The organism is Oceanihabitans sediminis, assembly GCF_003337215.1.
Lineage (GTDB): Bacteria > Bacteroidota > Bacteroidia > Flavobacteriales > Flavobacteriaceae > Oceanihabitans > Oceanihabitans sediminis.
On the sequence record NZ_QPIG01000003.1, the window covers coordinates 230,685 to 288,355 of the forward strand.

The following is a 57,671-nucleotide window of genomic DNA, read 5'->3' on the forward strand; positions in this document are numbered from 1 at the left end:
TTGCTGGTGGCTTACTGCTAATATCGTACACTACTCTATTAACGCCTTTTACTTTATTTATTATTTCGTTAGAGGTTTTTTGTAAAAATTCATAAGGAAGGTTTACCCAATCTGCTGTCATACCATCGGTACTTTCTACAGCTCTTAAAGCGACACATTTCTCATAGGTACGCTCGTCTCCCATTACTCCTACGCTATTTACTGGTAACAGAATTGCTCCTGCTTGCCAAACGCTATCGTATAGATTCCATTTCTTTAAGTTATCTATAAACACTGCGTCTACTTCTTGTAAAATGCGTACTTTTTCTGGGGTAATATCTCCTAAAATACGAATTGCAAGTCCCGGACCTGGAAATGGATGACGACCTAATAAGGCTTTATCCATATTCATAGATGCACCTACACGACGAACTTCGTCTTTAAATAATGCTTTAAGCGGCTCCACAATCTTTAATTTCATAAAGTCTGGTAAACCTCCTACATTATGGTGACTTTTGATAGTTGCACTTGGACCTCCTGTTGCAGAAACACTTTCTATAACATCTGGATAAATAGTTCCTTGTGCTAACCATTTTACATCTTCAATCTGATTTGCTTCATCGTCAAAAACCTCAATGAACACACGACCTATAGCTTTACGTTTTTTCTCTGGGTCGCTTTCACCTGCAAGTGCATCCAAAAAGCGTGCCGAAGCATCAACTCCTTTTACATTTAAGCCCATGCCCTGGTATTGGTCTAATACACTTTGGTACTCGTTTTTACGAAGCAATCCGTTATTTACAAAAATGCAATAAAGATTTTCTCCAATTGCTTTATGAAGTAACATTGCTGCTACACTAGAGTCTACACCACCGGATAAACCTAATACTACTTTATCATCTTTTAATTGGTGTTTTAGCGCAGATACAGTTTCATCTACAAAAGAATCTGGTGTCCAATCTTGCTCTAAACCAGCTATGTTTATTAAGAAATTTTCTAATAATTGCTTTCCGTCTGTAGAGTGATATACTTCTGGGTGAAATTGAATAGCATAAGTTTGTTCTTCTTCAATTTTGTAAGCTGCATTTTCAACATCTTGCGTACTTGCTAAAAGCACAGCATTTGTTGGTAATGTTTTGATGGTATCACTATGACTCATCCAAACTTGGCTTCCTTTAGAAATTAATCCGAAGAAAGGATCGTTTTCTTTTACATAGCTAAGGTTTGCTCTTCCGTACTCTCTAGTATTAGAAGGAGCTACTTCACCACCTGAGAAATGCGCTAGGTATTGTGCACCATAGCAAACAGCTAGTAAAGGCTTGTGTCCTCTAATTTTAGATAAATCTGGATGTAAAACGTCTTCTCCTCTTACAGAGTTTGGACTACCAGAAAGAATTACAGCTTTGTAATCTTCTATGTTTAACGGAATTTTGTTGTAAGGGTGTATTTCAGATAAGATGTTAAGTTCTCTAACTCTACGCGCAATAAGTTGTGTGTATTGCGATCCGAAATCTAATATAAGTACTTTGTTGTGTTGCATGCGCAAAAATAGTAAGGATTTTATAATTACGTTTTACGTTTTACATTTTTTTTTAAATAGATTTCACTATATAGTTATTATAGTAAAATCTCCACGTAATGGTTTTAATTCTTTGATTAATTCTGGTATTAATTCTTCGCCATGCTCTAAATAATACGGTGAAAAATTGGCATTGCGTTCTTGTAAGCTACAATTAGGGAACAATTGGTTTTGTAGCGTTTTCACTTTTTCTAATTGCTCTTGTAATTTACGCTTTTGCGCTTTCATTAATCGTTTCTCTAAATTTTCTAAACCTTTTATTTGCTTTCGCTCTTGCGCTGCAACCGCTCCTAAAAAGGATTTATCGGTTTGCTCTGCTAGTTTATATAAATCTGCAAACTGCTTTTCTAAATGTGCTTTTTGTTTAGAAAAATCTATTTCAATAGCAGAAAGTTCTCTTGTTTTCTTCTGAAGTAAATCTTCTTGATTTAAAAATAAATCTACAGTTGAAAGGTTCAGTTTCTCTTGTATTTCAGCTTGTTTTTGAGTTTTAATCAATGCGGAATTCCTAAGTAATAACATAGGAAATACCACCTTTACTTTTTTGAAATAGTCTTGTAACTGAAACCAATATGCAAGTTCTCCACCACCACCTATATAACAAAGATTTGGAAGAATCACCTCTTGATATAACGGTCGCATAATTACATTAGGACTGAAACGTTCTGGATGTGACTTTACTTCTTCTAAAATTTCGCTTTCGCTCCAGCTTATATCGGAGTTTATTACGCTGTAAACATTATTTTCGAAAACAATTCGTTCTCGTAGTTTTTTGGTTAAGTAGAAAAGGTTAATCTCTCTAGGGTTTACCTGAGTACCGAAACCTAATTCTTCTATTAGTTTATTGGTTTTTGAAACTTCCTGAAAAGAAGATTGCTTGCTTAGCTCTTCTTCTATAAAAGGAACAAATAACTGTTTTAATTCTTTTGTATTAGCATCTACAATCACCAATCCGTATGCTGCAAATAAAGCGTTTGCCAAATATCTTGTTGCATCTGCAAGATTAGTGTTCTTGGTATATGCCTCTTGAAACAGATTTCTTAAAGCTCTTGCATTATTACCAACACCCAGTTCTTTAGAAAAAGCCTGAAAAACAACATCTAAACCTTCCGTTGATAATTCTCCTACTGCTCCGGAAGCGTTTCTATTCCATTGCACTTTTTTTCCTTTGAAATTGAAAAAGTTTATTTCTTCAAAATCATGATCTTCGGTTGCCATCCAATAAATTGGCACAAAATTATATTCAGGATATTTCTGCTTTAACTCTGTACTAAGATTGATAGTAGAAACAATTTTATATAGAAAATATAATGGTCCAGTAAATAGATTTAACTGATGTCCGGTAGTTATGGTAAATGTATTTTGTTTTTTTAAAGCTTCAATATTCTGAAGTGTTATTTCTGAAGCTTCCGTTTTTTGATATTGCTTTAGAAGGGATTCAGATAAGATTTTCCGACTACCTTCAGATAAACCGTTCTTAGCCTTCTCTTCTATTTGAGCTTTAAAATTTTCAATTTTAGGGAATCTATTATAAAGTGGTTGAAGTGCTTCTCTTTCCTCTAAATAATCACAAATTAAGGATGAAAAATAATTAGTTTCTCTAAAAGTAATACATTCTGTTGGCATAGTTCCTTTTCTAATTAAGTGTAAATATACAGTCTTTTATTATTAAAAAAATGTTAAGCGCGAATCGATTTTATAATTTCATAAATGGAGTTAAAAAATAAAAAGATTATCTTTATAGGAATAACATTGAATATCTTATTCATCTAAATATGAAAAAACTAATCACTTTTATTTTTTTTATATTTTTCGCCACGTTTACATGTATACTTACCTGTAGAAATCATGACGAGAACACTTCTAATGTTACACAAAATTCAACAAACAATAAAAACCTTAATATTCTTCCACTTGGAGACTCTCGAGTGGAGGGTGCAACAAGCAACTCTGTAAGTTATAGACATGAACTATGGAAACATTTGGTCACCAATAATTGGAGCTTTGATTTTATTGGTACGCAACAGGACAATACAAATTATCCCTATTTATTAGACAAAGTCTTTGACCCCGACCATGAAGGCATTGGAGGTTATAAAACCGAAGATATTTTAAATAATATAACAAGTGTAATTCAAGAAGTTGGAGTTCCGGATATTGTTTTACTTGGTATTGGTGGGAATGATTTATTAGCAGAAATTCCAATTTCTGAATCTATAAACAACATTAGCGAAACCATCGATTTTCTACAAAACGAAAACCATAGTGTCTATATTTTTATTGAAAAAATTGCTCCAGGAAGATCGGATATCATGACCCCCGAAAACAATAATACATTCCTTTCTTTTAATAATAACATTACAACTTTAGCTGAAACAAAAACAAATACGACGTCTAAAGTAATTCCCGTAGACATGTCTGAAAATTGGTCTGACAACTACTTTGCAGATACTATACACTATAACCTTCTTGGAGCAAAAGAAGTTGCTAATAGATATTTCTATTCGCTTCAAGAACATATATCTGATTTAAACTAAAAGCATAAAAAAAGCCGTCTAAATGGATTTAGACGGCTTTTCTTTATTTAAGTATTATTGATTTATATTACTTCTGCATATAAATCAAAATCTTCTGCTTCAATTACTTTTACTGTTGCAAATTCCCCTGTTTTTAAATAGGTTTTAGATGCATCAATAAGTACTTCATTATCAACATCTGGACTATCAAACTCTGTTCTTCCTACAAAGTAGTTTCCTTCTTTTCTATCGATAACCACTTTAAATTCTTGTCCGATTTTCTCTTGGTTTAACTCCCAAGAAATCTGCGACTGAATTTCCATGATTTGATTTGCTCTATCTATTTTTACTTCTTCAGGAACATCGTCCTCTAAGCTGAAAGCGTGTGTATTTTCTTCGTGAGAATAGGTAAAACATCCTAAACGTTCAAAACGCATTTCTTGAACCCAGTTTTTAAGTTCTTGGAAATTCTCTTCTGTTTCACCAGGATAACCAACAATTAAAGTTGTTCTAATAGTCATATTAGGAACTGCTTCTCTAAACTGACCAATTAGTTTGGTAGTTTTTTCTTTAGTTGTACCACGACGCATACTTTTTAAAATAGAGTCGCTAATATGTTGTAAAGGAATATCTAAGTAGTTACAAATCTTAGGTTCTCTATTCATTACATCAAGCACATCTAACGGGAACCCTGTTGGGAACGCATAGTGCAAACGAATCCACTCGATTCCTTCTACTTTTACTAAAGCTTCTAGAAGTTCGGCTAAGTTTCTTTTTTTGTATAAATCTAATCCGTAATAAGTTAAATCTTGGGCAATAAGAATTAATTCTTTTACTCCGCTAGCAGCCAATTTTTCAGCTTCTGTTACTAAATCTTCAATTGGTGTACTCTTATGTTTTCCACGCATTAAAGGAATAGCACAAAAACTACAAGGTCTATCACAACCTTCTGCTATTTTTAAATATGCATAGTTTTTTGGAGTGGTTGTTAAACGCTCTCCAATTAACTCATGTTTATAATCTGCTCCTAAAGCTTTAAGTAAATGAGGTAGTTCTGTAGTTCCAAAGTATTCATCTACATTAGGAATTTCCTTTTGTAAGTCTGGTTTATATCTTTCACTCAAACAACCGGTAACAAAAACCTTATCAACTTCACCATCTTCTTTTTTCTGCATGAACTCTAAAATAGTATTCACACTTTCTTCTTTTGCATTATTGATAAAACCACAAGTATTAATCACAACGATGTTTCCTTCCTCTTCATGAACAACATCTTTGCCGCTAGCTTTTAACTGGCCCATTAAAACTTCACTATCGTATACGTTTTTACTACAACCAAGAGTTACAACGTTGATTTTATTCTTTTTAAGTGTCTTTGTTCTCATATTATTTCTGGTGAAAAAAGTGAATCTTTAAACGATTACTAATTTTATTTTCAGACCGCAAAGATACAACCTTAATTAAACCTATTATATATTTAGTAGTCTTAAATTAAAAGCAGTAAAAGAAAAATGAAATATTTCCCCGCCTATTTATTTTATTCATAAAAAAATGGGCATAAAAAAATCAGCTACTCATTATGAATAGCTGATTTTAATTAAATTTTACAGAAAAATTATTTGAAGAACGAATCTACAAATTCAAATTTATTGAAAACTTGAAGATCTTCAATTCCTTCTCCTACTCCGATATATTTTACAGGAATTTGAAATTGATCGCTAATACCAATAACAACTCCTCCTTTTGCTGTTCCATCTAATTTTGTTACAGCTAAACTTGTAACTTCTGTTGCTGCAGTAAATTGTTTTGCTTGTTCAAAAGCATTTTGTCCAGTAGAACCATCTAATACTAATAGCACATCATGTGGCGCATCTCCAACAACTTTTTGCATAACGCGCTTAACTTTAGTTAGCTCGTTCATTAAGTTTATCTTATTATGTAAACGACCTGCAGTATCAATAATAATTACATCTGCATCTTGATTTACACCAGATTGTAATGCATCAAAAGCGACAGAAGCAGGATCTGATCCCATTTCTTGACGTATCATAGGAACATCTACTCTATCTGCCCAAACTTGAAGTTGATCTATTGCTGCGGCTCTAAAGGTGTCTGCTGCACCTAACACCACTTTTAAGCCTTTCTTTTTAAACTGATAAGCTAGTTTACCAATAGTAGTAGTTTTACCTACACCATTAACACCAACTACCATAAGAACATAAGGCGTTTTTTTACCGTTTTCTTGTTTCGGTAATTCCGGTATCACGTATTCTGTTTCTTCACCAGAGTTTGTTTCGCTTAAAAGTCCAGCGATTTCCTCTCGAAGAATTCTATTTAATTCATCTGTACCTAAATATTTATCTTTAGCTACTCTTTCTTCAATACGTTCAATTACTTTTAATGTAGTATTTACACCAACATCACTTGACACAAGAACTTCTTCTAAATTATCTAAAACAGCATCATCTACTTTAGATTTTCCAGCTACAGCCTTACTTAATTTTCCTAAAAAACTAGTACTAGATTTCTCTAAACCTTTGTCTAGTGTTTCTTTTTTGTCTTTAGAAAATATCTTCTTAAAAAAACTCATTCCTTATTATTTTTTTTTCTCTCATTTTTAGGTGAGAATTATCTTTATACAAATGCATAAAGATTAAGAATTGCTTTTGAAACTGAATAATAGTTCGAGCAATAATATGCTATTTATTTAATAGCGTAACTAATATTCCTTAACAAAAGTCAGACCTTTTTTATTATACTGAAATTTTGTCAATATAATGAAATGTAAATATAAAACAAAAGCCGCTTTCTTAATTAGAAAGCAGCTTTAAAATATCTTAGTATAAGTAAACTTATTTTTTTGCTAAAAAGTCGTTTACTAATTCTGGTGCCATTACAGATTCAACAAACATGTAAGCTCCAGTTTTTGGAGACTTTACCATCTTTATTGCCTTCGTTAATCTTTTAGATCCTGTTTGTAATGATGCTACTGATTTCTTTGCCATGACGTATGTTTTTATGGAGATTTATAGTAAAACCTCTATTCTTATTTAATCTCTTTATGAACAGTCATTCTCTTTAAGATAGGATTGAATTTTTTAATTTCCATTCTATCTGGAGTGTTCTTTTTATTTTTAGTTGTAATATAACGAGAAGTTCCTGGTTGACCAGACTCCTTGTGCTCTGTACACTCTAATATTACCTGTACTCTGTTACCTTTCTTTGCCATTGTAAAATCTTTTTATTTATTCATTTCCTTGAAAAGGAAAACTCACTAAATTCGGCTATTATTTAATAAAACCTTTGGTTCTTGCTTCTTTTAATGCAGCAGAAATTCCTATTTTATTAATAGTTTTTAATGCTGATGTAGATATTTTTAATGTAATCCACTTATCCTCCTCAGGAATAAAGAAACGTTTTTTGATTAAATTGGCATCAAATGTGCGTTTCGTTTTATTCATTGCGTGCGATACGTTGTTTCCAACCATCGCCTTCTTTCCTGTAAGTTCACAAACTCTTGACATTGTTCTACTGTATTATTGTTATTTCAAAACGAGGTGCAAATATATAAAATCTTTACCTTTTAACAATCTTATTTTTATCTATTTTTTAAAAATTCTTTTTGAAGCATCTCAAAAGCTTTATTTACCGCCTTATTTATCACTTTAACTCTATGATTTCCAAGCATGTATTTTTCTGAATAAACAAAACCTTTTCTTGCGATGGCAATGTACACTGTACCAACCTCTGCATCAGAATCTCCTTTTGTTGGTCCTGCGTTGCCTGTTGTAGCAATTGCATAATCTGTTTCAAAGAGTTTTAAAGCGCTTACCGCCATAGCTTCAGCTACTTCTGCACTAACCACAGAATGTTTTTTGATTAATTCCTCTGAAACCTTTAAAACACTTGTTTTTACTTCGGTTGCGTAACTAACAATACTTCCTTTAAAATAATTGGATGCTCCTGGAACTTCTGTTATCCGCTCTGCTATTTTACCTCCTGTACAGCTTTCTGCAGCGGATAAAGTTTTGTTTTGGGCAATAAATTGTTTTGCTACAAGCGCTTCAATAGTTTCCTCTAAATCTTCAAATCCAGTGAAATATTCTTTTATTAAAGGCAAAAGCAACTGGATCTGCTCATCTACCTCCTTAATAATTTGTTCTTTATGAAACCCTTTTGCCGAAATTCGTAATCTAACTTTTCCTAAATTAGGTAAATAGGCAAGTTTAATATGTTTTGGGAGATTAGCTTCCCAGTCTTCTATTAATTCTGCTAGACTACTCTCTCCTAATCCGTATGTAAGTAATGTTCTATGAAGAATATATGGTGACTTATATTTTTTCTGTAATCTAGGAAGAACTTCTTCTTGAATTAAAGTTTCCATTTCAAAAGGAACACCTGGAAGCGAAATAAATGTTTTATTTCCTTTTTCCATCCACATACCTGGAGCACTTCCTACCTTATTCATAAGAGCAATTGCCTTACTAGGTATTAATGCTTGATCTATATTTAATTGCGAAAGTGGTTTTTGAACATAATTTTCCCAAAGGAATTTAATATTCTCTAAAACAGCTTCATCTTGCACTAATGTATCTTGAAAATATGCGGCTAGAGTATTTTTTGTAATATCATCCTTGGTTGGCCCTAAGCCACCCGTTAGAATAATGATATCTGCATTCTCTTCGGCTTCTTTTAGTGACTTTAAAATATGTTCTTCTTCATCCTGAACAGAAGTAATTTGATAAACAGAAACACCTATTTTATTAAGCTGTTTAGCAATAAAAGCGGAATTTGTATCAACTATTTGACCAATAAGAATCTCATCTCCTATGGTAATAATTTCTGCTTGCATTATATTTTAAAATCTGCGCGTATTTCTTTAGATGCCTGATCTATAGCAGCTAGAACTACTTTTAAATGAGGGAGGATATTCACATCTTTTTTCTCAAATTTCCCCCAGTCTTGCACTTCTATCAAGCAATCAAGAACACCTAGTTCAAACATATCTATTGTTGGCTTCATCTTATGAGCAACTTGGTAAGCCGCTAAATAGTTTTCGTTTTCAACAGCCTCTTTTAGAATTTTAGCATCTGCTGGAACTTCTTCTAAAAATGTTTTTGCTAAAAGACTTACAAAAGACTCATCGCCGTCTGCTAATTCCCGAACTCGGTATAGTTTATAATATTGTTCCATTTATTTTACTGTTATTGAAAACATTTGTTTGTCTTCTAAATACCCAACTAATTTATCATTAGGCGCTACGCTACTAACTCCTGCAGGAGTCCCCGTAAAGATAATGTCTCCAATCTTTAAAGTGAAATATTTAGACACATATTCGATAATTTCATCAATTTTATAGAGCATATGACTTGTATTTCCCTGCTGCACAATCGTTTCATTTTTATAAAGAGAAAAGTTTAATTCATTTATATTTTCAAACTGCTCTTTATCTATCCAATCACTCACAACTGCTGCTCCGTCAAAGGATTTTGCTTTTTCCCAAGGTAAGCCTTTATCTTTTAATTTCTTCTGCAAATCACGAGCAGTAAAGTCAATTCCTAAGCCAATTTGATCATAATATTTATGAGCAAACTTTTGCTGAATATGTTTACCAACCCTGATTATTTTTACTAAAACCTCCACCTCATGATGCACATCATTTGAAAAATCAGGAATAAAAAACGGCTGTTTTTTCAATAAAATAGCTGTGTCTGGCTTAAGAAAAACTACTGGCTCTGTAGGTTTTTCATTTTCTAATTCTTTAATATGCTCTGTATAATTACGTCCTATGCAAATTAGTTTCATGAAGAATACTTCTTTTTATTCCATATATATGGAACCCTTATTATTTTAATAGATTTGTTAATTCAGCTTATTATTAAGTGCTCGTAACTTAATTGCTGTAAGCACCTTTTTGGTATAAAGAGGAAAATCGGCATTTTGTAACCATCCAAAATACCCTGGCTCTTCTTCTAGAATATCCTCTACGCGTTTGCCTTTATGCTTACCGAAAGAAAAACATTCTTCTCCTTCTTTATTATACACAAGGAAGCCTGCAAAATCTGCAAACTTTTTACGAGAACTAAAGTCTGCTAGAAACTTCGTATTGTTTTCTAAGGTGTCATATTTTTCAACCTGAGCTTTTAAAACTTCATACGTTGCGTTGGTATCTGCTTCAGCACTATGCGCGCCAACCAGATCTTTATCGCAATAAAATTTATATGCAGCACTTAGGGTACGTTGTTCCATTTTATGATAGATTGTCTGAACATCGACAGAAACTCTGTTTTTCATATCAAAATCTACACCAGCACGTAACATTTCTTCTGCTAAAAGAGGAATATCGAATCTGTTAGAGTTAAATCCGCCTAAATCTGAATCTTTAATTAAAACATGAACATCTTTTGCTATTTCCTTAAAAGTTGGTTTATCTGCAACATCTTCATTAGAAATTCCATGAATAGCTGTAACCTCAGCAGGAATAAGCATTTCAGGATTCACCAACCAGGTATGGTTTTCTTTTTTTCCGTTAGGAAAAACTTTTAAGATAGCTATTTCAACTATTCTATCTTTAGTGATATTTATACCTGTAGTTTCTAAATCGAAGAAACAAATTGGTTTTGTCAAATTTAAATTCATCTATATATATTGGTTTCTGCAAATATACTTTTAATATATTTATACTAATTAATGAATAAGCTTTGATTTTAAAGTTTATCAACTAAATGAGCATTCAAATCTCATTACTCAAAGAAACACCTCTCTACTTTAACAAAGGAACTTTTGGTAAGTTTGTTGTATAACTTTTAAGTTGAAATAGCATCTCGGTTTTCTTTCATTTATTAATATGCATAAAAGCTAGAGAAGACTTAAACCAAAAATATAATTAGTTTATGAATCGCATGTACTTACTCCTATTATTACTTTTCTTTCCTTTTTTTAACCATGCACAAAACGAACACGAATTTGTTAGTATTAAAGAAAAAGTTACTGGAAAAAGAGTAGAGTTATTTGCTATAAACACTAATGATATTTCTTATGATGTATTTTTAAAAGTAAACGCAACCGGATTTAGACGAAGTAGCTCTAGACCAATAATTAAGAATGTTCCTGCAAATTCTAAAGTGAGAATGCTCACGCTTATCAAGTTAGACAATGTAGCATCTAGTTATAATTATACCTTGGTAGTTAACGAGATTAGCGTTGATCTTAAAATACAAAAGGACAAAACGGCTCTTGACTTAAAAATTGATAAATCATTGAATTCTAAAACCGTTACTCTTTTCACTAAGGATAACTGCTTATTATGCAACCAAACAAAAGACCTTTTAAGGAGAAATAAAATAAGCTATGAGGAATACAATATTGACAAGGATTCCACCTATTTAATAAAGTTAATTAAAGAGCTCAAGCTTGAAAATACTCATACAAAAACACAAGTACCTATTATAAAAGTGGAAGACTCACTTTATTCTGATATCAAAACACAAAACCAATTAATTAAAAAATTACGAAAACATTACCAATAGACACTAAATCTAAATAGTGGGAACAAAAAAAAGCATCATTTTAAAATGATGCTTTTTTAATCTGTATTTAGTTTGGAATTAAATATCTCTATTAGGGTCCCAAGCTTCTAAATAATCTTTTACCGCTTTCACAAACTGACCTCCTAGAGCTCCGTTTACCACTCTATGATCATAAGAGTGTGACATTATCATTTTATAACGGATACCAATAAAATCTCCTTCTGGAGTTTCAACTACCGCAGGCATTTTACGAATTGCTCCTAAAGCTAGGATACCTACTTGTGGTTGATTGATTATTGGAGTTCCCATGATACTTCCAAAAGTACCAACGTTTGTTACTGTATAAGTACCTCCTTGGATATCGTCTGGTTTTAATTTGTTCTCACGAGCACGTTTAGCTAAATCATTAACTTGCTTCGTCATACCAACTAGATTTAATTGATCTGCATTTTTAATTACAGGAACAATTAAATTTCCGTCAGGTAAAGCAGCAGCCATACCTAAATTAATGTTTTTCTTTTTGATGATTTTATCTCCTTGAACAGAAATATTCATCATTGGGAAATCGCGAAGTGCTTTAGCTACAGCTTCCATAAAGATTGGAGTAAAGGTTAGGTTTTCACCTTCTCGTTTCATGAAACCATCTTTAACTTTCTTTCTCCAATTCCAGATTTTAGTAACATCTGCCTCAATAAAACTTTGTACGTGAGCACTAGTTTGAACTGAGTCTATCATGTGATGAGCAATAAGTTTACCCATTCTTGACATTTCTATAATTTGATCTTCACCACTTGCTATTACCGGAGCAGCAGTTTCTGCTTTTGGTTTAGCAGCTGCAGCAGGCGTAGTAGCTACTGGAGCTGGCTGCGAACCTCTGTTTTCAACGTAAGCTAAAATATCGTTTTTAGTTACTCGGCCATCTTTACCAGTTCCTGGCACAGCATCTAATTCTTCTTGTGAAAGACCTTCTTTCTTAGCAATATTTTTAACTAAAGGAGAGTAAAAACGATCTCCGCTAGAAATTACAGGAGCAGCGGTTTCTTGAGCAGCAACTACTGTTTGAGCAACTTCAGCTACAGCCTCTTCTTGCTTTGGTGCTTCTTCTTTAGGAGCCGCAGGAGCTACAGAAGCATCTGCATCTGTTTCAATGATTGCAATAGTTTGTCCTACCTGAACAACATCATCTACTTGAAATAATATTTCTGCTAAAACTCCGTTAACCTCACTTGGCACTTCACTATCTACTTTATCTGTAGCAATCTCTAGTATTGCTTCATCTTCTTCAATTGTGTCTCCAACTTGTTTTAACCATGAAGTAATTGTTGCTTCCGCAACACTCTCTCCCATTTTAGGTAATTTCAGTTCAAATTTTGCCATATCTATAATGTATGCCTTAGTTTTTATTTTTGTTTTGCAAAATTAATAAAAAATGAATGATTCTATTTAATATTCATTAAAAATTAAAATTGTATTCTGTTTTTAAAAATGAATAACTTCTCCTCTATTTTGAGAGTCGTTACTTCCGAGGATAAAATTAGAGTTTTTAGGAATAATTTTAAAGCTATGTTTTTGCTTTTTTTGAAAATCTATCATATTCTGAATTATTTCCTTAAAACTCAATGAATTTGCATCAAAAACAACCTCTGTATTTGATGGTACTTTATTTAATTCTGTTAATTTTTCTGCCTTAAATGGTAAACTTTCTAATAGTTTATTGATATCATTAGTAGAATAAACCACATAGTTCTTTGGGGTTTCCTGTTTTTTATTAGGGCTTTTTTTTAACCTTTTTACCAACTGTAAACCCATCCATACTATAGCATCAAAAAACATATGTGATCTAAAATGCTTTTTATAGAATATCTGCATGGCTCCGTAAAATCGTTCTGCATACAAAGCATCTTTAAGAGTACTTTCGCCTTTGTAATGAATTATAGAGGTCTCACCAAAATAGTAGTTTGAATAACCCGCTTTTAAAATTTTATAGGATAAATCTACATCTTCACCATACATAAAGTAATCCTCATCAAAACCATTTACTTCGTTATATACTTGACGCTTTAGAAACATAAAAGCACCAACTAATATATCTGTTTTTCCGTTTTCTTTTTCTTGTAAAAGATTGTTGTAATAATTTTTATCATAGCCAATCATTTTCTGCATGGCCACTTTTACAACTGGAATGTTTCGTTTGCTTTCTGGAAGAAACGTTCCGCTTCCATCTACTAACCTACAGCCAATAGCACCAAGATCTTTTTGTTTTTCAGCGTAAGCTAAAATTTTAGTAAAAGTATCTTCTGCAACAACTGTATCTGGGTTAAGAATACAAAGATATTCGCCTTTTGCTTGTGCTACACCTATATTATTTCCTTTAGAAAAACCTGCATTTTCTTTGTTTTCTATTAATGTAACATTTGGGTGTTTAGTTTTCACCATCTCACAACTATCGTCTGGAGAGTTGTTGTCTACTACAAAGATTTCGGCATGTATATCTGCAATAGCATTTTCCACACTTTGAAGACATAAATCTAAAAAATAGCGAACATTATAATTTAATATGATGATGGATAGTTTCAATGTAAAGTATTATGATTTTAGAGAAGCTTCAAACGGAATTCTATTAATAATACTTCTTCCTAGTGTAATTTCATCTGCATATTCTAATTCGTCTCCTACCGAAATACCTCGTGCAATAGTAGACGTAACAATAGCATATTCTTGAATTTGTTTAAAAATGTAAAAGTTGGTGGTGTCTCCTTCCATAGTAGAGCTTAAAGCAAAAATTAATTCTTTTACTTTTCCTTCTTTTACTTTTTCTACTAATGAAGTTACATTTAAATCATGCGGACCAATTCCGTCCATTGGAGAAATTTTCCCTCCTAAAACATGATACAAACCTTTAAAAGAACTTGTGTTTTCAATCGCCATTACGTCCTTTACGTCTTCAACTACACAAATGAGTTCTTGATTTCTATGCGGATTAGAACAGATTTCGCATAAATCTACATCACTAATATTATGACAAGATTTACAAAACTTAATCTGCGTACGCATAGTTTGTAATGCTTGCGCCAAATTTAAAGTTTGAGATTCTGGCTGACGTAATAAATGCAATACCAAACGTAACGCCGTACGCTTACCAATTCCTGGTAATTGAGACATTTCGCTTACTGCGTTTTCTAAAAATTTTGAAGAAAATTCCATGGTTGCGAAATTACTATTTAGAGTCGAATTTCACTAATTTTCATCAAGCTTTTAAATAAACTAAAATAAGGTTTGGATATTGGAATTTTATATTTGTAATTTGACTTCTGAAAACAAGATTTTATGTCAGCTACTCAAATCATTTTACTTATAGCATCTTATTTTGGTGTATTAATTTTAATCTCCTATTTCACTGGAAAAAAAGCTGGAAACGATGCTTTTTTTAAAGGAAACAAACAATCACCTTGGTATTTAGTTGCTTTTGGAATGATTGGAGCATCCTTATCTGGAGTAACTTTTATTTCTGTTCCTGGTTGGATTGAAGCATCGCAGTTTAGCTATATGCAAGTAGTTTTAGGGTATGTAGTAGGATATTTAGTTATTGGTACCGTTTTACTTCCGCTTTATTATAAGTTAAACTTAACTTCCATTTACACGTATTTAGAACAACGCTTTGGAAACTACTCCTACAAAACTGGAGCCTCCTTCTTTTTGATATCAAGAATTGTAGGTGCGAGTTTTAGACTATACCTAGTTGCTAATGTTTTACAAATTATTTTATTTGATGAATTAGGGGTAGAATTCTGGCAAACCGTAACCATCACGGTTCTTTTAATTTGGCTATACACCTTTAAATCTGGGATAAAAACCATTGTTTGGACAGATACCTTACAAACACTTTTCATGCTAATTGCTGTAGGGGTTGCCATTTATTTTGTGAGTGACGAATTAAATATAAGCGGTGGAAATCTTTTAGGTTTTATTTTAGATAATGACCTAAGCAAGACCTTCTTTTTTGATGATTTTAAATCGGGAGATTACTTTTGGAAACAGTTTATTTCTGGTGCTTTTATAGCAATTGTAATGACTGGTTTAGATCAAGACATGATGCAGAAAAACCTAACCTGTAGAACACTAAAAGATGCTCAGAAAAACATGTTTTGGTTTACAATTGTATTAACGGTAGTAAACTTTATTTTCTTAAGCCTAGGTTTATTATTAACGGTTTACGCAGAACAAAGCGGAATTGACGCTCAGAAAGATAACTTATTTCCTTTACTAGCTAAAAACCATTTAGGTTTTGGAGTATTTGCCTTTTTCTTACTAGGATTAATTGCTGCTGCTTATTCTAGTGCAGATTCAGCATTAACTTCTTTAACTACCTCTTTTAGTATTGATATTCTAGATATTGAAAAGAACCATAACGAAGAAAAACAAGTGAAAATAAGAAAGCGAATTCATGTATTAATTTCTATTATTTTAATACTTGTAATTATTATTTTTAAATATGTGATTAAAGATGAAAGCGTAATCTCAAAGCTCTTTGTTTTTGCTGGTTACACCTACGGACCATTATTAGGTTTATATACTTTTGGTTTGTTTACAAATTGGCAAGTTAAAGATAAGTTTGTTCCAATTATTGCAATCCTTTCCCCTATACTATCTTATATAATAAGTGTGAATAGTTCGAAGTGGTTTGGCTTTGAATTTGGTTTCTTTATTTTAATCTTAAACGGATTTTTAACCTTTTTAGGTTTGCTATTAATAAAGAAGAAATAAGCTTAAAATTTTAACTAAGACAGAATATTAGTATTGGTTCGTTCCCAATAAAACTAAAGTACAAGCTGTTTCAAAAGCAATATTGTTTTCTTTTAAAATTGCATAAAACTCAGGGTTCTCGGTTCCTGGGTTAAAAATAACACGCTTAGGTTTTAAAGAAACAATGTAGTCGTAATACTCCTCTTGACGTTTAGGGTTTAAATACAAAGTAACCGTGTCTACATCCTCATAAGACTTTAACTCTGTATCTATATTTACTCCAGCAACTTCTCCGTTACGTAAGCCAATGGCAAGGGTTTCATGATTATGATTCACTAATCTGTTTATAGCCATATTAGAATATCTATCCGGATTTAAGGATGCACCAATTACTAAAGTTCGTTTGTTCATATGGAATAATTTTAAGCTCTATAAAAAGCATTTAACCACAAAAGTAACCTTCTAATAAGATAATAGCAAACTTAAAAAATCTCTAGTCTTACTACGGAAGCAAATTAAAAACTAAACAAGTTTCATTAAAAAACAGACTAATAACTATAAATTAGTAAGGCTGAATATTAGCAAAATAAGAAAACCCAAAGCAAAATTGCTTTGGGTTTTCTTGTCTGTACTACCTACTTATGTTAAAATTCGTTAAAGTTTGATTATCAAGCAAATAAACTCAAAAAAGTCACGTTAAAATACCACACCGACTTTGCTACAGAATATTTTTTTGAATTAGTCAACTCACCTTATATTCCTCAACAAACAGTTAGTGTTATAATTTGATTATAGCTTTAAAAGCTCGGATTTGCTAAGTGTTCGGGCTTTTTTACTGTGCGTCAAACTTCTTTTTTTACCACTTAATAATAGCACTTCCCCAAGTAAATCCGCTACCAAAAGCAGCAAGCACAACGGTATCACCTTCTTTTATTTTACCTTCCTCCCAAGCTTCTGTTAAAGCAATAGGAATAGAAGCAGCTGTTGTGTTTCCGTACTTTTGGATATTGTTAAAAACTTGATCATCGTTTAAACCAAATTTCTTTTGAACAAACTGAGCAATTCGAAGATTCGCTTGATGCGGAATCAACATATCTATCGCTTCCTTGGTTAATTTATTTTTCATTAATCCTTCCATTATCACTTCACTAAAACGAACTACAGCGTTTTTAAACACAAATTGTCCGTTCATATGTGGAAAATAACTTTCGTCATTAGGGTCATTATCTTTTAAAATATCATTCACCCAACGTTTACCCATTCCTGGTGCAACTAATACTAGTTCTTCTGCATGTTCTCCTTGTGAATGTAAATGCGTAGATAAAATTCCTTTATCTGTTTTTTCTTCTCTTGTTAAAACTACTGCTCCTGCTCCATCTCCAAAAATAACAGTAACTCCGCGCCCTCTTGTTGTTTTATCTAATCCGTGAGAGTGTAACTCACTTCCTATAACTAGAATGTTTTTATACATTCCTGTTTTAATAAAATTATCGGCTACAGATAGCGCATAAATAAAACCAGAACATTGGTTACGCACATCTAAAGCTCCAACGGTTTTAATACCTAAAGCATGCTGCACTTGCACTCCTGGTCCAGGAAAATACATGTCTGGACTTAAAGTAGCAAAAATAATAAAATCTATATCATCTTTATCAATCCCTGCTCTTTCAATAGCTATTTTGGCAGCTTTCACTCCCATAGTTGCTGTAGTATCGCCAGATCCAGGCTTTACCCATCTTCTTTCCTTAATCCCGGTACGTTCTGTAATCCATTCATCGTTAGTATCCATCATTTTGGATAAATCATCATTTGTAACTACGTTATCAGGTACATACTTACCAAGTCCTATTATTTTCGAATTGTACATTAAAAATCTTTATTCGCAACCCTCGTTTAATTGAAAATTACATGTTTAACAGCGTGCAATTTAACTATTTCAAAAGTAAGAGGTTCCTATATCTAAAAATATTTATTATGCATGCATAATAAACAAAGGCTTTTACTCCCATTTCCCCTAAGGGATCTTACATTGTTTTCCTTATCTTTCGCTTTTTTAAAAATTAACACTATTTAATTATGAAATCATGGATTAATTACATCCTGCTATTTATTGTAATTGCAGGGTATTCACAAGAAAACCTCAGCTATCAAAAACCTCACAAAAACGTACTAGAATTAGCCGAAGCTCCTTTAGCTCCTAGTACAATAATGGATAGTAAAGGGGAAAACATTGTATTCTTATACAGAAGTGCTTATAAAAGCATTGAAGAACTATCTGAAACCGAAATGCGTCTTGGTGGTTTACGTATAAATCCAGTAACTAATATTGGTAGTCGAACTAGATACTATAATAATATAGAAGTAAAAAATAACATAAAAGGAAATCCTAAAGCGGTTTCAGGTTTACCAGAAAATGGCCGATTTGCAAATTTCTCATGGTCGCCTAACCAAAAATATATGAGCTTTACCAATACTGTTTCAACGGGAGCAGAATTATGGATATTAGACATAAAAAATGGAAGCGCTAAAAAACTAACAGAACCACAATTAAACGCAAATATGCGTACTCCCGCAGTTTGGTTCAAAAACAGTGAAGCTTTACTAGTTAAAATGTTACCTAAAAACAGAAAAGCTTTAATCAACACGAAAGAAGCTGTTCCTACAGGACCAACAATTTCAGTAAGTGAAGCTGGTGTAAAAGCGCAAAATCGTACTTATCAAGATTTACTAAAAAACAAAAATGACGAGCATAATTTTGAGCAATTAGCGCAAGCAGAATTACATAAAGTAACTCTAGATGGTAATTCAAGCTTATGGAAAGCATCAGACATGTATCGTCGTATTTCATTTTCACCAGATGGTAATTATGTGCTAATTACAACCATACAAAAACCATTCTCGTACTTAGTTCCTTATTCTAGATTCCCTTCAGAAACTATCGTTTATACATCTAATGGAGATCTAGTAAAATCTATGCTTCAAGTTCCTTTGATTGAAGATTTACCAAAAGGTTTTATGGCAGAACGTACAGGAATGCGTGACCTTGGTTGGAGAGATGATAAACCAGCTACATTATATTGGGCAGAAGTTTTAGATGGCGGAGATCCTGCAAATGAAGTTCCTTTCCGTGACGAAGTTTTTCAACAAGACGCTCCTTTTAACGGAAAAGTGACTTCTATATTAAAAACAAAAGATCGTTTTAGCAGCATTACTTGGGGAACAGACAATATTGCAATTGCCCATGACTACTGGTGGAATACTAGAAACACAAGAACGTATGTTTTTAACCCTTCAAACGCAAATATAGAGCCAACAGTTCTGTTCGACAGAAACTACCAAGATGCATATAGCAACCCTGGAAATTTTGTTTACACTAAAAATGAATTCAACGAATATGTTTTAGAATTAAATAATAACAAAGCATATTTAATTGGTGAAGGCTATACCGAAGCTGGTAAGTTTCCGTTTGTAGATGAAATAAACCTAAATACACAAAAAACGAAACGCTTATACCAATCTACTTTAACTGAAAAAGTAGAAAGTATCCGTTCTGCTGTAAACGCAAAAGAAGGAACGTTTTTAGTTAGTATAGAATCTAAAAACGAATATCCTAATTATTACATCAGGAACATTAAAAAGAAAAACAAGCTTACAGCTTTAACTTCTTTTGAAAACCCTTTCAAGAGTATTCAAAATGTTAAAAAAGAAGTAATCACTTACAAACGTGAAGACGGATTAGATTTATCTGGAACACTTTACTTACCTACAGATTATGAAAAAGGCAAAAAATACCCAATGATTTTATGGGCTTACCCTCGTGAATATAAAGACAAGAAAAGTGCAGGTCAAAATACATCTAGCTCAAACGAATTCACTTACCCATTCTACGGTTCCCCTATTTATTGGGTTACTAGAGGTTATGTAGTTTTAGACGATGCTGCTTTCCCTATTATTGGTGAAGGAGACGAACAACCAAACGATACTTTTATCAAACAATTAGTAAGCAACGGAAAAGCTGCAATAGATGCTGTAGATGCATTAGGTTATGTAGACAGAAACCGAGTAGCTGTTGGTGGTCATAGTTATGGTGCGTTTATGACGGCAAACTTATTATCTCACTCCAATTTATTCGCTGCAGGTATAGCAAGAAGTGGTGCATATAACAGAACCTTAACTCCTTTTGGTTTCCAAAGTGAAGAAAGGAACTATTGGGAAGCTCCAGAAGTGTACTACAATATGTCTCCGTTTATGCATGCTGAAAAAATGAAAACACCATTATTATTAATTCATGGGGAGGCAGATAACAACTCAGGAACTTACCCATTACAAAGTGAGCGTTATTTCAACGCCTTAAAAGGATTAGGAGCTCCTGTTCGTTTAGTAATGCTTCCTAAAGAAAGTCATGGTTATGCTGCAAAAGAATCTATTTTACACATGCTTTGGGAACAAGACCAATGGCTAGAAGAACATGTGAAAAACAAAAAAGAGGAAGAAACAGAATCTTCTTCAAAAAACTAAAAAACTTTTAACTACCGTTTTTAAATGCCATTCCGTAAAGAATGGCATTTTTTTATACTAAAAATGTCAGTTTGTCACCTTTAACCTATTGGCATTTTTGTTGCTAATTGCTTAGCAGTAATATTTAACTAATTATTAATCATATTCCATCTTGATATTTTTCAAGACATAGGAATGACAAAATAAACAAATTATGGCAAAAGGAAATATTAATGTTTCTGTAGAAAACATCTTCCCTTTAATTAAGAAATTTTTATACAGTGATCACGAAATATTTTTACGTGAGCTTATAAGTAATGGTACAGATGCAACTTTAAAGTTAAAGCACCTTACTAGTATTGGAGAATCTAAATCGGAATACGGAAATCCTAAAATCGAAGTAAAAATCGATAAAGAAGGAAAAAAACTTCATATTATTGATCAAGGTTTAGGAATGACAGCTGATGAAGTGGAGAAATACATTAACCAAGTTGCTTTTTCTGGTGCCGAAGAATTTTTAGACAAATACAAAGACTCTGCAAAAGACTCTGGTATAATTGGTCACTTTGGTTTAGGATTCTACTCTGCTTTTATGGTTGCAGAAAAAGTAGAAATCATTACTAAATCACATACAGGAGCTCCTGCAGCACATTGGACTTGCGATGGTTCTCCAGAATTCACTCTAGAACCTCATGACAAAGAAGATAGAGGTACAGAAATCATTCTTCATATTGCAGAAGATTCAACAGAATTCTTAGAAGAAACTAGAATTCGTGAGTTATTAAACAAATACAACAAGTTTATGCCTATTCCAATTAAATTTGGAACTAAGGAAATAAACGACCCAGAGTTTACTCCAAAAACTACTACAGATAAAGATGGTAAAGAAACAACAGAGCCACACAAAAAAATTACTGTAGATGATATAATCAACAACCCAAACCCAGCTTGGACAAAACAACCAGCAGAATTAGAGGATGAAGATTACAAAAACTTCTACCGCGAGTTGTACCCAATGCAGTTTGAGGAGCCATTATTCAACATTCACTTAAATGTAGATTATCCGTTCAATCTTACAGGTATCTTGTACTTCCCTAAGATGACGAATGATTTAAACATTCAAAAAGACAAAATTCAACTTTACCAAAACCAAGTATTCGTAACAGATAACGTAGAAGGTATAGTTCCTGAATTCTTAACTATGTTACGTGGTGTTATTGATTCGCCAGACATTCCGTTAAACGTATCTCGTTCTTATTTACAAGCAGATGGTGCGGTAAAGAAAATCTCTTCGTACATCACTCGTAAGGTAGCAGACAAATTAAAGTCCTTATTCAATAATAACAGAGAGGATTTCGAAAAGAAATGGGATGATATCAAAATTGTTATTGAATACGGAATGCTTTCTGAAGAAAAATTCTTTGAAAAAGCAGATGCATTTGCATTATATCCAACTGTAGATGGTAAATACTATACCTACGAAGAGCTATTCAATAAAATTAAAGCGAAGCAAACAGATAAAGATGGTAAGTTAGTAATCCTTTATGCTTCAAATAAAGACGAGCAACACAGTTATATCGAAGCTGCAAAAGCTAAAGATTACGAAGTATTATTATTAGACTCTCCTATCGTTTCTCACTTAATCCAGAAATTAGAAAGCACTAAAGAAAATATTTCTTTTGCTCGTGTTGACGGTGATCACATCGACAACTTAATCAAGAAAGAAGATACTGCAATTTCTAAATTAAGCGAAGACGAAAAAAAATCTTTAGACGAGCTTTTAAAAGAAACTATTCCTTCGGAAAAATTCATGGTACAATTAGAAGCAATGGATAGTAATGCTACTCCGTTTATGATTACACAACCAGAATTTATGCGTCGTATGAAAGAGATGCAACAAACTGGAGGTGGCGGAATGTTTGGAATGGGTAATATGCCAGAAATGTATAACCTAATTGTAAACACAAACTCCGACTTAGTTGGCGAAATTTTAAGCACTAAAACAAAGAAAAAACAAGAGCGTTTAATCACGCAGAGCTTAGACTTAGCAAGACTTTCGCAAGGCTTACTTAAAGGAGAAGAACTTACAAACTTCATCAAACGTAGCTACGAAATGATAAAATAATCCAGTGATTATTTCAAATATAGAAGAAACCACTTTGAAACATCAAAGTGGTTTTTCTTTTTAACTATATTTGCCCAACTAATTTTTTAGATGGCAATAACCTTACTTTCGTCTCCTTTACAAGGCTTTACAGATTTCAGATTCCGTAATGCCTTTCATCATTATTTTGGTGGAATTGACACTTTTTATGCACCGTATATTCGTTTAAACGGAAAATTAAAAATCAAGCAGTCTTACCAAAACGATTTACAACTAGAAAATAATTCAACAACAAACCTCATTCCGCAGGTAATGACAAACGATGCAGATGAGTTTCTGTTTGTTGTAAAATATGTGCAAAGCCTAGGTTATAAAGAATTAAACTGGAACTTAGGTTGCCCATACCCTATGGTTACCAAATCTGGAATGGGCTCCGGATTAATTTGTAACCCCACAAAAATTGATGAAATTCTAAAAAGAGCGCATAACGAAACAGATATAACTGTTTCTATGAAAATGAGAATGGGTTACGAACATGCAGAAGAAATTTTAGACACCTTCCCTATTCTAGACAATTATCCGCTTAAAAGCATTGCCATTCATGCCAGAATCGGAAAACAACTTTATAAAGGTCCTGTAGATTTAGAAGCTTTTTCTCGTTGCTTAGATAGCACAAAACACAAATTATATTATAACGGAGATATTACAAGTGTAGAAGCTTTTCAAAAAATACAAGAACGCTTCCCAAGTATCGATCATTTTATGATTGGCCGCGGATTAATTGCAGATCCCTTTTTACCAAGTATGATAAAAAATAACACGAATGAATATCCTAAAAATCGTTGGGATATTTTTTCAGAATTTCACGATACAATCTACCAACAATACGACGAATATCTTTCTGGCCCAACTCCTATTAAAATGAAAATGCTTGGATTTTGGGAGTATTTTTCACAATCTTTTTCTAATCCCCAAAAAACCTACAAGGCAATTAAAAAAGCTGGTAATCAAGTAAAATATAAGAATGCTGTTAGTGAAATATTAAGTAAAGAGAGAAAACTATCTTAAATATTCTTTGATAAAAGCTTTAAATTTTAAAAACTTCTACTTGTTATTAAACAATTTTCAATCTATCTTATAGCCTTTAAGTATTTTAAATGGATGAAAAGCTAATTTCAAAGAAAAAACCAGCATTTCCAATAACCGAAATGTTATCAAATTACCTTACTGTAGAAGGCCGAAATATTAAAATCCCAATTTTTTATGAAGACTTACTGCGCTTTCAGGGTGCGGTAGAAATTTTCGACGACAACGGTAAAGACACCCTTTGGATTAGTTGCTACTATGCCGAACACGAAAGAGACGAGATTGAACACAGCTTAAAACAAATGTATGCAATTCTGCATTCCGATGGTAGCGATGTTATTTTACCTTATCTTAATATTGACAGTATAGACTTCTGCACCTTCGGTAACACCAAGCCTTTCCGTGTAAAAATCAGAAATATCATCAATGACAATTATGTCTTTTTATATGTAAAAAAAGCAGATGCATCTAGAATTTATGGCTTAGAATTAGAGCATATCCTATCTCCAAACCATATTAATTTCTTGGTACATAAAGACACACTAATAGAAGAGCATATTTCCGGAATTCCAGGAGATACTTTTATTGAAAGTCATTTAGATAAAATCCCAGAACAAGACAAACGCGCCTTAGCAAAAGAATTTGTAAAATTTAACGAACGCTGTTTTGTTAGGCTTTTAGCCGATATGAGATCCTATAATTACGTAATTGTAATTACACACGATTTTGATAGAATCCAATACAGAATACGAGCAATAGATTTTGACCAACAAAGCTTTGAAGGAAATCCCAAAGTGTATAAACCTCAATTTCTTAAAGAAAACAATGCTTTGGTTCAAATGAGTTTAGAAGTACTAACTCCAGAATCTATAGAGCAATATAAAATTGAAGAACGCTCACTTCTTGCTAAACGTGCAAATAGCGAACAAGAAAGATTAGAAGAGCTTATTAATTGCATGAAGCAAGATGAAATTTCATTTCCGGAAAAAATTGACGAATTAAAGTATGGTCTATTTGAACTTACTGGAGATGTACATTTTAAAAAATCTAATAATATGGGCGAAATACTAAGTACCGCACTAGATTTTATTATTAGAAATTACAAGAGTGAAAATCCATACATCATAAAATAACACACACAACTAAACAACATAACACACAACTAAAAAGATGAAAATTAAAAAAATTCTAGTTGCCAACAGAGGAGAAATAGCAATAAGAGTTCTACGTGCTTGTACCGAGCTAAACATTGCAACGGTTGCTATTTACACCTATGAAGACAGGTACTCACAACATAGAAATAAAGCAGACGAGTCCTATCAAATTGGCGAAGATAACCAACCATTAAAACCATATTTAGACATTGAAGCTATTATAGATTTAGCAAAATCTAAAAAGGTAGATGCTATTCACCCTGGTTATGGTTTTTTATCTGAAAACTCAGAATTTGCAAGAAAATGTGCTGAAAACGACATCGTATTCATTGGTCCAGATCCGGAAGTAATGGATGCCTTAGGCGATAAAATTACTGCAAAGAAAATAGCTGTAAAATGTAAAGTTCCAATTATTGAAAGTAATAAAAAGAAACTATCCTCTTTAAAGGTTGCCATTTCTGAAGCAAAATCAATTGGTTACCCTTTAATGCTTAAAGCTGCTTCTGGTGGTGGTGGACGTGGAATGCGTATTATTAGAAATACCGAAGACCTAGAGCATAATTTTGATTCTGCTAAAAACGAAGCCTTAAATGCTTTTGGAGATGACACCATGTTTTTAGAAAAATATGTAGAAAACCCGAAACATATTGAAGTTCAAATTGTAGCAGACAGACACGGAAATATTCGCCATTTATACGAAAGAGATTGCTCCGTTCAACGTCGTCATCAAAAAGTAGTAGAGATAGCTCCTTCTTACAATGTTTCAGAAGAAGTAAAACAAAATCTATATAAATATGCGGTTGCAATTACTTCCGAAGTAAACTACAACAATATTGGTACTGTAGAGTTTTTAGTTGATGCTGATGATAATATCTATTTCATTGAAGTAAACCCTAGAATTCAAGTAGAACATACCGTTACCGAAATGGTTACAGGTATCGACTTAGTAAAAACTCAAATATTTATTGCTGGAGGGTACAAACTATCCGACGAGCAAATAAAAATATATGGTCAAGAATCTATTGCAACTTATGGTTTCGCGCTTCAATGTAGACTAACAACAGAAGATCCTGAAAACAACTTCCAACCAGATTACGGAAACATTACTACTTACCGTTCTGCAGCAGGAATGGGAATTCGTTTAGACGCAGGAAGTATTTATCAAGGCTATAATGTGAGTCCGTTTTTCGATTCTATGCTTGTAAAAGTATCTGCCCACGGTAGAACTTTAAACGGAGCAACACGAAAAATGGTTCGTGCATTAAAAGAATTTAGAGTTAGAGGTGTTAAAACCAATATTCACTTTTTGCAGAATGTAATCCAGCATCCTACCTTCCAAGAAGGAAAGGTAAATGTGAATTTCATTCAGAATACACCAAGTCTTTTCAAAATTAAACTACCTCAAGATAGAACTTCTAAAGCAGTTCAATTTCTTGCAGAAGTTAGTGTAAACGGAAACTCCGATGTAAAATTTAAAGATGACAATAAAATCTTTAGAAATGCGAAGGTGCCTAAATTTAGTTTATCAAGTCCGTATCCAAAAGGAACAAAAGATTTACTTACAGAACTAGGTCCTGAAGCATTTTGCCAATGGTTAAAAGACGAAAAGAAAATTCATTATACAGACACTACTATGCGTGATGCGCATCAATCACTTCTCGCAACGAGAATGAGAAGTTTTGATATGCTAAAAGTAGCAGAAAGTTTCGCAAAAAATCACCCGAATACCTTTAGTATGGAAGTTTGGGGAGGTGCTACTTTTGATGTTTGTTTGCGTTTCTTACATGAAAGTCCATGGACACGCTTACGCGAATTAAGAAAAGCAGTTCCAAACATTTTATTCCAAATGTTATTGCGTGGGTCAAATGGAGTTGGTTACAAAGCATATCCAGACAATTTAATCGAAAGGTTTATAGAAAAATCTTGGGAAAACGGTGTGGATATCTTCAGAATTTTCGACTCCTTAAACTGGGTAAAAGCAATGGAACCTAGTATCAACTATGTACGAGATAAAACTAGCGGAATCGCACAGGCAGCAATTAGTTACACAGGAGACATACTAGACACAAACCAAACAAAATACAACTTAAAATACTATACACAGCTTGCTAAAGATTTAGAAAATGCTGGAGCGCATATGATTGCTATAAAAGATATGGCTGGTTTATTAAAACCATATGCAGCAACAGAATTGGTAGGTGCCTTAAAAGACACAGTGAACATACCAATTCACTTACATACACACGACACTTCTTCTTTACAAACAGCAAGTTATTTAAAAGCTATTGAAGCTGGTGTAGATGTGGTAGATGTTGCTCTTGGTGGACTTTCCGGATTAACTTCACAACCAAACTTTAATGCAGTTGTTGAAATGATGAAATACCAAGATCGAGCTCACGATTTTGATATGAATTCTTTAAATCAATTTTCAAACTTCTGGGAAGATACTCGTGAGATGTACTACCCTTTCGAATCAGGGCTAAAAGCTGGTACTGCAGAAGTTTATCAGCATGAAATTCCTGGAGGTCAATACTCAAACTTACGTCCGCAAGCAATTGCTTTAGGATTAGGAGACAGGTTTGATGACGTTAAGAAAATGTACGCCCAAGTAAACACTATGTTTGGAAACCTTATTAAGGTAACACCAAGCTCTAAGGTAGTTGGTGATATGGCTATTTTCATGGTAACAAACGATTTAACTCCCGAAGATATTATGAAGCGAGGCGAAAGTATTTCTTTCCCAGAATCTGTTATCAATTTCTTCAAAGGAGATTTAGGACAACCTGTTGGTGGTTTCCCTAAAGAGCTTCAGAAGATTATTCTAAAAAACAAAGAAGCGTATAGCGATAGACCAAATGCTCATTTAGAACCAATAGATTTCACTACAGAATACGCTACTTTCAAAAAGAAATTCCAAAAAGGATTTACAAGAGCTATTGAAGAAGAAGATTTCTTATCATACACCTTATATCCAAAAGTGTTTGAACAAGCGCACGAAAATTATAAACTTTACGGAAACCTTGCTTTAATTCCTACCAAAAATTTCTTCTACGGAATGAAACCTGGAGAAGAAACTTTAATTGAGTTAGAACCAGGAAAAACAATTATCGTGAAGCTTCTTTCTATAAGTGTTCCTAACAAAGAAGGTATGCGAACAGTATTCTTTAAAGTAAATGGAGAAAACCGATTTGTAGAAGTTTTAGATGCTTCACTAAACATAATAGTAGAAGAAAACACCAAAATAGACCCTTCAGATGTGAATCAAGTAGGAGCACCATTACAAGGTTCTCTGTATAAAGTATTAGTTAAGAAAGGGCAAAAAGTTAAAGAAAACGATCCGCTATTTATCATTGAGGCAATGAAAATGGAAACAACGGTTACCGCTTTTAAATCTGGGAAAATAAAAACTATTAGTTTAAAAGAAGGTAATATGGTAAAACAGGATGATTTAGTTGTAACAATGGAATAGCTAAATATTTAATAGAAGAAGAAAAAATAATGCTAGGATTAAAATTAGAAACAGACCCAAGATGGGCAAATATTGCAGAATCTAATCTTGAAGAAATTTTAACAGACCATGCTTGGTGCGAACAAAAAGCAGCTAGTAACGCTATCAAGTTAATTTCCTTGAATCCGGAACTTGTTGATTTGGCTACCGAATTATTAGTCATTGCTCAAGAAGAATTAGAGCACTTTCAAATGGTTCATAATATTATCAAAGCTCGTGGCTACAAATTAGGTAGAGAACAAAAGGACTCTTATGTAAACGAACTTTTTAAATTCATTATAAAAGGGGGCAACCAGCAACAAAGTTTGGTAGACAGATTATTGTTTTCTGCTATGATTGAAGCTAGAAGCTGCGAGCGTTTTAGACTTTTATCAACTACCATTAAAGATAAAGAATTAGCTAAGTTCTACCACGAGTTAATGGTTAGCGAAGCTGGTCATTACACTACATTTTTAGGATTTGCAAGACAGTACGGTAAAGGTGTTGATGTAAACAAACGCTGGGAAGAATTTTTACAATTTGAAGGCGAATTAATTAAAAGCTACGGAAAAAAAGAAACTATTCACGGATAGTTTCCATTGTAATTTTGTTTGTAAACAGCGTTTTGGTAAAATCTAAACACATTCAATGTAATAATACATTCTAAAGAAGATGCTACAAAATGGCATATTCAAAATCTAAAATATCAGTTTATTGATTATTGCACAAGAATAGTTGAAAACAATAACAAAGAAAATTAAGATAAAAGCTTTATTTAATAATATGGAATAAAACTTCCTGTACCTTTGCAAACTACATCTGAAGCATTTTCGCATAAGATTAATAAATTTAATTAAAACATGTCCTTTAAAGACTTACAACTTAATAAACCTTTACTTCGTGCCATTGCTGAAGCAGGTTACGACAACCCAACATTAGTACAAGAAAAAACCATTCCCTTTGTATTAGAAAACAAAGATATTATCTGCTCTGCCCAAACCGGAACAGGAAAAACAGCTGCTTTTGCTTTACCAATTTTACAACAACTATTCGATAAGCAAGATGCACCTAAAAAAGGGAAAAAAATTCGTGCATTGATTGTCAGTCCAACCAGAGAATTGGCAGCGCAAATTCATGAGAATTTTAAAACCTATGGAAAAAACACCAACCTTACAAGTACAGTAATATTTGGTGGAACTAGTATAGAGCCACAAAAAGATGTTTTAAAAAAAGGAATAGATATTCTAATAGCAACCCCTGGTCGCTTACTAGATCTACATAAACAGGATTGCATAAACCTAGATTATGTAGAAACATTGGTTTTAGACGAAGCTGATTTAATGTTAGACATGGGCTTTATTGATGATGTTAAAAAAATAGAACGTCTTTGCCCAGAAGGAAAGCAAATATTATTGTTTTCTGCAACCATGCCTTTTAAGGTAGAACAACTAGCAAACACTATATTAAAAACTCCAGAACGAGTAGAGGTCACTCCTACTTCTTCGGCAGCAATAAACGTAAGTCAGGTTTTATATTACGTTCCTAAAAGAAACAAAATAGAACTATGTTTACACCTTTTGCGCAATACCATTAAAGGAAATATTCTAATTTTTAGAAGAACGAAGTTTGGTGTAGATAAGTTAGAACAAACACTTCTAAAAAACGGTTATAAAGTAGATACTATTCACGGAGACAAAGCTCAAAACTTACGACAAGAAGCGCTTAATAAGTTTAAAAATGGCTATGTAAATATTTTAATTGCAACAGATGTTGCTGCACGCGGAATTGATATAAATGAATTAGATGCTGTGGTAAATTTCGATTTACCAAATATTCCTGAAACCTATGTACATAGAATTGGTAGAACAGGTAGAGCTGGAAATTTTGGAAGCTCTTATTCTCTTTGTTCTGTAGATGAAAAATCGTATGTTAAAAGCATCGAACAACTTATAAACATACAGATTCCAGTTGAAGAGAATCACCCATACCCTTTAGATCCAAAAGCGAAACCAATAATTCATAAATCAAAAAAAACAGGAAGCAAACATAAGAAAGGAAGAAAGAGCGAAGCTTCCAAAAAGAAAAAAAAGCGCTGGTATTAATAGTTAAATTTACAAAGTAAAATGAAATCCATCTCTGTATTTTTTATCACATTTTTAATCTATAGTCTCTCCTTTGGTCAGACTACAATTATAGATAAAGAAAACAGAAACCCTATCTCCTACGCTACTGTTTCCTTTGGAAACGGAAACGGAATCTTTGCAGATGACGAAGGAAAATTCATTTTTACTAAAAAACTATATGCTGATATTGATACGCTTTTTATTTCTGCCTTAGGTTACAAAGATTTTAAAATAGCAACTAACAACCTCAGCGATACTGTAGAGTTAATTCCCTTTGAAGATGCTTTAGACGAAGTACTTATACGTTATAGACCAAAAGGAAAGTCGAAAAAAGAAATTCTAAAACCTACTGTTCATGACGATTACTTTAAATGTTGGCTACCTACTATTGAAAGTGAAATAGCTGTTTATTTTGAAAACGAAAACCCTTCAAAAGCAAAAAAAGTAAACACGCTATTGTTACCAATTAAAGTAGAAGCAAAAGATTGGAGCAAACGAAAAAGCAAAACTTCCAATAAAATTTCGTTTTCAACATTGTTTAGAGTACAGTTTTATGAAAACAACAACGGACTTCCAGGAGAAGTATTAACCTACGATAAAATTGTTTTTAGAGTTACAGAAGCAAGTGAAAGCATTTATGAACTTGATGTTTCAAACAGTGATATTTTTATTCCAGAAAACGGCATGTTTATTTCCCTACAAGTTTTAGGCTATACCGATAAAACAGGAAAACTATTGCCAAACAAGAAATACAAAGAAGTAAAAACTAGAAAAGGAATTGTAAAAATCTCCACTACATTTAGACCGCTACTTCCTTTTACCGACGAAATAAAAACACCTAGAACCTACGTTAAACGAGTGTTTCTAAATAATAATAAATGGGTGTTATTCGACAAAAAAAACATTCAGGATTCTAACCTTCTAAAAGCTGGGCTAAATAATTATGCTATGGGTTTAGGCCTAGAAGTATATAAAGAAGAAAAAGAATAACTCGCAAAAAGCTATTCTACAGGAAAATCAAAATATTGATTCCTAAAAGGTTCTCCTCTTAAGGTAAAATGCCACCACTCTTTAGGGTAATGTCTAAAACCATGCTTTATCATAACATCATGAAGTAACGTTCTATTAGATTTTTGTAGTTCCGTTAGATCTTCATGAAGATACCAAGAAGATCTCCCAAAGAAATCAAATGGGGTTCCCATGTCTAGTTCTTCTCCAGATTTTAAATCTACAATCGTTAAATCAATGGTACTTCCGCTACTATGTCTTGATTTGGATGCAATATATCCTTCTTTAAATAAATTACGTTTATCCACATTCGGGTAGAATGCCTGTTTCATTAAAGTGTCATCGACATTTTTAGCCCATTCAGAAAAATTATTTACCGCTTGTTGTGGTCTATAAGCATCAAAAACTTTTAAACCTAAGCCTTTTTTTCTAAGCTCATCTTGTACATTTTTTAAAGCCTTAGTTGCTGCCTCACTAAAAACAAGTACATCCCCATTATATCCTTCCACAGGTTTACCTACAAAATTATTATAGGAACAATAACGAAGTTCTAGGTGTATATCTGGTATTATATCCTGTACATACACAAAACCTTTAGGAAGTTGCGCAAAAACAGACAGATGAATTAGAACTAATAAAAATGCAAACTTTATCTTCATTTTAAAATCTTTAAATGCTAATTTAGACAAAAATTGAATTATTTTATGAACTATCCATGGCATTTATACCTAATGGCGGCAATTTATATACTTGCTGGAACAATGCATTTTATAAAACCTAAAATGTATTTACGAATCATGCCTAGGTATTTACCTAATCATAAATTACTGGTTTATTTAAGTGGCATTTTTGAAATTCTTCTTGGTATAACTTTATGCATTCCAAGTGTAAAAAATATTGCTATTTACGGAGTTATCGCAATGCTTATGGCTTTTCTATTTGTACACTTCTATATGTTATCTAGCAAAAAAGCATCTGCAGGTATACCTAAAAGTATTTTATTACTTCGTATACCTTTACAGTTTCTTCTAATGTATTGGGCTTATTATTATTTAAGCTTCTAATTTTTAAAAAATCAGACAAAAAAAACAGAGGTCCCTCAACCTCTGTTCCTTGATATTTGCAGACTTAACTATAAATACCTTACGATTTTATAGTAACCATAACATAATGCAAATATTAATTAATCCTAAACACTAAAAACCTGTTTTAGTGCTTATTAAAAATAAAATAAATTCTTACAATCAAGGACAAATAACTTGGTAATTCGACAAAACACACTTTTTTTTAACATTTAGCAACGGTATAACTTTAAAAATCATCAAATTGTATCTCTTTTAATTTAAAATTATATGACTATAATGTTAAGTATCCATTAATTTCATATAAATTTACAAGACAAATAAAAAGAAGAAATATTTTAAAAAAATATAATTAATAACCTTTTGTCTTATGAAATTGAAAATTTTAATTATTGTTTTATTAATAAGCATGCAATCTTTTTCTCAAGAAAAAACCTTCAGTTCTGAAGAAGTTGCAATCAATGAACTAATTGACGGGACCTTATTAAATCCAAATGACAATAGCAAGTCTGCTTTAGCAATAATCATTGCAGGATCTGGACCAACAAACAGGGATGGAAATCAGAATTTCTTACAAAACAACTCCCTAAAAAAACTTGCCGAAGGATTAACAAACCAAGGAATAGCTACTTTTAGGTATGACAAAAGAATTGTAAAACAAATAAGAAAAGGCAAAGTGGATGAAAACATTATGTTTGATGACTTTGTAACAGACGCAAAATCTGTCCTTGACTATTTTAAAGAGAAAGACAACTTTTCAAAAATATATATCATTGGGCATAGTCAAGGGAGTTTGGTTGGAATGATTGCCGCTAAAGATAATGCAGACGGGTTTATTTCTCTAGCTGGAGCAGGACAATCTATAGATGGGGTTATTGTAGAGCAAGTCACCAAAGCTGCTCCTATGTTTACAGAAGATTGCGAAAGAATCTTTGAGATATTAAAACAAAATAAAACTACAACAGACTACCCTCCTGCATTAGCTTCTATTTTCGATATTAGCTTACAGCCTTTTATGAGTAATTGGATGCAATATAACCCTGTTGAAATACTTAAAGAATTAGATATGCCAATTCTTATTGTAAATGGCACAAAAGATTTACAAGTTTCTGTAGATGAAGCCAAATCCTTAAAAGAAGCTTCAGAAAGTGCAGAAATTAAAATCATAGAGAATATGAATCATATTCTATTCACTATTGAAGGAGATAATTTAGAAAACTCCAAATCCTATAATGAGTCTTTTAGAAAGATAAACCCAGAAGTGATTGAAACTATAGTTTCATTTATCCACTAATAAAAAAAGAAAAGCATCCACAAAGGGATGCTTTTCTTAACTAACCAACCAAAAATTAGCTACTACACTTTTTTAAAAGTAACCACACTCTAAAAAGCTTATCGTAGTAACCGAAATCTTTATTTCAAATCTCATGCCAAACTTTCAATTTTTATAAATATTTTGGTATTTTGCGTGATAAAACTAATTTACATGGATAACTCCCCTCTATTTACCAACGATGCAATTGTATTTGGACTATTAATGCTAGCTCTTGGCTTTGTCTTTTATACCGAAAATATTAAATCAGGTTTTTGGCCTAAATTCTACAAAATAGTTCCAGGACTTTTTATGGCATATATGGTTCCAGCTATTTTAAATTCTATTGGTTTAATTTCACCAGAGTGGCAAACAACCAGTGAAGCTGGCGAAATTGTAAAGCACAAAACAAGTATTTATTACGTTGCAAGTCGCTTTTTACTACCCGCTGCCCTAGTGCTAATGACCTTAAGCATAGACTTAAAAGCTGTTTTTAACTTAGGTTGGAAGGCGCTTATAATGTTCTTTACAGGAACAATCGGAATTGTTATTGGTGGACCAATTGCTATACTTTTAATTTCTGCAGTCTCACCTGAAACAGTTGGAGGTGTTGGACCTGATGCTGTTTGGAGAGGACTTTCAACACTTGCTGGAAGTTGGATTGGTGGTGGCGCAAATCAAACTGCTATGTTAGAGATTTATGGTTATAACCAAAAATTATATGGCGGAATGGTGTTTGTGGATATTGTAGTTGCAAATGTATGGATGGCAGTTTTATTAATTGGAATCGGAAAACGTGACAGAATAAACAAATGGTTAAAAGCTGACACTTCGTCTATAGAAGCTTTAAAAGAAAAGGTTTCTACTTTTTCTGAAAGTGTAAAAAGAAACCCAACACTAACAGATTATATGCTAATTCTTGCTATTGCATTTGGTGCAGTAAGTATCGCGCATTTATGCTCTGGCTATTTAGCTCCTTTCTTTAATGAAGCTGTAGCAGGAATAGCAAATCCTACTACCCGAAATATGTTTACTTTCTTAGGATCTTCCTTCTTTTGGATGATTAGTATTGCAACTATTATAGCAATCTTACTTTCTTATACAAAAGCCAAAAATTATGAAGGAGCTGGTGCAAGTAAAATTGGAAGTATTTTCATTTATATACTAGTAGCTTCTATTGGTATGAAAATGGACTTAACAATGATTTTTGACAACCTTGGTTTAATCGCCATTGGTTTTGTTTGGATGACCATTCACGCTGTTTTATTAATATTAGTAGCTAAGTTAATTAGAGCTCCTTATTTCTTTTTAGCGGTAGGAAGTCAAGCAAATGTAGGAGGTGCAGCATCTGCTCCTATTGTAGCATCTGCTTTTCACCCATCCTTAGCAACAGTAGGTGTTCTACTAGCTGTATTTGGTTATGCCTTAGGAACTATAGCTGCAATTGGTTGTACTATTTTAATGCAATTAGCAGCCGCTAGTTAGTATTTATAATATTTTTATAGCATATTTGCGAGCATTAAAACTAACATTTAAAACTTTCTGTTGAACAGAAAACAACTATGAAAAACACAGTATTTGTATTATTACTAGCGATTCTATTTTCTTGTGGAAAAAACAAAGATCTTACCGTTAAAGTAGATGTAAAAGGTTTAAAAAAAGGAACAATTTATCTTAAAAAAGCGCAAGACACCACAATTCTAACCGTAGACTCTTTAATTGTACATGGTGAAGAACCTATAGAATTATATAGTGAGTTAGATAGTCCTGAAGTATTCTTTTTACAATTAGATAAAAATAGCAAGGAAGATGAAGTAATTACATTTTTTGCAGAAAAAGGAATTACAGAAGTAAGTACAAATGTGAAAAACTTTGGATTAGACGCTAAAATTAAAGGATCTAAACAACAAGTAGCTTTAGAAGAATACATGGAAGTTATGTCTCGTTTTAATGACAGAAACCTAAATCTTATCAAAGAAAGATTTGATGCTTTAAAAACAAATGATTCTGCTTTAATCAGATCTAACGAAAAAGCGAAAAACGCCTTACTAAAGAACAAATACTTATATACGGTTAATTTTGCAATGAAAAACAACGACAATGAAGTTGCTCCTTATATAGTGCTTACAGAAATTGCCGATGCACAAATAAAATGGTTAGATACTGTAAACAATGCCCTAACTCCAAAAGTTAAAGAATCTAAATACGGTAAGAAACTAGAAGACTTTATTGCTGAAAGAAAAAAGAGCTAATAAGGAATTTTACATAAAAACTAAAAAACACCATCCAGCTTACTGAATGGTGTTTTTTTGTGCCTTATAACTAGTATAAACTTATTTAATAGATAAGTTTTAAATCTAACTATTATGCATAAAAAAAACCTCTCTAAAAAGAGAGGTTTTTAAGAGCCGATGGAGGGACTCGAACCCACGACCTGCTGATTACAAATCAGCTGCTCTAGCCAGCTGAGCTACATCGGCGAAAACGTTTGCAAATATAAACTAGATAAATATATTTGCAAACATTTTTTCAATTATTTTATCCTAGATTATTAATTTTTTCAATTAGCTCTAGTCCTTTAACTTCAAGATCTTTGTTAATTGCTTTAAAATGAGCTTTTTTGTCATCTACATTTTTATCATTAACTCTAGCTATTAATTCGTCAAAAACTTCAATAGCTTCGTCAATAACCTTTTCACTTCCTTCTGTATTCTTTCCTGGGTTTGAGTACTCCCAAACGTACACTGCTTCAATAATATCTCCTAACACATAATTGATGTCTTTTTTTAGGATTCTTTTATTTGCCATAATATTTTAATTTAATTTCCTGCAAAATTACACATAAACTTCCAATACTCTAGCATTTTTAGAAGTAATTTGATAGGTTTTAATTCCTGCCGGTAATAAAACGGTTTCTCCTTTTTTAATTACTTCAGAAAACTGCTCTGATTCTATTATTGCTTCACCTGAAACACACATATAAATAATGAATGAATCTACAGTGTTTTCTTTTTTAACTGTATCTGTTATTTCTAAATAGTTACTTATAAAATAAGGGCATTGAAGCATCTTATTTGTTTGGTTCTCTTTTTTAGGATAAGAAACCCTAAAGTCATCTTTCATATTAAAATCTAGAGCTTCTAAAGCTAAATCAATATGTAAATCTCTTTGGTTTCCTTGAGCATCTACTCTATCCCAATCATAAACTCTATAAGTAATATCGCTTGTTTGTTGTATTTCGGCAAGCATCACTCCTGCTCCTATAGCATGAATTCTCCCTCCATCTATAAAAAACACATCTCCTTCTTCTACATCTTCATAGTTTAAAATTTCTGTAAGTTTTTTTGCTTCTAGATGGCTTTTGTATTTATCCAGAGTCATTTCTTGATTAAAACCAACGATAAGGTTGGCTTTCTCATCTGCCTGCATAACATACCACATTTCGGTTTTACCGAAGGAATCGTGACGTTTAGCCGCTAAAGCATCGTTAGGATGTAATTGTATAGAAAGATCTTCTTTTGCGTCTATAAACTTTATTAGTAGCGGAAATTTATTTCCGAAGATTTTATAATTTTTTTCGCCTAATAACTCAGCTTTATAACTCTCTAATAGCTCTTTTAAGGTTTTTCCTTTTAAAGCTCCATTACTAACAATAGAGATATCGCCATCAACATCACTTATCTCCCAACTTTCTCCAATATTTGGTAAGTTGCTGTCTTTATTTAAAAGCGCATTAAGTTTTTGTCCTCCCCATATTTTTTCTTTTAAAATAGGTTCGAACTTTAGAGGGTATTTTAGCATATTTGGCATTTATATTCCCGAGTAACTTACAAAATTCCGAGGTGTCTCATAAAGGGTTACCTCTAATTCTAAATGGGAAGCTAATTGTTTTTTTATTTTATTATAGATAACAACTACGATATTTTCGGCAGTAGGATTTAGATCTTTAAATTCTGGTACTTCTACGTTTAAATTTTTGTGATCAAAGGCGTCTTCTACTTCGGTTTTAATAATATCTTTTAAATCTTTAATATCTATTACATAACCTGTTTCCGGGTTAATTTCTCCAGTTACACTTGCTATTAGTTCATAATTATGACCGTGAAAGTTAGGGTTACTACATTTACCAAAGACTTCTGTGTTTTTTTCATCACTCCAGTCTTTTCTGTATAACCTATGAGCTGCATTAAAATGTGCTCTTCTACTAACCGTTACTTTCATAGTCTGTAATATTTATATGTTGATAGAATTTATCAAATATAATTTTAAACCAAGCTGTATAATGTTCTGGTTGCATTTCCATGTCTTTTTTCACCTCTTCTAGAGGCATCCATTTCCATGCAGCAACTTCATCTGGATTGATTTTTGGCTCTTGATTGTATTTACCCAGAAGTACATGATCGTATTCATGTTCTGTTAAACCATTATCAAAAGGAGCTTTATAGATGAAAGAAATAGAATCTTCTAGCTCTGTAACAAAGCCCATTTCTTCCTGTAATCTTCTTTTTCCTGCTTGTATATTAGTTTCTCCTTCTCTTTGATGACTACAACATGTGTTTGTCCAAAGTCCTGGGGAATGATATTTTCCTAAAGCACGTTGTTGCAGCATTAGTTCGTTTTTATCATTAAACACAAATACAGAGAAAGCACGATGCAATAATGCTTTTTCATGTGCTTCTAATTTAGGCATTAAACCTATTTGCTCATTCCTTTCGTTTACAAGTATTACTTGTTCTTCCATAATCCTTTTAAGTTAACACCAGTGTTAATTCGGGTATTTGTTACTAAAACTAAAGTCCTTATATAATTTCTGCACTTAGTCCTGCATCTAACAACATTGTGCAGCGAGGCTCTAAATCTTTATACTCTCCAGTTTTCACTGTACATTGTCCTTTATAGTGAACTAAGATAGAACACTGTTCTGCCTGTTCTGGAGTGTGATCACATGCATAAATTAGCGTGTTTATAACATGATCAAACGTATTTACATCATCATTATATAACACTATTTCATTTAGATGCTTTTCTAGAGTATCTACCTGAAGTACTTCTTGAATTTTTTCTTTAGTGCTCATAAGTCTAAGTGATTTATCAGAAATATTGACTTTTTACTAATTTAAAAATTTTAATGCAACCCAATTGTTTTTTTCAAGCTTTTCGGTTAATTTTAACATATTCTTATTGCATTCTTCTTCGATTGCAGGAATGTCGTTATTATAGAATCCGCTTAAAAAAAGCATCCCGTTTTCGTTCAGAGATTTTGCATAGGTTTCCATATCATTTAACAGAATATTTCTGTTGATATTTGCAATAATTATATCGTATTTTTTTCCTTCTAATAAACTTGCGTCTCCTTCATAAACGGAAATATTATTACAATTATTTCGCTCTACATTTTCTAAACTATTTAGGTAGCACCAATTATCAATATCAATTGCGTCTAGTTTTGTAGCTCCTTTCATTTCTGCTAGAATAGCTAAGACTCCAGTACCACAGCCCATATCTAAAACGGTTTTGTTAGTAAAATCATTTTGAAGGATATGCTGCAACATCATGTGGGTAGTTTCATGATGCCCTGTACCAAAACTCATTTTTGGTTCAATTACAATATCGAATTTGGTGTTTGGTTTTTCATGAAATGGTGCACGAACAGAGCACAAATCATCTACTACAATAGGATTAAAGTTTTTTTCCCATTCTTCGTTCCAATTGGTTTGTTCGATTTCATCAAAAGTATAGGAAATATCAAATTCTTCTGATTCTAATATTTGAATATCATTAAGAATTTCTTCTTTCCATTCTTCTTTTTGAATATAGGCAGTTACTCCTTCTTCTGTTTCTACGAAACTTTCGAATCCTGCATAACCTAATTCTGCAATTAGAATTTCTGTTCCTATATTTCTTGTTTCTGCAGGCCCTACCTTAAAGTAGTAACCTAAGTATATGGTATTGGACATTTTTTATTTGAGATATAAACTATTTGTATTTTTATGGTGGATTAAATCGCATTAACAATTGCGTAAAAATCTTCTGCTTTAAGTGCTGCTCCACCAATTAATCCGCCATCAACATCTGGCTTTGAAAAAATTTCTTTGGCGTTTGCAGGTTTTACACTTCCACCATATAAGATTGAAACACTATTTGCTACATCGCTTCCGTATTTTTCATTTAAAGTCTTTCTAATAAAAGCATGCATATCTTGCGCTTGCTCTGGACTAGCTGTTTCGCCTGTACCTATTGCCCAAACTGGCTCATAAGCTAAAACGATGTTTTTAAAAGCTGAAGCTTCTAAATGAAATAGTGCGTTTTTTATTTGAGAAGCTACGATATTCTCATGGTTATTGGCTTTTCTGTCTGCTAATTCTTCTCCGAAACAAAAGATAACTCGCATATCTTTGGCTAATGCTGCATCTACTTTTTTAGCTAATAAGTCATCTGTTTCATTAAAATATGCTCTTCTTTCTGAATGCCCTAGAATAACTGTTTGGACTCCGATACTTTTAAGCATTTCAGCACTTACTTCTCCTGTATATGCTCCAGATTCTGCATAATGCATATTTTGCGCAACAACCTCAATATCACTTTCTCTTAATGCTTGAAAAGCAGAAAAAAGATTTGTAAATGTAGGTGCCACCATTACTTCTGCATTAGAAGTTTGCTTTTGGTTTTTTAAATCGGTGATTAAAGCTTCTGTTTCTGGAAGATTATTATTCATCTTCCAATTTCCTGCCACGATATTTTTTCTCATAGTCATATATCATTATTCCCATTTCTATCTAATAATACTTGAAACGGGAGATTCTTATTTAATTTAAAATTCTACTATTTTAATCACTTACTTATATGCAGCAACTAAAATTTTAGAGAATGCAAAAGTAATTAATTTAATGCATCTAATAACTTACTATCATCTGCCTTTATGGCTTTGAATAGTTTTATATTTCCTTGCGGATCTACAATTAGGTAACGAGGAATCCAATCTACATTGATAGAATTACTAAAAACACTTTTCATTCCGTCTGGCATAAAATAGTGTTCTCCTTTTACTTTGTATTTTTCGATACCTTCTTTCCAACTTTCTAAAGTTTTATCGGCAGATAAGAACAAAAATACCACTTCTTTATTTTCTTCTTGTAATGCTTTAACTTTTGGCATTCCTTTTATACAATCACCACACCAAGATGCCCAAACATCTATTAATATTTTTTTTCCTTCATATTTTTTCAAGATGTTTTCAAAGGAAATTTCATCCCCTTTTAAAGTGATTAAAACGTCTTGCAATGCTTCGTCTGTGAATTGTGTAGGTGTTTGTTCTTTACAGCCTAAAAATAAGGCGCTTACTAGTAATACGATTAGATATTTTTTCATGTTTCTTTTAAATTTAATATTGAATCCCAATAATTTGGGTGAATTATTTAAGGGTTACTTTAGGATCTAACCAAGTGTAGATTATGTCGACAAATATATTTATCATTACAAACAAAATTGCTATAATTAAAACAGCTCCCATAATTACCGGCAGATCAAGTGTATTTAATGCATTTACTATTTCTTTACCTAAGCCATTCCATCCAAAAATATACTCTACAAAAACCGCACCAGCTAGCATAGATGCAAACCATCCTGAAATTGCGGTAACCACAGGATTTAATGCGTTTTTAATTGCATGTTTTTTTATAATCTGAAATTCTCTAAGTCCCTTAGCTCTTGCAGTACGAATATAATCCTGATTAAAAACTTCTAATAAAGAATTTCGCATTAGTTGAATTATAACTGCTAACGGACGAATACCTAAAACAATTGCTGGAAGGATTAAATTCTTCCATTTAATATGCATGTTTTCTCCATAGTCATCTAGTTCATATAAGCTGCCTGTCATTTCTAAATTGGTGTATTTATGCAATACATAACCAAAAAACCAAGCAAATAAAATAGCTGAGAAAAAAGAAGGAACCGACATACCAACGGTACTAAAAATCTGAATTGCCTTATCTAAAAAAGTATCTTTTTTTAATGCGGAAACAATTCCTAGCACAACACCTAAAAACATAGCTATAGTAATTGCCGATATAGCAAGAACAAAAGTATTTGGCAGGGTTTCTGCAAGCACCTGACTCACTTTTTTTCCTTGCTTGGTGAAGGATTCTCTTAAGTAAGGGAACTTTAAAACAACTGTTGTATTTTCCGTAGAAAACAAATTGGTAGCTGCATATTTATTCTTTCTTAAAAAAGTATAGTCTTGTTCATTTTTAGAATGAAAAGATATTGGAGATAAGTCGTTTATATAATATAAATACTGTGTACTAAGCGGCTTATCAAATCCGTATTTCTGTTTCACCAAAGCTAACTGATCACTATCCTCATTTTGCCCAAGCATCATCTGCGCTGGGTCTCCTGGCAGTACATTAAATAAAAAGAATATAACAGTTACTACTCCAAATAAAGTGAGTAATGCATAAAAGGCTTTATTAAGTAAGTAGCTTATCAGTTTTCTATTGTTTTATATAATTGAATAGGTCCTATTCTTCTTTTTTAAGGGTAATTTTAATCAAAGAAGTATAAGAAGAGTTATTTACTTTGTTGATAGAATCTAAAGAACTTCCTTCTGTGTTTTCTTTTATCACATCAATCGATTCAATAGCTTCAGCATCTAATGCATCGGCTTGTTCTTTTGTTGTAATTTCATTATCAATTAGAAACAAAGGAGTTTCTTCTACTTCTTTTTCAACTTCTTTTTCTCTTTCTACTTCTGGTAATTCTAAGTCATCAATATCATTCCAATGAACTTTTTGAATTACAGTTCCTTTCTTCAGTTTTACAACTCCAGGATTTGCACGAACAACTGTTTTTAATGCTTTTTCATCACATAGGTACCAGTTGAAGTTTAAGTTATACGCTTCATTGGTTTTTATTTTCTCACTAGTTCCAGAAGCTGATAAACCTATTACCGTGTATCCGTTTTTGATTGCTTTATCTGTAGCTGCTTTTATTGCATGCATTCCTGAAGATTCTGCTGTAGCTAAATTATAAGATATAACCATTATAAGGTTTTCTTTCTCTAAATAGTATTCTGTTAAATCTTCGTCATCACTTTCAATAGAAAAATCTTTAATTGGTGGGTCGTAACCTTCATCAATTACTTTTGTTTCTACACCAATATATTCTCCATCTACAGAAGGGAAACTTCCGTTGGTAACAAATTCTTGTTCTTCACCATTAACATTAAACGTCCATGTATATTCTTGAATTGGCTTCGCTGCATCTTCTGGAGTACTCATTCCTTCTTGAATATTTGCTCCTACTTTATAGGCTCTAAAATCCCATGTTGGTAAATGCATTAACACGTGGTAACCAAACAATAAACTTCCTAAAAATCCAAAAAGCGCTATAAGTGTTGTTGGGAATTTTCCAAAAATTGGCATTATATATCTCAATCCTATTAATAGTATGACTATTAAAAATAGTAGGATTAAATCTTTTATAAAACTCTCTATTGGTTTCATTGGCATGAAATCACCAAAACAGCCACAATCTTTCACCTTATCAAAATACCAAGCATAGAAAGTTAAGAAGGTAAAGAATACAATCATTGCAAACAGGCTCCAAACCGTGAATTTTGGTTTATAACCAATTAGTAAAAACACTCCTAAAACCACTTCTAGTATTACTACAAATACGGAAATAGCTAAAGCATAAGGCTCTAAAAATGGAAGGTTTAAAACATCTGCGCCAAAATATTCTTGTAATTTATAAGAAAACCCTAATGGGTCATTCAGTTTTATTAATCCTGAAAAAATAAATAATCCTCCAACAAGGATTCTAAATAAATGTATAATGTATTTCATAGTACTTTGATGCTACTGCACAGGCAGAAACTTAATTAATTGAAACTAATTTATTATTATAATGACTCCCTAAAAATCGGGGAGAATTTTATTCTTCGTTTAAGTGAATTAAAGCAAAAACAGCATAATTAATCATATCTTGGTAATTAGCATCAATACCTTCACTAACTAGTGTTTTACCGGCATTGTCTTCAATTTGCTTTACTCGTAATAATTTTTGTAAGATTAAATCTGTAAGGCTACTTACTCGCATATCTCTCCATGCTTCACCATAATCATGATTTTTATTTTGCATCAACTCCTTTGTTAATGCTACTTTTTCATCATACAGCTTGATTGCTTCTTCAGTAGATAAATCTGGTTGTTCTACCACTCCTTTTTCTATCTGAATTAAAGCCATCACACAATAATTGATGATGCCAATAAACTCAATTACCTCACCTTCATCTACTTTTCTAACATCATTTTGCTGTAGACTTCTAATGCGTTGTGCTTTTATAAAAATTTGATCTGTAAGAGAAGGTAAACGCAATATTCTCCAAGCGCTTCCGTAATCAGACATTTTATTGACAAATAAGCTTCTGCATGTGTTTATAACAGCATCATATTGTTTTGAAGTATCTTTCATATATGAAAATGAATTTTGCGTAAATTTCGCATAAATAGTTCAGAGTTCAAAGTTTAGCCTTTAAAGTTTTTTCTTTCCCATGAATACACGAATACTTTAAGATTTCAATAGAATATTTTTAATGAAAATTTACTAGCAATATTTCCTTTTTTTGCTAGTTGAATGTTTAATTTTACAATCCATAACTTTAGCTTAAAAAAACATAAAGTTTATATTTTACAACTTCTATTATGACTATTAACTGCAAAGGCAAACTCATAGATTTATCCACTCCGAAAGTCATGGGGATTTTAAATCTTACTCCTGATTCTTTCTATGATGGTGGAAAATACAAAAACGAAAGCGAAATTCTTTCTCAAGTTTATATTATGCTTAAAAACGGAGCGACTTTTATAGACATAGGCGCTTATAGTTCTAGGCCGAATGCAGTTCATATTAGCGAAGAAGAAGAATTGAATCGATTGCTTCCAATTATTGCTTTAATTCTAAAAGAATTTCCTGAAATTATTATTTCTATAGATACTTTTAGAAGTGAAGTTGCAAAACAAACCATCGAAACCGGTGCAGCAATGATCAACGATATTTCTGCCGGAGTATTAGATAAGAAAATGCTTCAGACTGTTGCAAATCTTCAGGTTCCGTATATCTTAATGCATATGAAAGGTACTCCTCAAACCATGCAGCAACAAACAGATTATAAAAATATGATGAAAGAAATTATTTTTTATTTTTCTGAAAGAGTTTCCGAAGCTAAAAAACTAGGTATAAAAGATATTATTATAGATCCCGGTTTTGGTTTTGCAAAAACTACAGCGCAAAATTTCGATTTATTAAAGCAACTAGAGCTTTTTAAAATTCTAGAATTACCATTGCTTGCGGGAATTTCAAGAAAATCAATGATTTACAAAACCCTTAATACCACACCGCAAGAAGCCCTTAACGGAACAACCGTATTAAACACCATAGCACTACAAAAAGGAGCGAGTATTTTACGTGTTCACGATGTAAAAGAAGCTACCGAAGCCATTAAACTAATCGAACAACTTAATTAATATGAAATATTTATTCTACATCTTCTTATTTATTTTTATCACATCTTGTGGTGGAGACAAAGTAATTCTGTTACCCGAAGTGAACCACTCTGAAGTTACGGAAGTCTTAGATATTTCTCCTGCCTATATATTTTACGACGAAACAAAACCAGATAGTTTAGAGCTAAACAGAAAAAACTTAATTAGCACAACCAATTGGCTCGTGAATGTTGATAAAAGATTAACACTGGAACAGGTGATTCCGCAAATAACTTATTTACAGAATAAGAAGAAAGATTCTAATCATAAAAAAGAAGGTGTTAAAAACTATTATACCTGCAGTGACACAAGCATAAAAAACTTAGGATTTTTAGAGTTCACGGATGTAAATTATATAACCGACGTGGATGCTTATGAAAATAATTCACCCCTTGAAAAAGATATGAAACATATTACCATCAGCTTTTTTGACGAACAAATAAGTATTCAAGAGTTATTGAATGCAAAAGAAATACGAAACACTACTCTTAAAAATTCTTTTTTAGAAGAGGAATTAAATAAAATACAGCAAGACAATGCTAAAACCAAAATAGATTTGATGTTCCATTCTGAATTAACGTTTCAAGACTATATAAGCGCTAAGTCTAAAGTTTCAAGAATAAAATCTGAAGCCATTGCTATAAACAATGATGAATTCATATTTTAACTATTAATTATTACATTTACAAAAACGCCCAACCTTTGGAAATATTTGACGACCTTTTAAAATTCACAGTAATAGATATTATAGACGTTATTCTTGTAGCGCTTCTACTCTACTACGTGTACAAACTTGTAAAAGGTACTGTTGCTATTAATATTTTTATAGGAATTGTAATTATTTATATCATCTGGAAAATTACACAAGCGCTTCAAATGCAACTGTTAAGTAATATTCTTGGAGGTTTTATTAGCGTTGGAATGTTTGCACTTATTGTGGTTTTTCAACAGGAAATTAGAAAATTCCTACTCATGATTGGTTCTACAAATTTTGGAAGCCGAAAGAAATTCTTCAAACAACTGAAATTTTTACAAACAGAAACAAGCGACGGAACAGATATAGAATCCATCATTGCTGCCTGCACCAAAATGGGAGCTAGTAAAACCGGAGCCTTAATTGTTTTAGAACATAACAACAGTTTGGATTTTTTGAAAGCTACTGGTGATGTTATGAATATTGAAGTTACCCAACCAATTATAGAAAGTATCTTTTTTAAGAATAGTCCGTTGCACGACGGAGCAATCATCATAGAAAACAATATCGTTAAAGCAACACGTGTTATTCTACCAGTAAATAACGAAAAAACTTTACCACAACGTTTTGGTTTACGACATAGAGCGGCTGTTGGAATTACAGAAAAAACAGATGCTTTAGCCTTGGCTGTAAGTGAAGAAACCGGACAAATCTCCTATTTTAAAGGTGGGGAATTTGTGATTTTTAAAGACACTGAAGAACTAGCAGAAATAATTAAAAAAGATTTAGCTTAAACCTCCTCTGCTTGTAAAAACTGTACTTCGTATAAGTTTTTATAGTAGCCATCTTGTTTTTCTAGCAACTCATCATGTGTTCCCTCTTCTACTATTCGCCCGGCATCCATTACAATAATTTTATCTGCTTTCTTAATAGTAGCTAGTCTATGCGCAATAACTATAGAAGTTCTATTTCTTGTAATCTTATCGGTAGCATTTTGAATTAATTGCTCCGAATACGAGTCTACGGAAGCAGTTGCTTCATCTAAAACCAAAATACTAGGATTGGTTACATAGGCTCTTAAAAAAGAAATCAATTGTCGCTGACCAGAAGAAAGCATCGCTCCTCTTTCCTTTACATTATAATGATAGCCATTAGGTAGGGTCATTATAAATTCGTGAATACCTATTTCCTTTGCAGCATTATGCACTTGCTCTTCGGTAATTTCAGGGTGATTAAGTGTAATATTGTTAATAATGGTATCTGCAAACAAAAACACATCCTGTAAAACAACCGCAATTTGTGAGCGTAAGGATGCTAAAGTAAGATCCTTTATATCATGATCATCAATAGAAATAGTTCCGCTATCAATTTCGTAAAAACGATTCAATAAATTAATAATTGTCGATTTTCCTGCTCCTGTAGCTCCAACAATAGCAACAGTTTCTCCTTCATTTACATTAAAAGAAATTCCTTTAAGCACTTCTTCATCTGCTACATAACTAAAGTGTACATCTTTAAACGCTATGTTTCCATTAAAATGAGAAACCTCTTTAGTTCCTGTATCATCAATATGCGAAGTAGTATCTAGAACTTTAAACACTCTGTTTGCTGCAACCATTCCCATTTGCAAAGTATTAAACTTATCTGCTATTTGACGCAAAGGTCTAAACAACATAGGAATAAACATGATAAAAGCAATCAAATCCCCTAAAGAAACGGTATTGTCTTGCACGGCATTTAATCCACCATACCAAACAATAAGTCCGATTGTTATTGAAGAAGAAAGTTCTGCTATTGGGAAAAATATAGAGTTATACCAAACGGTTTTTAGCCATCCTTTTTTATGTCTTTCATTAATTTTCTGAAAGTTTTTATACTCGGTTTCTTCTCTAGTAAATAATTGAAGAATTTTCATTCCGGTAACACGCTCCTGAACAAAAGAGTTTAAGTTCGAAACTTCGGTTCTTACATCTTCGAAAGCACGTTTCATATACTTCTGAAAAATTCTAGTTGCATATAAAACCAACGGAAGCATTGCAAAAACAATAAGGCTTAATTTCCAATTCATATAAATCATCACCCCCGAAACCACAACCATGGTAAGAACATCTCTAAATATCATGAACAAACCTTGTCCGAAGATATCAGCAATACGCTCCATATCGGTTACTGCTCGAGTAATTAAAACCCCTACAGAGGAACTATCGTAATACTTCATTTTAAACTGAAGCAAATGATTGAATAATTTTACACGTATATCCTTAACCACATTCTGCCCTAACCAACCTGCATAATAGATAAATAGCAACTGAAAAACTGTTTGTGCTAATAGCAAGCCAAACATAATAACTATAAAAAAAAGGAAACTTTTAGAATCTTGTTGTGCAATATTATTATCTATAACATATTGCGTGATATAGGGAATGGTTGTTGTAAATGCAGCCAATAAAATAACCGTTGCAAACACACCAATAAAAACCAATCTATATGGTTTTATATAATGCGAAAGTCGTTTTAAAAGACTTACATCTAATATTTTATCTTGCTTTTTATTTGTCATATTTTATAGACTCTGGGTAGACTACTTTTGTTAAATATAATGCATGGCCAGGAACCGAATATCCTGCTTCACCTCTATCTTTAGATTTAATAATTGTGTGCATATCTTCCACTTCCAATTTACCTAAACCTATATTTACTAAGGTGCCAACAATTGCTCTTACCATATTTCGTAAAAACCTATTTGCAGAAATAGTAAATTGTAATTCCTCGTTTTGCAAATTCCATGCGGCATGCTGTATAGTACAATTATACGTTTTTACATCTGTTTTACTTTTAGAAAAGCATTGAAAATCTTTATACTGCAATAAAATTTGCGCAGCTTTATTCATTTTCTCAACATCTAATGTAGGTTTAACATAATAAGATTTATCATAATTAAAAACATCTTTTCTAACAGAAATTCTGTACAAATACTCTCTGCTTTGTGCATCAAACCTAGCATGAGCATCTTCTTTTACCCTAAAAATATCATGAACGGCAATATCTTTAGGCAAAAAAGTATTCAGCTTATATTTTAGAGCTTCCGCTTCAAACGAAGCATCTGAGTCAAAATGCGCAAACATTTGTGATGCATGTACTCCCGCATCTGTTCTACCTGCTCCAACAATAGCTGTTTTTTCTTTAAATAAAACAGATAAAGATTTTTCTAAAACTTCTTGTACAGAAATAGCATTTGGTTGATTTTGCCATCCGTGATAAGCGGTTCCATTGTATGAAAGTTCTATGAAATATCTCAAGCTAAAATAGTATTTTTGTAAAAGACAAAGATAGAGTTTTAATCTTTCTTTAAAATTCAAAATAAAGTTAATTAATAAAGATGTTTAGACAGAAAACATCTCCTAAAATCATTTCCGTTGTCACGGAAAGTATACATGAAAAAAATCTTACTCCTTTCTGATACGCATAGTTATATAGATGATGCTATTTTAAAACATGTAAAAAAAGCCGATGAAGTTTGGCATGCCGGAGATATTGGAGACTTAAAAGTCACAGATGCTATTAAAGCATTAAAACCACTTCGTGCTGTTTACGGAAATATTGACGATGATAAAGCTAGAATAGAGTTTCCAGAAAACAATCGTTTTATGTGTGAAGGAATTGATGTATGGATTACTCATATTGGTGGCTACCCTAATAAGTACAATATACGAGTACGAGAAGAAATTTATAAAAACCCTCCAAAGCTTTTTATTTGTGGACATTCACATATTTTAAAGGTGATGCCAGATAAAAAAATAAATCTTTTACATATGAATCCAGGTGCTGTTGGTAAACACGGTTTTCATAATGTAAGGACCATGCTTCGATTTATTATTGACGGAGATAAAATAAAAGAACTCGAAGTTATTGAGTTTAAGAAATAAGAAAGCATAAAAAAGCCCAAGATCTTCACCTTGGGCTCACGCACTAATACTACTAAGATGATAGGTTTATCGTAATCTATCAACAGATTTTACAAGATCTTCATCCTTTTTGATGGCCTTATTAGCTAACACTAATAATACGATAGAAATAATAGGTAGAAAAATCCCAATACCTTTCTCAGAAACATTTGTTTCTCCAGATAAATTTAGTGATTGATACACAAATAATCCTAGTAAAATAAAGTTTAATATGATGTTAAGTCGTCCCAATACAAATTGCGACTTCCTATTTTTGAACATAAATATAGACACCAAAGATAATAATGCTGATCCTAAAAACAAGCCAAAATATAACATATTATCTATTGCAAACACTAAGGTATCATTTTCTGTTGTCCATAAATTAAAGACAAAAGTTAACCCTGCAGAAACCCCTGCAGCCAATAAAAGATATAAACTTTGAATACGTTGAATCATAACATTCTTTAAATATCGTGGACAAAAATAAGAGTTTCTTTTTAAAATTTAGTGCAAAAAAATAAAATAAAGTTGTAATATTGCATTATCATCACATAACAAGCACAGTTATACCTTGTTAATGTAATTCTTCAGAATAAAATCTATTTCTTCGGAATAATTCAAATTCTATATTTAAACAAATATACCCTTCAACCGAATGTTTGAAATCACACAATTAAAAGAAATGAAGCTTCCTGAGTTACAGGAATTAGCTAAAACATTGAATGTACCAAAATATCGTACACTTAAAAAATTAGATTTAGTATACCAAATACTAGATTACCAAGCTGCAAACCCAAAGGCAGTAAAAGCTGTTGCTGAAACAGTAGAAAAACCTACAGAAAAAGCTCCTCCAAAAGAAAAGGCAGCTCAAAAAAAACCAAGGCAAAGAGTACAAAAGCCAGTAGCAGCTAAAACTGCTCCGCAAGCAACTCAACAAAAGGAAGAAACGGTTACTACAGAAAAAAATGTAGAAAGTAAGCCGAAACAGCACCCAAAGCCTCAAGCTAAAAAAGAACCTGTACAAAAGAAACAAGCAGAAAAACCTGTTTCTAAAGATAAAACCGACAATTCTAAGGATAAAGACGGTAATCAAAATAAAAAACCACAGCACAAAAATCAGAATCAGAATAAAAAAACCGGGAATAACGGAAACAAAGACAACGGTAACAAGGATAACAGAAACCGTTACAGAGAACCTGATTTTGAATTTGATGCCATTATAGAAAGCGAAGGGGTTCTAGACATCATGCAAGATGGATACGGATTCTTACGCTCCTCAGACTATAACTACTTATCTTCTCCAGACGACATTTATGTATCACAATCACAAATCCGTTTGTTTGGTTTAAAAACAGGAGATACTGTTTTAGGACATATTAGACCTCCAAAAGAAGGAGAAAAATATTTCCCTTTAATTAAAGTAAATAAAATAAATGGTCAAGATCCAAATGTAGTAAGAGACAGAGTTTCTTTTGAACATTTAACACCTTTATTCCCTCAAGAAAAATTCAATCTTGCTGGTAGACAAAGTACTATTTCAACTCGTATCATGGACTTGTTTGCTCCTATAGGAAAAGGACAACGTGGTATGATTGTTTCGCAACCAAAAACGGGTAAAACCATGTTGCTTAAGGATGTTGCCAATGCCATTGCAGCAAACCATCCAGAAGTATATCAAATGATTTTACTTATTGATGAAAGACCAGAGGAAGTAACAGATATGCAACGTAATGTTCGCGGTGAAGTTGTTGCCTCTACTTTTGATAAAGAAGCACACGAGCACGTAAAGATTGCTAATATTGTTTTAGAAAAAGCAAAACGATTAGTAGAATGCGGACACGATGTAGTAATTCTTTTAGATTCTATTACTCGTTTAGCAAGAGCTTATAACACAGTACAACCTGCTTCAGGAAAAATACTTTCTGGAGGTGTAGATGCAAATGCTTTACATAAACCAAAACGTTTCTTTGGTGCTGCACGTAATATTGAAAATGGTGGATCCTTAACTATTATTGCAACTGCATTAACAGAAACTGGATCTAAAATGGACGAAGTTATTTTTGAAGAATTTAAAGGAACAGGTAATATGGAATTACAGTTAGATAGAAAAATATCTAATAGAAGAATATTCCCTGCTATTGATCTTACTTCTTCTAGTACACGTCGTGATGATATTCTATTAGATGATAACACTATTCAAAGAATGTGGGTTATGCGTAAATACCTTGCCGATATGAATCCAGTAGAAGCTATGGAATTTATCAACGAAAGGTTTAAGCAAACTAGAAATAACGAAGAGTTTTTAATTTCTATGAATGGTTAACACCATTTATTTATTAAAAAAAACAAAAAAGCCTTGAGAAATCAAGGCTTTTTTGTTTTTATAATTTATGTAAAGCACTGACTCTTTTATACATTTTACACGAATCTATATAAAGATCCAGAACAAGGCTAACGAAACCTATAGTAGATTATTTACCTTCTAAAGATACTTTATAGTCCTCACCATCCCTACGTTGCATATTATTGCACTCTACCGTTGCTATAACCACAGCTTCTTAAAAGCTTCTAAGTTTTATAGAATACAGAAAGATGTCATTTTCTTAAACAAAGTAGGAAAAGTATAAAACAAAAAAAAGCTTCTCTACCGAGAAGCTTTTGTAATTTTTATGTTATGCTTATTAAAGAGCAGCTACATGCTTAGCTAAACCAGATTTAAGGTTTGCAGCTTTGTTTGCATGAATAACGTTTTTTTTAGCTAATTTATCTAACATAGATACAACTGAAGGAAATAAAACTTCCGCTTCATTCTTATCAGTTAACTCACGTAATTTTTTAATAGCATTACGAGTAGTTCTGTGCTGATATCTATTTCTTAAACGCTTAGTTTCGTTACTTCTAATTCTCTTTAACGCTGACTTATGATTTGCCATTAGTTCCTTTTCTTATTATTAAAAATATGTAGCCCGTAGGGGAATCGAACCCCTCTTACCAGGATGAAAACCTGGCGTCCTAGCCGATAGACGAACGGGCCATTTTGTTTTTGAGATTGCAAATATAAAACTTGTTTTATAACCTTGCAAACATTTTTTAAATATTTTTCAATATTTTTTTATTTCAAAATAACTCTCAATGTTTCCATTGCGGTTGCAAATATACAACTGTTTTTTAATGTTGCAATACTAAAACAAAATATTTTTAAAAAAATTTTAATTAATACGCCTTCGCGAACAATACTCTACGATTAGAAGGCTTACCTGTGTAAACACAAACCCCATTTTCTTCTTTAGAATCCTCTGGAATACAACGAATTGTAGCCTTAGTTAATTCTTTGATCTTTTCTTCTGTTTCAGCAGTTCCATCCCAGTGAGCGGAAACAAAACCTCCTTTATTTTCTATTGTACTTTTAAAATCTTCAAAATTATCCACTTCTGTGATATGAGAATCTCTAAAATCTAGCGCTTTTTTGTATAAATTATTCTGTATTTCCTCTAAAAGATTCTCTACCGTACTTGTTAAAATATCTAAAGCAACAGTTTGTTTTGTTTTTAAATCTCTTCTAGCAATCTCTACGGTTCCGTTTTCCAGATCTTTTGGTCCAATTGCTATACGAAGTGGAACACCTTGTAACTCGTGTTGTGCAAACTTAGCTCCTGGTCTGTGCGTATCTCTATTATCGTACTTCACAGAAACACCCTTTACATTTAAATCCTTTTTAATAAGGTTGGCAATCTTACTTATTTCTTCAAATTGCTCTTCTGTTTTATATATAGGTACAATTACTACTTGGTTTGGTGCTAAGCTTGGAGGTAAAACTAAACCTTCATCATCACTATGTGTCATGATCAGTGCTCCCATTAAACGAGTAGATACTCCCCATGAAGTTGCCCAAACATAATCTTGCTTACCTTCTTTAGATGTAAACTTCACATCAAAAGCTTTAGCAAAGTTCTGACCTAAAAAGTGAGAAGTTCCTGCTTGTAATGCTTTTCCGTCTTGCATTAATGCTTCAATACAATAGGTTTCATCTGCACCTGCAAAACGCTCGCTTTCTGTTTTAACTCCTTTTACCACTGGAATTGCCATAAAGTTTTCTGCAAAAGTTGCATAAACATTATTCATTAACTGCGCTTCTTTTAATGCTTCCTCCTTAGTAGCATGAGCTGTATGCCCTTCTTGCCATAAAAATTCTGCCGTACGTAAAAATAAACGGGTACGCATTTCCCAACGAACAACATTCGCCCATTGGTTAATTAATAGTGGTAAATCTCTATAAGATTGAATCCATCCTTTATAGGTATTCCAAATAATAGCTTCACTAGTTGGTCTTACTATTAATTCTTCTTCTAGTTTTGCTTCAGGATCTACACGAAGTTTTCCAGGCTTATCAGGATCATTTTGTAGTCTATAATGTGTAACAATAGCACATTCTTTAGCAAATCCTTCGGCATTTTTCTCTTCTGCTTCAAATAAACTTTTGGGTACAAATAGCGGGAAATAAGCATTTTGATGACCGGTTTCCTTAAACATCTTATCTAGTTCTGCTTGCATTTTTTCCCATATCGCATAACCATAAGGTTTAATAACCATACAACCACGAACTGCAGAATTTTCTGCTAAATCAGCCTTAACAACCAATTCGTTATACCATTTCGAATAATCATCGGCTCTACTTGTTAGTTTTTTACTCATATACAGGGTTTTGGCACAAATATTGTGACTATGTTAAATAATAGAATAGTTCAGCAAAACTAACTATTTTTGTATTGTTCAACAATAAAAACTTAATAGATATGCAATTAAATAAATACATAAAAAAACAAATGCCCACAATAGCTGTATTAGCTATAGCTTTTGTTTTTTCGTCATGTGGTTCATACCAATATGTTAGCGAAGATAACGATGGAATATATGGCTCTACAGGAACAACTGTTGAACAAACTGATGCAGATGTTGCACAAAACAACAATTCATACTACAAAAACTACTTTCAAGAGAAAGCTTCAGAATATGATTATATAACGGAAGAGGAAGAAAACGAAGTTTTTACAGATGTAGATTCTTATGAAGGTAATTATGCTGAACAACAAAACAGAGAGCAACAATCTTATGCTGGTTGGGGACAAAACAACAGTAATATAACTGTTAATGTATACTCAAACTACGGATGGGGATACAATAACTTATGGTACAGACCTTACGGATATTATCACCACTCCCCTTACTGGTATAATACTTGGGGTTATGGTGGATATTACCACTCTCCTTTCTGGGCTAGTCCTTATTACCCTTATTATGGTTACGGATACGGATACCATCACCCTTATTACAATGGATACTATGGGTATAACGGATATTATGGTGGTTACGGCATATCCTACCATAACTCTAGAAGAGGAACTACTTTATACAGACCTAATAGTGTAATCACCGGTAGAGGAAACACAGTAAGACCTAGAGTAAACTCAAGTACTAGACCAAGAGTTAACAGTACTACTACATCCCCTAGACCTAGAACAAATACTACAACTTCGCCTAGACCGAGAGTAAATAACAATACTACTTCGCCTAGACCTAGAACAAATACCACGACAACACCAAGGCCACGAGTAAACAATAACACAACTAAGCCTAGAACTAATACAACAACACCTAGACCTAGAACAAACACAACTACTACACCTAGGCCTAGAACAAATACAACAACTACTCCTAGACCAAGAAGCAGTAGTAATATTTCAACAAGACCTAGAAGCAGTAATTTTTCTAGCCCTTCTAGAAGTAGAGGTTCTTCTAGATCAAGTTCTAGAGGAAGAGGATAAAATAAACACAACATTTAAACGAGCTAACTAACCAGAACCAATCAAGGTATTAGCTCGTTTTATTTTAAATAAACATACTAATTATATGAAAAAAGGAATCTTATTTTGCATCGGTGTATTAGCCATATCATTCGCTAATGGACAAGACCTTACAGATGCTGTACGTTATTCTAAGGATGATATTCAAGGAACAGCAAGATACAGAGCTTTAAGTGGTGCATTTGGTGCTCTTGGAGGTGATTTGAGTGCTATTGCAATAAACCCTGCTGGTTCTTCTGTATTTACAGAAAGTAATTTCACTATAAGCTTAACGAATTTAAACAGCAAAAAAGATGTTCTGTATAAGAACGGCTTAAATAACGCGTCTAACTCTAATCTAGACCTAAGTCAGGTTGGTGCTGCTTTTGTTTTTAGAAATAGAAACACAAATTCTAATTGGAAAAAATTCACATTAGGAATATCTTATAATAAAGTAGATGATTATAACTCCGATTGGTTAGCTTACGGAACAAATCAAAAGTCTATTAAAGATTATTTCTGGGCAAATGCAAATGGTTTACGATTAGATGAAATTTCTAGATTTGAAGGAGAATCTTATGCTGATGCATATAGCGCAATTGGAAGCTTATATGGTGACCAAAACCAACAAGCCTTTTTAGGTTACGAGTCTTTTATTTTAGAACCGGATACTTACGACGATTCAAACACAATATATACTACTAATATTGCAGACGGAGACTTTTACCAAGAATACTCTTATGCAGCGACAGGGTACAACGGAAAATTCACGATCAATGCTTCTACACAATATGGTGACAACCTATTTTTAGGAATGAATCTTAATACCCACTTTATAAATTACGAGCGTTCTACACACCTATATGAAGAAAACAATAATACTGGGTCTTTTGTAAATGAAGTTGCTTTTAGAAATAATTTAAGCACCATAGGTACTGGAGTCTCCTTACAATTTGGAGGTATTTTAAAAATTGAAGAACAACTAAGAGTCGGACTTTCTTACGATACACCAACATGGTATACTATTGAAGAAGAAACAAGCCAAGCTATTAAAACTAGAAGCTATGATGACGCTACTTACAATACCGATATAAACCCTAGAGTTATAAACATCTACCCACAGTACAAACTACAAACCCCTGGTAAATTCACAGGTAGTATTGCTTATGTATTTGGGTTACGTGGACTAATAAGTTTTGATTATTCTTTAAAAGACTATGGCAATACAAAGTTTAAACCAACATCTAGTTCTTATTACAGCTACCTTAATAACAAAGCAAGCGATGAGCTAGCTGCTGCAGCTACATATAAAATTGGTGGAGAATACAGAATCAAACAATTAAGCTTAAGAGGTGGTTACCGAATGGAAGAAAGCCCATACAAAGATGGCGAAACTGTTGGTGATTTAAACGGTTACTCTTTGGGATTAGGGTATAATTTCGGAAATT

55 protein-coding genes and 2 tRNA genes (2 of these 57 cut by a window edge) are annotated in these 57,671 nt (G+C 32.5%); 22 read left to right on the forward strand and 35 right to left on the reverse strand.

Going from position 1 to position 57,671, the window contains the following annotated elements; genetic code table 11:
- Positions 1 to 1,519, reverse strand: partial view of a glutamine-hydrolyzing GMP synthase gene (gene guaA / locus DU428_RS09375; protein WP_072351237.1) — the 5' portion only. 17 nt of this gene lie to the left of the window's left edge; the window shows 1,519 of its 1,536 coding nt (coding positions 1-1,519); it begins with the start codon at positions 1,517 to 1,519; its stop codon lies beyond the left edge, outside the window.
- Positions 1,520 to 1,585: 66 nt separating this feature from the next.
- A complete protein-coding gene (gene bshC, locus DU428_RS09380; protein ID WP_113966430.1) occupies positions 1,586 to 3,184 on the reverse strand; it encodes a bacillithiol biosynthesis cysteine-adding enzyme BshC in 1,599 nt (532 codons plus the stop codon).
- Between the two features lie 149 nt (positions 3,185 to 3,333).
- Here bshC and DU428_RS09385 point away from each other — a divergent pair, with 149 nt between their 5' ends.
- Entirely contained in the window at positions 3,334 to 4,095 is a 762-nt protein-coding gene (locus DU428_RS09385; RefSeq protein WP_113966431.1) for an SGNH/GDSL hydrolase family protein, read from the forward strand.
- Positions 4,096 to 4,157: 62 nt separating this feature from the next.
- On the opposite strand, the gene rimO is transcribed toward DU428_RS09385, so the two are convergent.
- The 9 genes from rimO to DU428_RS09430 form a co-directional block, all read right to left on the reverse strand.
- Complete coding sequence (gene rimO / locus DU428_RS09390; protein ID WP_072351240.1) at positions 4,158 to 5,459, reverse strand: 30S ribosomal protein S12 methylthiotransferase RimO; 1,302 nt, start codon at positions 5,457 to 5,459, stop codon at positions 4,158 to 4,160.
- A 230-nt stretch (positions 5,460 to 5,689) separates the two neighbouring features.
- Complete coding sequence (gene ftsY, locus DU428_RS09395) at positions 5,690 to 6,664, reverse strand: signal recognition particle-docking protein FtsY (RefSeq protein WP_072351241.1); 975 nt, start codon at positions 6,662 to 6,664, stop codon at positions 5,690 to 5,692.
- Positions 6,665 to 6,926: 262 nt separating this feature from the next.
- A complete protein-coding gene (locus tag DU428_RS09400; protein WP_072351242.1) occupies positions 6,927 to 7,079 on the reverse strand; it encodes a DUF4295 domain-containing protein in 153 nt (50 codons plus the stop codon).
- A 41-nt stretch (positions 7,080 to 7,120) separates the two neighbouring features.
- Positions 7,121 to 7,303 (reverse strand): 50S ribosomal protein L33, encoded by a 183-nt coding sequence (gene rpmG, locus DU428_RS09405; protein WP_072351243.1) that lies wholly within the window; start codon positions 7,301 to 7,303, stop codon positions 7,121 to 7,123.
- Positions 7,304 to 7,361: 58 nt separating this feature from the next.
- Positions 7,362 to 7,598, reverse strand: coding sequence for a 50S ribosomal protein L28 (gene rpmB / locus DU428_RS09410; RefSeq protein ID WP_072351244.1), 237 nt, complete (start codon positions 7,596 to 7,598; stop codon positions 7,362 to 7,364).
- Positions 7,599 to 7,672: 74 nt separating this feature from the next.
- Positions 7,673 to 8,926, reverse strand: a complete 1,254-nt coding sequence (locus tag DU428_RS09415; RefSeq protein WP_072351245.1) for a competence/damage-inducible protein A — start codon at positions 8,924 to 8,926, stop codon at positions 7,673 to 7,675.
- Positions 8,926 to 9,267, reverse strand: a complete 342-nt coding sequence (locus DU428_RS09420; RefSeq protein WP_072351246.1) for an Hpt domain-containing protein — start codon at positions 9,265 to 9,267, stop codon at positions 8,926 to 8,928. Before DU428_RS09420 ends, DU428_RS09415 begins: the two co-directional genes overlap by 1 nt.
- Complete coding sequence (locus DU428_RS09425; protein WP_072351247.1) at positions 9,268 to 9,879, reverse strand: fumarylacetoacetate hydrolase family protein; 612 nt, start codon at positions 9,877 to 9,879, stop codon at positions 9,268 to 9,270.
- Between the two features lie 57 nt (positions 9,880 to 9,936).
- Complete coding sequence (locus tag DU428_RS09430; RefSeq protein WP_072351248.1) at positions 9,937 to 10,713, reverse strand: 3'-5' exonuclease; 777 nt, start codon at positions 10,711 to 10,713, stop codon at positions 9,937 to 9,939.
- Between the two features lie 254 nt (positions 10,714 to 10,967).
- On the opposite strand from DU428_RS09430, the gene DU428_RS09435 reads away from it, so the two are divergent.
- Positions 10,968 to 11,603, forward strand: coding sequence for a glutaredoxin family protein (locus DU428_RS09435; RefSeq protein WP_113966432.1), 636 nt, complete (start codon positions 10,968 to 10,970; stop codon positions 11,601 to 11,603).
- A 78-nt stretch (positions 11,604 to 11,681) separates the two neighbouring features.
- Here DU428_RS09435 and DU428_RS09440 read toward each other — a convergent pair whose 3' ends face one another.
- The 3 genes from DU428_RS09440 to recR all read right to left on the reverse strand — a co-directional run bounded on the left by DU428_RS09440 (position 11,682) and on the right by recR (position 14,807).
- Positions 11,682 to 12,980, reverse strand: coding sequence for a dihydrolipoamide acetyltransferase family protein (locus DU428_RS09440; protein WP_072351250.1), 1,299 nt, complete (start codon positions 12,978 to 12,980; stop codon positions 11,682 to 11,684).
- A gap of 102 nt (positions 12,981 to 13,082) precedes the next feature.
- Positions 13,083 to 14,180: a glycosyltransferase family 2 protein gene (locus tag DU428_RS09445; protein WP_113966433.1), complete on the reverse strand. Its 1,098-nt coding sequence runs from the start codon at positions 14,178 to 14,180 to the stop codon at positions 13,083 to 13,085.
- A gap of 9 nt (positions 14,181 to 14,189) precedes the next feature.
- Entirely contained in the window at positions 14,190 to 14,807 is a 618-nt protein-coding gene (gene recR, locus DU428_RS09450) for a recombination mediator RecR (protein ID WP_072351252.1), read from the reverse strand.
- A 123-nt stretch (positions 14,808 to 14,930) separates the two neighbouring features.
- Between recR and DU428_RS09455 the strand changes: the two genes are divergently transcribed.
- A complete protein-coding gene (locus DU428_RS09455) occupies positions 14,931 to 16,367 on the forward strand; it encodes a sodium:solute symporter (protein WP_113966434.1) in 1,437 nt (478 codons plus the stop codon).
- Positions 16,368 to 16,394: 27 nt separating this feature from the next.
- Here the strand turns inward: DU428_RS09455 and DU428_RS09460 are convergent, their stop codons facing one another.
- Both DU428_RS09460 and DU428_RS09465 read right to left on the reverse strand, forming a co-directional pair.
- On the reverse strand, positions 16,395 to 16,757 hold the full coding sequence (locus DU428_RS09460) for a CoA-binding protein (protein WP_072351254.1): 363 nt from the start codon (positions 16,755 to 16,757) through the stop codon (positions 16,395 to 16,397).
- 445 nt (positions 16,758 to 17,202) lie between these two features.
- The gene (locus DU428_RS09465; protein ID WP_072351255.1) at positions 17,203 to 18,213 is read right to left on the reverse strand and encodes a 3-oxoacyl-ACP synthase III family protein; all 1,011 of its coding nucleotides are present in this window, start codon (positions 18,211 to 18,213) and stop codon (positions 17,203 to 17,205) included.
- Between the two features lie 209 nt (positions 18,214 to 18,422).
- Between DU428_RS09465 and DU428_RS09470 the strand changes: the two genes are divergently transcribed.
- The 8 genes from DU428_RS09470 (at position 18,423) to DU428_RS09505 (ending at position 31,787) form a co-directional block, all read left to right on the forward strand.
- Positions 18,423 to 20,864 carry an alpha/beta hydrolase family protein gene (locus tag DU428_RS09470; protein WP_113966435.1) on the forward strand — a complete coding sequence of 814 codons (2,442 nt, stop codon included), beginning with the start codon at positions 18,423 to 18,425 and terminating at the stop codon, positions 20,862 to 20,864.
- Between the two features lie 193 nt (positions 20,865 to 21,057).
- Entirely contained in the window at positions 21,058 to 22,968 is a 1,911-nt protein-coding gene (gene htpG / locus DU428_RS09475) for a molecular chaperone HtpG (protein ID WP_072351257.1), read from the forward strand.
- 90 nt (positions 22,969 to 23,058) lie between these two features.
- Positions 23,059 to 24,015: a tRNA dihydrouridine synthase gene (locus tag DU428_RS09480; protein ID WP_072351258.1), complete on the forward strand. Its 957-nt coding sequence runs from the start codon at positions 23,059 to 23,061 to the stop codon at positions 24,013 to 24,015.
- 89 nt (positions 24,016 to 24,104) lie between these two features.
- Positions 24,105 to 25,166 (forward strand): hypothetical protein, encoded by a 1,062-nt coding sequence (locus DU428_RS09485; RefSeq protein WP_072351259.1) that lies wholly within the window; start codon positions 24,105 to 24,107, stop codon positions 25,164 to 25,166.
- Between the two features lie 37 nt (positions 25,167 to 25,203).
- Positions 25,204 to 28,656: a pyruvate carboxylase gene (locus tag DU428_RS09490; RefSeq protein WP_113966436.1), complete on the forward strand. Its 3,453-nt coding sequence runs from the start codon at positions 25,204 to 25,206 to the stop codon at positions 28,654 to 28,656.
- Between the two features lie 29 nt (positions 28,657 to 28,685).
- Positions 28,686 to 29,267: a tRNA-(ms[2]io[6]A)-hydroxylase gene (miaE, locus tag DU428_RS09495; protein ID WP_113966437.1), complete on the forward strand. Its 582-nt coding sequence runs from the start codon at positions 28,686 to 28,688 to the stop codon at positions 29,265 to 29,267.
- Positions 29,268 to 29,534: 267 nt separating this feature from the next.
- On the forward strand, positions 29,535 to 30,776 hold the full coding sequence (locus tag DU428_RS09500) for a DEAD/DEAH box helicase (protein ID WP_072351262.1): 1,242 nt from the start codon (positions 29,535 to 29,537) through the stop codon (positions 30,774 to 30,776).
- Between the two features lie 21 nt (positions 30,777 to 30,797).
- A complete protein-coding gene (locus DU428_RS09505; protein ID WP_072351263.1) occupies positions 30,798 to 31,787 on the forward strand; it encodes a peptidase associated/transthyretin-like domain-containing protein in 990 nt (329 codons plus the stop codon).
- 11 nt (positions 31,788 to 31,798) lie between these two features.
- Here DU428_RS09505 and DU428_RS09510 read toward each other — a convergent pair whose 3' ends face one another.
- Positions 31,799 to 32,464, reverse strand: coding sequence for a M15 family metallopeptidase (locus DU428_RS09510; RefSeq protein WP_072351264.1), 666 nt, complete (start codon positions 32,462 to 32,464; stop codon positions 31,799 to 31,801).
- 45 nt (positions 32,465 to 32,509) lie between these two features.
- Between DU428_RS09510 and DU428_RS09515 the strand changes: the two genes are divergently transcribed.
- The 4 genes from DU428_RS09515 (at position 32,510) to DU428_RS09530 (ending at position 36,451) form a co-directional block, all read left to right on the forward strand.
- Positions 32,510 to 32,869 carry a DoxX family protein gene (locus DU428_RS09515; RefSeq protein ID WP_072351265.1) on the forward strand — a complete coding sequence of 120 codons (360 nt, stop codon included), beginning with the start codon at positions 32,510 to 32,512 and terminating at the stop codon, positions 32,867 to 32,869.
- A gap of 388 nt (positions 32,870 to 33,257) precedes the next feature.
- Positions 33,258 to 34,181 (forward strand): alpha/beta hydrolase, encoded by a 924-nt coding sequence (locus DU428_RS09520; protein ID WP_083585086.1) that lies wholly within the window; start codon positions 33,258 to 33,260, stop codon positions 34,179 to 34,181.
- 192 nt (positions 34,182 to 34,373) lie between these two features.
- Positions 34,374 to 35,684, forward strand: a complete 1,311-nt coding sequence (locus DU428_RS09525; protein WP_113966439.1) for a DUF819 family protein — start codon at positions 34,374 to 34,376, stop codon at positions 35,682 to 35,684.
- A gap of 77 nt (positions 35,685 to 35,761) precedes the next feature.
- The gene (locus DU428_RS09530) at positions 35,762 to 36,451 is read left to right on the forward strand and encodes a DUF4369 domain-containing protein (RefSeq protein WP_072351267.1); all 690 of its coding nucleotides are present in this window, start codon (positions 35,762 to 35,764) and stop codon (positions 36,449 to 36,451) included.
- Positions 36,452 to 36,605: 154 nt separating this feature from the next.
- On the opposite strand, the gene DU428_RS09535 is transcribed toward DU428_RS09530, so the two are convergent.
- The 12 genes from DU428_RS09535 to DU428_RS09590 all read right to left on the reverse strand — a co-directional run bounded on the left by DU428_RS09535 (position 36,606) and on the right by DU428_RS09590 (position 44,672).
- Positions 36,606 to 36,679: transfer RNA gene (locus tag DU428_RS09535), tRNA-Thr, on the reverse strand.
- Between the two features lie 58 nt (positions 36,680 to 36,737).
- The gene (locus DU428_RS09540; RefSeq protein ID WP_113966440.1) at positions 36,738 to 37,007 is read right to left on the reverse strand and encodes a hypothetical protein; all 270 of its coding nucleotides are present in this window, start codon (positions 37,005 to 37,007) and stop codon (positions 36,738 to 36,740) included.
- A gap of 27 nt (positions 37,008 to 37,034) precedes the next feature.
- Positions 37,035 to 38,000: a type I phosphomannose isomerase catalytic subunit gene (locus tag DU428_RS09545; protein WP_165839157.1), complete on the reverse strand. Its 966-nt coding sequence runs from the start codon at positions 37,998 to 38,000 to the stop codon at positions 37,035 to 37,037.
- Positions 38,001 to 38,009: 9 nt separating this feature from the next.
- Positions 38,010 to 38,420, reverse strand: coding sequence for a 6-pyruvoyl trahydropterin synthase family protein (locus tag DU428_RS09550; protein WP_072351269.1), 411 nt, complete (start codon positions 38,418 to 38,420; stop codon positions 38,010 to 38,012).
- On the reverse strand, positions 38,404 to 38,943 hold the full coding sequence (idi, locus tag DU428_RS09555; protein WP_072351270.1) for an isopentenyl-diphosphate Delta-isomerase: 540 nt from the start codon (positions 38,941 to 38,943) through the stop codon (positions 38,404 to 38,406). Before idi ends, DU428_RS09550 begins: the two co-directional genes overlap by 17 nt.
- 55 nt (positions 38,944 to 38,998) lie before the next feature.
- The gene (locus DU428_RS09560; protein WP_113966442.1) at positions 38,999 to 39,274 is read right to left on the reverse strand and encodes an ATP-dependent Clp protease adaptor ClpS; all 276 of its coding nucleotides are present in this window, start codon (positions 39,272 to 39,274) and stop codon (positions 38,999 to 39,001) included.
- A gap of 36 nt (positions 39,275 to 39,310) precedes the next feature.
- Positions 39,311 to 40,156: a 50S ribosomal protein L11 methyltransferase gene (prmA, locus tag DU428_RS09565; RefSeq protein ID WP_113966444.1), complete on the reverse strand. Its 846-nt coding sequence runs from the start codon at positions 40,154 to 40,156 to the stop codon at positions 39,311 to 39,313.
- Between the two features lie 41 nt (positions 40,157 to 40,197).
- A complete protein-coding gene (gene tpiA / locus DU428_RS09570; protein WP_113966497.1) occupies positions 40,198 to 40,947 on the reverse strand; it encodes a triose-phosphate isomerase in 750 nt (249 codons plus the stop codon).
- 131 nt (positions 40,948 to 41,078) lie between these two features.
- The gene (locus DU428_RS09575; RefSeq protein WP_072351273.1) at positions 41,079 to 41,567 is read right to left on the reverse strand and encodes a TlpA family protein disulfide reductase; all 489 of its coding nucleotides are present in this window, start codon (positions 41,565 to 41,567) and stop codon (positions 41,079 to 41,081) included.
- A 43-nt stretch (positions 41,568 to 41,610) separates the two neighbouring features.
- Complete coding sequence (locus tag DU428_RS09580; RefSeq protein WP_113966445.1) at positions 41,611 to 42,687, reverse strand: ABC transporter permease; 1,077 nt, start codon at positions 42,685 to 42,687, stop codon at positions 41,611 to 41,613.
- A 31-nt stretch (positions 42,688 to 42,718) separates the two neighbouring features.
- On the reverse strand, positions 42,719 to 44,044 hold the full coding sequence (locus DU428_RS09585) for a BT_3928 family protein (protein WP_113966447.1): 1,326 nt from the start codon (positions 44,042 to 44,044) through the stop codon (positions 42,719 to 42,721).
- Between the two features lie 88 nt (positions 44,045 to 44,132).
- Positions 44,133 to 44,672: a DUF1599 domain-containing protein gene (locus tag DU428_RS09590; RefSeq protein ID WP_072351276.1), complete on the reverse strand. Its 540-nt coding sequence runs from the start codon at positions 44,670 to 44,672 to the stop codon at positions 44,133 to 44,135.
- Positions 44,673 to 44,902: 230 nt separating this feature from the next.
- On the opposite strand from DU428_RS09590, the gene folP reads away from it, so the two are divergent.
- The 3 genes from folP to DU428_RS09605 are packed head-to-tail and all read left to right on the forward strand — an operon-like array spanning position 44,903 to position 47,230.
- A complete protein-coding gene (gene folP, locus DU428_RS09595) occupies positions 44,903 to 45,724 on the forward strand; it encodes a dihydropteroate synthase (protein WP_072351277.1) in 822 nt (273 codons plus the stop codon).
- Position 45,725: 1 nt separating this feature from the next.
- Entirely contained in the window at positions 45,726 to 46,409 is a 684-nt protein-coding gene (locus DU428_RS09600; protein WP_072351278.1) for a hypothetical protein, read from the forward strand.
- Between the two features lie 35 nt (positions 46,410 to 46,444).
- Positions 46,445 to 47,230 carry a diadenylate cyclase gene (locus DU428_RS09605; protein ID WP_072351279.1) on the forward strand — a complete coding sequence of 262 codons (786 nt, stop codon included), beginning with the start codon at positions 46,445 to 46,447 and terminating at the stop codon, positions 47,228 to 47,230.
- Here DU428_RS09605 and DU428_RS09610 read toward each other — a convergent pair.
- Both DU428_RS09610 and truA read right to left on the reverse strand, forming a co-directional pair.
- Complete coding sequence (locus DU428_RS09610) at positions 47,227 to 48,996, reverse strand: ABC transporter ATP-binding protein (RefSeq protein ID WP_072351280.1); 1,770 nt, start codon at positions 48,994 to 48,996, stop codon at positions 47,227 to 47,229. The two genes, DU428_RS09605 and DU428_RS09610, sit on opposite strands and share 4 nt — an antisense overlap.
- Positions 48,986 to 49,735, reverse strand: coding sequence for a tRNA pseudouridine(38-40) synthase TruA (truA, locus tag DU428_RS09615; protein ID WP_072351281.1), 750 nt, complete (start codon positions 49,733 to 49,735; stop codon positions 48,986 to 48,988). Before truA ends, DU428_RS09610 begins: the two co-directional genes overlap by 11 nt.
- Before the next feature lie 135 nt (positions 49,736 to 49,870).
- On the opposite strand from truA, the gene DU428_RS09620 reads away from it, so the two are divergent.
- Complete coding sequence (locus DU428_RS09620; RefSeq protein ID WP_072351282.1) at positions 49,871 to 50,362, forward strand: metallophosphoesterase family protein; 492 nt, start codon at positions 49,871 to 49,873, stop codon at positions 50,360 to 50,362.
- Between the two features lie 66 nt (positions 50,363 to 50,428).
- On the opposite strand, the gene DU428_RS09625 is transcribed toward DU428_RS09620, so the two are convergent.
- Entirely contained in the window at positions 50,429 to 50,839 is a 411-nt protein-coding gene (locus DU428_RS09625; RefSeq protein WP_072351283.1) for a DUF4293 domain-containing protein, read from the reverse strand.
- A gap of 199 nt (positions 50,840 to 51,038) precedes the next feature.
- Here DU428_RS09625 and rho point away from each other — a divergent pair, with 199 nt between their 5' ends.
- A complete protein-coding gene (gene rho, locus DU428_RS09630) occupies positions 51,039 to 52,706 on the forward strand; it encodes a transcription termination factor Rho (RefSeq protein WP_072351284.1) in 1,668 nt (555 codons plus the stop codon).
- 358 nt (positions 52,707 to 53,064) lie between these two features.
- On the opposite strand, the gene rpsT is transcribed toward rho, so the two are convergent.
- The 3 genes from rpsT to proS all read right to left on the reverse strand — a co-directional run bounded on the left by rpsT (position 53,065) and on the right by proS (position 55,075).
- Complete coding sequence (rpsT, locus tag DU428_RS09635) at positions 53,065 to 53,316, reverse strand: 30S ribosomal protein S20 (RefSeq protein ID WP_113966448.1); 252 nt, start codon at positions 53,314 to 53,316, stop codon at positions 53,065 to 53,067.
- A 29-nt stretch (positions 53,317 to 53,345) separates the two neighbouring features.
- Positions 53,346 to 53,417, reverse strand: a tRNA-Glu gene (locus tag DU428_RS09640).
- A gap of 179 nt (positions 53,418 to 53,596) precedes the next feature.
- Positions 53,597 to 55,075 carry a proline--tRNA ligase gene (proS, locus tag DU428_RS09645; RefSeq protein WP_072351286.1) on the reverse strand — a complete coding sequence of 493 codons (1,479 nt, stop codon included), beginning with the start codon at positions 55,073 to 55,075 and terminating at the stop codon, positions 53,597 to 53,599.
- A gap of 131 nt (positions 55,076 to 55,206) precedes the next feature.
- On the opposite strand from proS, the gene DU428_RS09650 reads away from it, so the two are divergent.
- Both DU428_RS09650 and DU428_RS09655 read left to right on the forward strand, forming a co-directional pair.
- A complete protein-coding gene (locus tag DU428_RS09650) occupies positions 55,207 to 56,205 on the forward strand; it encodes a hypothetical protein (protein WP_123796513.1) in 999 nt (332 codons plus the stop codon).
- Positions 56,206 to 56,290: 85 nt separating this feature from the next.
- Positions 56,291 to 57,671, forward strand: partial view of a transporter gene (locus DU428_RS09655; RefSeq protein ID WP_113966452.1) — the 5' portion only. Its footprint extends 134 nt past the window's final position; the window shows 1,381 of its 1,515 coding nt (coding positions 1-1,381); it begins with the start codon at positions 56,291 to 56,293; its stop codon lies off the right edge, out of view.

Coding starts and splice junctions, on each gene's coding strand:
- bshC (WP_113966430.1), bottom strand. CDS start 3,184: ATGCCAACAGAATGTATTACTTTTAGAGAAACTAATTATTTTTCATCC.
- DU428_RS09385 (WP_113966431.1), top strand. CDS start 3,334: ATGAAAAAACTAATCACTTTTATTTTTTTTATATTTTTCGCCACGTTT.
- rimO (WP_072351240.1), bottom strand. CDS start 5,459: ATGAGAACAAAGACACTTAAAAAGAATAAAATCAACGTTGTAACTCTT.
- ftsY (WP_072351241.1), bottom strand. CDS start 6,664: ATGAGTTTTTTTAAGAAGATATTTTCTAAAGACAAAAAAGAAACACTA.
- DU428_RS09400 (WP_072351242.1), bottom strand. CDS start 7,079: ATGGCAAAGAAATCAGTAGCATCATTACAAACAGGATCTAAAAGATTA.
- rpmG (WP_072351243.1), bottom strand. CDS start 7,303: ATGGCAAAGAAAGGTAACAGAGTACAGGTAATATTAGAGTGTACAGAG.
- rpmB (WP_072351244.1), bottom strand. CDS start 7,598: ATGTCAAGAGTTTGTGAACTTACAGGAAAGAAGGCGATGGTTGGAAAC.
- DU428_RS09415 (WP_072351245.1), bottom strand. CDS start 8,926: ATGCAAGCAGAAATTATTACCATAGGAGATGAGATTCTTATTGGTCAA.
- DU428_RS09420 (WP_072351246.1), bottom strand. CDS start 9,267: ATGGAACAATATTATAAACTATACCGAGTTCGGGAATTAGCAGACGGC.
- DU428_RS09425 (WP_072351247.1), bottom strand. CDS start 9,879: ATGAAACTAATTTGCATAGGACGTAATTATACAGAGCATATTAAAGAA.
- DU428_RS09430 (WP_072351248.1), bottom strand. CDS start 10,713: ATGAATTTAAATTTGACAAAACCAATTTGTTTCTTCGATTTAGAAACT.
- DU428_RS09435 (WP_113966432.1), top strand. CDS start 10,968: ATGAATCGCATGTACTTACTCCTATTATTACTTTTCTTTCCTTTTTTT.
- DU428_RS09440 (WP_072351250.1), bottom strand. CDS start 12,980: ATGGCAAAATTTGAACTGAAATTACCTAAAATGGGAGAGAGTGTTGCG.
- recR (WP_072351252.1), bottom strand. CDS start 14,807: ATGGAATTTTCTTCAAAATTTTTAGAAAACGCAGTAAGCGAAATGTCT.
- DU428_RS09455 (WP_113966434.1), top strand. CDS start 14,931: ATGTCAGCTACTCAAATCATTTTACTTATAGCATCTTATTTTGGTGTA.
- DU428_RS09460 (WP_072351254.1), bottom strand. CDS start 16,757: ATGAACAAACGAACTTTAGTAATTGGTGCATCCTTAAATCCGGATAGA.
- DU428_RS09465 (WP_072351255.1), bottom strand. CDS start 18,213: ATGTACAATTCGAAAATAATAGGACTTGGTAAGTATGTACCTGATAAC.
- DU428_RS09470 (WP_113966435.1), top strand. CDS start 18,423: ATGAAATCATGGATTAATTACATCCTGCTATTTATTGTAATTGCAGGG.
- htpG (WP_072351257.1), top strand. CDS start 21,058: ATGGCAAAAGGAAATATTAATGTTTCTGTAGAAAACATCTTCCCTTTA.
- DU428_RS09480 (WP_072351258.1), top strand. CDS start 23,059: ATGGCAATAACCTTACTTTCGTCTCCTTTACAAGGCTTTACAGATTTC.
- DU428_RS09485 (WP_072351259.1), top strand. CDS start 24,105: ATGGATGAAAAGCTAATTTCAAAGAAAAAACCAGCATTTCCAATAACC.
- DU428_RS09490 (WP_113966436.1), top strand. CDS start 25,204: ATGAAAATTAAAAAAATTCTAGTTGCCAACAGAGGAGAAATAGCAATA.
- miaE (WP_113966437.1), top strand. CDS start 28,686: ATGCTAGGATTAAAATTAGAAACAGACCCAAGATGGGCAAATATTGCA.
- DU428_RS09500 (WP_072351262.1), top strand. CDS start 29,535: ATGTCCTTTAAAGACTTACAACTTAATAAACCTTTACTTCGTGCCATT.
- DU428_RS09505 (WP_072351263.1), top strand. CDS start 30,798: ATGAAATCCATCTCTGTATTTTTTATCACATTTTTAATCTATAGTCTC.
- DU428_RS09510 (WP_072351264.1), bottom strand. CDS start 32,464: ATGAAGATAAAGTTTGCATTTTTATTAGTTCTAATTCATCTGTCTGTT.
- DU428_RS09515 (WP_072351265.1), top strand. CDS start 32,510: ATGAACTATCCATGGCATTTATACCTAATGGCGGCAATTTATATACTT.
- DU428_RS09520 (WP_083585086.1), top strand. CDS start 33,258: ATGAAATTGAAAATTTTAATTATTGTTTTATTAATAAGCATGCAATCT.
- DU428_RS09525 (WP_113966439.1), top strand. CDS start 34,374: ATGGATAACTCCCCTCTATTTACCAACGATGCAATTGTATTTGGACTA.
- DU428_RS09530 (WP_072351267.1), top strand. CDS start 35,762: ATGAAAAACACAGTATTTGTATTATTACTAGCGATTCTATTTTCTTGT.
- DU428_RS09540 (WP_113966440.1), bottom strand. CDS start 37,007: ATGGCAAATAAAAGAATCCTAAAAAAAGACATCAATTATGTGTTAGGA.
- DU428_RS09545 (WP_165839157.1), bottom strand. CDS start 38,000: ATGCTAAAATACCCTCTAAAGTTCGAACCTATTTTAAAAGAAAAAATA.
- DU428_RS09550 (WP_072351269.1), bottom strand. CDS start 38,420: ATGAAAGTAACGGTTAGTAGAAGAGCACATTTTAATGCAGCTCATAGG.
- DU428_RS09560 (WP_113966442.1), bottom strand. CDS start 39,274: ATGAGCACTAAAGAAAAAATTCAAGAAGTACTTCAGGTAGATACTCTA.
- prmA (WP_113966444.1), bottom strand. CDS start 40,156: ATGTCCAATACCATATACTTAGGTTACTACTTTAAGGTAGGGCCTGCA.
- tpiA (WP_113966497.1), bottom strand. CDS start 40,947: ATGAGAAAAAATATCGTGGCAGGAAATTGGAAGATGAATAATAATCTT.
- DU428_RS09575 (WP_072351273.1), bottom strand. CDS start 41,567: ATGAAAAAATATCTAATCGTATTACTAGTAAGCGCCTTATTTTTAGGC.
- DU428_RS09585 (WP_113966447.1), bottom strand. CDS start 44,044: ATGAAATACATTATACATTTATTTAGAATCCTTGTTGGAGGATTATTT.
- DU428_RS09590 (WP_072351276.1), bottom strand. CDS start 44,672: ATGAAAGATACTTCAAAACAATATGATGCTGTTATAAACACATGCAGA.
- folP (WP_072351277.1), top strand. CDS start 44,903: ATGACTATTAACTGCAAAGGCAAACTCATAGATTTATCCACTCCGAAA.
- DU428_RS09600 (WP_072351278.1), top strand. CDS start 45,726: ATGAAATATTTATTCTACATCTTCTTATTTATTTTTATCACATCTTGT.
- DU428_RS09610 (WP_072351280.1), bottom strand. CDS start 48,996: ATGACAAATAAAAAGCAAGATAAAATATTAGATGTAAGTCTTTTAAAA.
- DU428_RS09620 (WP_072351282.1), top strand. CDS start 49,871: ATGAAAAAAATCTTACTCCTTTCTGATACGCATAGTTATATAGATGAT.
- DU428_RS09625 (WP_072351283.1), bottom strand. CDS start 50,839: ATGATTCAACGTATTCAAAGTTTATATCTTTTATTGGCTGCAGGGGTT.
- rho (WP_072351284.1), top strand. CDS start 51,039: ATGTTTGAAATCACACAATTAAAAGAAATGAAGCTTCCTGAGTTACAG.
- rpsT (WP_113966448.1), bottom strand. CDS start 53,316: ATGGCAAATCATAAGTCAGCGTTAAAGAGAATTAGAAGTAACGAAACT.
- proS (WP_072351286.1), bottom strand. CDS start 55,075: ATGAGTAAAAAACTAACAAGTAGAGCCGATGATTATTCGAAATGGTAT.
- DU428_RS09650 (WP_123796513.1), top strand. CDS start 55,207: ATGCCCACAATAGCTGTATTAGCTATAGCTTTTGTTTTTTCGTCATGT.